Origin of the sequence: Hymenobacter fodinae, from assembly GCF_004745825.1 — a bacterium.
GTDB lineage: Bacteria > Bacteroidota > Bacteroidia > Cytophagales > Hymenobacteraceae > Hymenobacter > Hymenobacter fodinae.
The window spans coordinates 284209-341879 of sequence record NZ_SRLA01000005.1 but is presented as its reverse complement, the minus strand read 5'-3'; the positions used below and the strand labels follow the sequence as shown (position 1 = coordinate 341879).

The 57671-nt window shown below is 57.0% G+C and carries 39 protein-coding genes and 1 riboswitch; of the genes, 23 read left to right on the top strand and 16 right to left on the bottom strand.

Translation table 11 applies throughout. The features are described 5' to 3' along the window. Positions 1-8: 8 nt before the first annotated feature. The 8 genes from EU556_RS21800 to EU556_RS21765 all read right to left on the bottom strand — a co-directional run bounded on the left by EU556_RS21800 (position 9) and on the right by EU556_RS21765 (position 5914). On the bottom strand, positions 9-860 hold the full coding sequence (locus EU556_RS21800; RefSeq protein WP_135436286.1) for a hypothetical protein: 852 nt from the start codon (positions 858-860) through the stop codon (positions 9-11). Beyond that, complete coding sequence (locus EU556_RS21795; protein WP_135436285.1) at positions 841-1425, bottom strand: RNA polymerase sigma factor; 585 nt, start codon at positions 1423-1425, stop codon at positions 841-843. The genes EU556_RS21800 and EU556_RS21795 overlap by 20 nt, the downstream gene beginning before the upstream one ends. 248 nt (positions 1426-1673) lie before the next feature. After that, positions 1674-2102 carry a hypothetical protein gene (locus tag EU556_RS21790; RefSeq protein WP_135436284.1) on the bottom strand — a complete coding sequence of 143 codons (429 nt, stop codon included), beginning with the start codon at positions 2100-2102 and terminating at the stop codon, positions 1674-1676. A gap of 168 nt (positions 2103-2270) precedes the next feature. Next, a complete protein-coding gene (locus EU556_RS21785; RefSeq protein ID WP_135436283.1) occupies positions 2271-2630 on the bottom strand; it encodes a CoA-binding protein in 360 nt (119 codons plus the stop codon). 97 nt (positions 2631-2727) lie between these two features. Next, entirely contained in the window at positions 2728-3276 is a 549-nt protein-coding gene (locus tag EU556_RS21780; protein WP_135436282.1) for an AAA family ATPase, read from the bottom strand. 9 nt (positions 3277-3285) lie between these two features. Continuing rightward, positions 3286-4863, bottom strand: coding sequence for an NAD(P)/FAD-dependent oxidoreductase (locus EU556_RS21775; RefSeq protein ID WP_135436281.1), 1578 nt, complete (start codon positions 4861-4863; stop codon positions 3286-3288). A 184-nt stretch (positions 4864-5047) separates the two neighbouring features. Continuing rightward, positions 5048-5356 carry a hypothetical protein gene (locus EU556_RS21770; protein ID WP_135436280.1) on the bottom strand — a complete coding sequence of 103 codons (309 nt, stop codon included), beginning with the start codon at positions 5354-5356 and terminating at the stop codon, positions 5048-5050. Positions 5357-5518: 162 nt separating this feature from the next. Next, positions 5519-5914 carry an acyl-CoA thioesterase gene (locus tag EU556_RS21765; protein ID WP_135436484.1) on the bottom strand — a complete coding sequence of 132 codons (396 nt, stop codon included), beginning with the start codon at positions 5912-5914 and terminating at the stop codon, positions 5519-5521. Between the two features lie 187 nt (positions 5915-6101). Next, a riboswitch (cobalamin riboswitch) is annotated at positions 6102-6295 on the bottom strand. Positions 6296-6502: 207 nt separating this feature from the next. Here EU556_RS21765 and EU556_RS21760 point away from each other — a divergent pair. After that, positions 6503-7822, top strand: coding sequence for an MFS transporter (locus EU556_RS21760; RefSeq protein ID WP_135436279.1), 1320 nt, complete (start codon positions 6503-6505; stop codon positions 7820-7822). A 171-nt stretch (positions 7823-7993) separates the two neighbouring features. Continuing rightward, positions 7994-8563: a DUF2911 domain-containing protein gene (locus EU556_RS21755; RefSeq protein WP_135436278.1), complete on the top strand. Its 570-nt coding sequence runs from the start codon at positions 7994-7996 to the stop codon at positions 8561-8563. 101 nt (positions 8564-8664) lie between these two features. Here EU556_RS21755 and EU556_RS26785 read toward each other — a convergent pair whose 3' ends face one another. Then, entirely contained in the window at positions 8665-9444 is a 780-nt protein-coding gene (locus EU556_RS26785; protein WP_167855678.1) for a M23 family metallopeptidase, read from the bottom strand. Positions 9445-9534: 90 nt separating this feature from the next. Further along, positions 9535-10521, bottom strand: coding sequence for a tryptophan 2,3-dioxygenase family protein (locus tag EU556_RS21745; RefSeq protein WP_135436276.1), 987 nt, complete (start codon positions 10519-10521; stop codon positions 9535-9537). Between the two features lie 277 nt (positions 10522-10798). Here EU556_RS21745 and sdaAB point away from each other — a divergent pair, with 277 nt between their 5' ends. From sdaAB to EU556_RS21715, 6 genes are all read left to right on the top strand, one after another. After that, entirely contained in the window at positions 10799-11479 is a 681-nt protein-coding gene (gene sdaAB / locus EU556_RS21740) for an L-serine ammonia-lyase, iron-sulfur-dependent subunit beta (protein WP_135436275.1), read from the top strand. A 163-nt stretch (positions 11480-11642) separates the two neighbouring features. After that, positions 11643-13151: a TolC family protein gene (locus EU556_RS21735; protein ID WP_135436274.1), complete on the top strand. Its 1509-nt coding sequence runs from the start codon at positions 11643-11645 to the stop codon at positions 13149-13151. A gap of 120 nt (positions 13152-13271) precedes the next feature. Continuing rightward, on the top strand, positions 13272-14684 hold the full coding sequence (locus tag EU556_RS21730; protein ID WP_135436273.1) for an efflux RND transporter periplasmic adaptor subunit: 1413 nt from the start codon (positions 13272-13274) through the stop codon (positions 14682-14684). A gap of 240 nt (positions 14685-14924) precedes the next feature. Beyond that, positions 14925-15914 (top strand): NAD(P)H-dependent glycerol-3-phosphate dehydrogenase, encoded by a 990-nt coding sequence (locus EU556_RS21725; RefSeq protein WP_245327824.1) that lies wholly within the window; start codon positions 14925-14927, stop codon positions 15912-15914. Between the two features lie 138 nt (positions 15915-16052). Beyond that, positions 16053-16445 (top strand): DUF4259 domain-containing protein, encoded by a 393-nt coding sequence (locus tag EU556_RS21720; protein ID WP_135436272.1) that lies wholly within the window; start codon positions 16053-16055, stop codon positions 16443-16445. Positions 16446-16459: 14 nt separating this feature from the next. Further along, the gene (locus EU556_RS21715) at positions 16460-16888 is read left to right on the top strand and encodes an EamA family transporter (protein ID WP_135436271.1); all 429 of its coding nucleotides are present in this window, start codon (positions 16460-16462) and stop codon (positions 16886-16888) included. Between the two features lie 413 nt (positions 16889-17301). Here the strand turns inward: EU556_RS21715 and EU556_RS21710 are convergent, their stop codons facing one another. The 6 genes from EU556_RS21710 to EU556_RS21685 all read right to left on the bottom strand — a co-directional run bounded on the left by EU556_RS21710 (position 17302) and on the right by EU556_RS21685 (position 29356). Then, the gene (locus tag EU556_RS21710) at positions 17302-19365 is read right to left on the bottom strand and encodes a tetratricopeptide repeat protein (RefSeq protein WP_135436270.1); all 2064 of its coding nucleotides are present in this window, start codon (positions 19363-19365) and stop codon (positions 17302-17304) included. 873 nt (positions 19366-20238) lie between these two features. Beyond that, on the bottom strand, positions 20239-21843 hold the full coding sequence (locus tag EU556_RS21705; RefSeq protein ID WP_135436269.1) for an SBBP repeat-containing protein: 1605 nt from the start codon (positions 21841-21843) through the stop codon (positions 20239-20241). A gap of 306 nt (positions 21844-22149) precedes the next feature. Further along, the gene (locus tag EU556_RS21700) at positions 22150-22569 is read right to left on the bottom strand and encodes a hypothetical protein (protein WP_135436268.1); all 420 of its coding nucleotides are present in this window, start codon (positions 22567-22569) and stop codon (positions 22150-22152) included. 378 nt (positions 22570-22947) lie between these two features. Further along, positions 22948-25467, bottom strand: a complete 2520-nt coding sequence (locus EU556_RS21695; RefSeq protein ID WP_135436267.1) for a glutaminase family protein — start codon at positions 25465-25467, stop codon at positions 22948-22950. Between the two features lie 88 nt (positions 25468-25555). Beyond that, a complete protein-coding gene (locus EU556_RS21690; RefSeq protein WP_135436266.1) occupies positions 25556-27763 on the bottom strand; it encodes a GH92 family glycosyl hydrolase in 2208 nt (735 codons plus the stop codon). 135 nt (positions 27764-27898) lie between these two features. Beyond that, complete coding sequence (locus EU556_RS21685) at positions 27899-29356, bottom strand: T9SS type A sorting domain-containing protein (protein WP_135436265.1); 1458 nt, start codon at positions 29354-29356, stop codon at positions 27899-27901. Between the two features lie 395 nt (positions 29357-29751). On the opposite strand from EU556_RS21685, the gene EU556_RS21680 reads away from it, so the two are divergent. From EU556_RS21680 to EU556_RS21610, 15 genes are all read left to right on the top strand, one after another. Beyond that, on the top strand, positions 29752-31530 hold the full coding sequence (locus tag EU556_RS21680; protein ID WP_135436264.1) for a class I mannose-6-phosphate isomerase: 1779 nt from the start codon (positions 29752-29754) through the stop codon (positions 31528-31530). 58 nt (positions 31531-31588) lie between these two features. After that, the gene (locus EU556_RS21675) at positions 31589-32389 is read left to right on the top strand and encodes a DeoR/GlpR family DNA-binding transcription regulator (RefSeq protein ID WP_135436263.1); all 801 of its coding nucleotides are present in this window, start codon (positions 31589-31591) and stop codon (positions 32387-32389) included. 138 nt (positions 32390-32527) lie between these two features. Continuing rightward, positions 32528-33925: a sugar porter family MFS transporter gene (locus tag EU556_RS21670; RefSeq protein WP_135436262.1), complete on the top strand. Its 1398-nt coding sequence runs from the start codon at positions 32528-32530 to the stop codon at positions 33923-33925. A 578-nt stretch (positions 33926-34503) separates the two neighbouring features. Then, the gene (locus EU556_RS21665; RefSeq protein ID WP_135436261.1) at positions 34504-37689 is read left to right on the top strand and encodes a SusC/RagA family TonB-linked outer membrane protein; all 3186 of its coding nucleotides are present in this window, start codon (positions 34504-34506) and stop codon (positions 37687-37689) included. Between the two features lie 17 nt (positions 37690-37706). Beyond that, positions 37707-39317 carry a RagB/SusD family nutrient uptake outer membrane protein gene (locus EU556_RS21660; RefSeq protein WP_135436260.1) on the top strand — a complete coding sequence of 537 codons (1611 nt, stop codon included), beginning with the start codon at positions 37707-37709 and terminating at the stop codon, positions 39315-39317. 41 nt (positions 39318-39358) lie between these two features. Then, positions 39359-40495, top strand: a complete 1137-nt coding sequence (locus EU556_RS21655) for a SusE domain-containing protein (RefSeq protein ID WP_135436259.1) — start codon at positions 39359-39361, stop codon at positions 40493-40495. 40 nt (positions 40496-40535) lie between these two features. Continuing rightward, positions 40536-41690: a glycoside hydrolase family 76 protein gene (locus tag EU556_RS21650; protein WP_210116346.1), complete on the top strand. Its 1155-nt coding sequence runs from the start codon at positions 40536-40538 to the stop codon at positions 41688-41690. Between the two features lie 128 nt (positions 41691-41818). Continuing rightward, positions 41819-44194, top strand: a complete 2376-nt coding sequence (locus EU556_RS21645) for a GH92 family glycosyl hydrolase (RefSeq protein WP_135436258.1) — start codon at positions 41819-41821, stop codon at positions 44192-44194. Between the two features lie 388 nt (positions 44195-44582). Then, positions 44583-45608 carry a N(4)-(beta-N-acetylglucosaminyl)-L-asparaginase gene (locus EU556_RS21640; RefSeq protein WP_135436257.1) on the top strand — a complete coding sequence of 342 codons (1026 nt, stop codon included), beginning with the start codon at positions 44583-44585 and terminating at the stop codon, positions 45606-45608. Then, positions 45605-46330, top strand: a complete 726-nt coding sequence (locus EU556_RS21635; protein WP_135436256.1) for a copper homeostasis protein CutC — start codon at positions 45605-45607, stop codon at positions 46328-46330. The genes EU556_RS21640 and EU556_RS21635 overlap by 4 nt, the downstream gene beginning before the upstream one ends. 83 nt (positions 46331-46413) lie before the next feature. After that, complete coding sequence (locus tag EU556_RS21630) at positions 46414-47859, top strand: alpha-L-fucosidase (RefSeq protein ID WP_135436255.1); 1446 nt, start codon at positions 46414-46416, stop codon at positions 47857-47859. A 91-nt stretch (positions 47860-47950) separates the two neighbouring features. Beyond that, positions 47951-50344: a glycoside hydrolase family 3 N-terminal domain-containing protein gene (locus EU556_RS21625; RefSeq protein ID WP_135436254.1), complete on the top strand. Its 2394-nt coding sequence runs from the start codon at positions 47951-47953 to the stop codon at positions 50342-50344. Positions 50345-50483: 139 nt separating this feature from the next. Next, the gene (locus tag EU556_RS21620) at positions 50484-51368 is read left to right on the top strand and encodes an ROK family protein (RefSeq protein WP_135436253.1); all 885 of its coding nucleotides are present in this window, start codon (positions 50484-50486) and stop codon (positions 51366-51368) included. Continuing rightward, complete coding sequence (locus EU556_RS21615; RefSeq protein WP_245327823.1) at positions 51365-53695, top strand: glycoside hydrolase family 20 protein; 2331 nt, start codon at positions 51365-51367, stop codon at positions 53693-53695. The genes EU556_RS21620 and EU556_RS21615 overlap by 4 nt, the downstream gene beginning before the upstream one ends. Before the next feature lie 155 nt (positions 53696-53850). Beyond that, positions 53851-56112, top strand: a complete 2262-nt coding sequence (locus EU556_RS21610; protein WP_135436252.1) for a GH92 family glycosyl hydrolase — start codon at positions 53851-53853, stop codon at positions 56110-56112. Positions 56113-57671: the final 1559 nt, after the last annotated feature.

The following is a 57671-nucleotide window of genomic DNA, read 5'->3' as shown; positions in this document are numbered from 1 at the left end:
AGGCGGCGTTACAGTTGGATAACTTTGGTAAGCGTGCGGTTGCCCACGCGGGCCTGCACTGTTACCATTTCCGGCAAACCGGCTTCCGTCAGGCTTACTTTGTCGCCGCGCACCGCATTGCGAGCCTGCTGCAGCAAGGCGCCAAGGCGGGGGCGGTGGCCAGTTTCGGAGGCATCGGTTAGGGCCATAGCCGTGGTAGCCGGGGCTTGGCGGACTTCTACTTCAATCGGACCGATGGGAGCGGATTTAGCCGACGTGCTTGCCAGGGCAATAGAGGGTGCCGGGGCCGTCGTTTCGGGCTGGGGAGCTACCCCCGCACGCTGCTCCGGAGCAGTGGAAGCGGGAGAGGTGGCGGCCAGCGCCTGGTGGGAAGCAGCGGCATCAGACGTAGCTTTTAAGGAGGGGCGAGTAGCAGAACGAGGGGCCGAAGCGCGGGCTAATGCGGCGGGGCGAGCTCCTGGGGCGAGGTCCGGTTGTACACCCGCGGACCGGGCCGGAGAAGCATCTGAGGTGGCCACCTCTACCGGCGTCGCGTTGTCCGGGGCTTCTGTAGCGGTAGATGGAGAAGCAGGAGTGGGGGTTGCCTGAGCGAGTGAAGATTTTTTTTCTGGGTTTTGCTTGGTTGCTGAGGCCACAGGGCCGGTGCCTAGTCCACTGGCTGGGCCTTGCTGCACCAGCACCCACCAAGCCCCGCCTAGCAAAGTGAGCAGTGCTACGGCCGCGGCAGCTAGCCACATGACGGGGCGCTTGCGCTTGGGCTGAATTTCGGCCTCCAGTTGGTCCCAGAGGTAGGCGGGCGGCGTGGGGGCGTGGCCCTCTAGTCGGTCCCGAAACAGCTTATCAATATCTTCCGGTTGCATAGAGTTCTTTCGTTGAGGAAGTGGAGAAGGGCCGGGCTTGGGCGCCGGCTACCGCGAGGCGGCGCTGGAGCATGGCCCGGGCCTTACTGAGCTGCGACTTGCTGGTGCCTTCCGAAATACCGAGCAGCTCGCCGATTTCGGGGTGGGTGTAGCCCTCCAGGGCGTACAGGTTGAAAACGGTACGATAGCCGGCGGGCAACTCGGCCAATACGGCCAGCATATCGTCGGCGTTGAGCTGGCTTTCGGCCGTGGCCGCCGTAGCGGGCACGTCATAGGTCAAATCGTCGATGGCCATGTGCAGGGGCTCCTTGCGGCGCAAGAGGCCTAGCGCTTCGTTCACCATAATCCGGCGAATCCAGCCTTCAAACGAGCCTTCGTGGCGGTACTGGCCTAGGGCCCGGAATACTTTGGTGAAGCCCACAATCAGGGCTTCCTCAGCGTCTTCGCGGCGCCGCAGGTAGCGCATGCACACCGACAGCATCAGGCCCGCAAACCGCTCGTAGAGCAGCTTTTGGGCCCGGCTGCTACCTTCGCGGCAGGCGGCTATGAGGTCAGCATCAGTCACGGAAGGAAGGGTAAAGGTTGGATCAGGAGCAAGTCGTTTGGTGGGCTAGATGCAACTGTTGGGGGTGGGGTTGCCTGAAGAAGTGAAAAAATGATCAGAATGAATGTGTTATATGGCACTCGGTTTTTAAGATTCTGAAAGTATGTTGTTTAGCTGGTAGCAAGCAGTATAAAAAATGCCGGAGTCAGTTCTTATATCATGAACTGACTCCGGCAAACTCGCCTACCCAAACCGAAAAGTGGCTCCCGCTAAAGTGTAGTAGAAATAGTAGCTGAGCGTACGCCCGCACTGTTGGCAGGTGTGCCGTTGGAAATAGTGACGGTGTTTTTAACGGCTCCATCCACTTTGATAGTGGCCTGGATAGAGCCGGAAAGGCTAGCACCCGCCCGGCCAGTAAGTGGGTAAAACTGTACTTCAGCCGTATACGTGGTGCCCGCGGGCACGGGCTTCTCGTTGTGGATGAAGGAGTCGGAACCCCGTTGGATACTTTTGGAATACACGGTGGTAAGGCTCTGGGCTGTTGCTTTGCGCACCAGTACGCGGCCTTCGTAGTCGCTCGACGAGTTTTTAGTCCGAACATCGACGGTAACCTTGTGGGTAGGCTGTACCTCGCCCGTTTTCTTTTCGCAGGAGGTCAGCGCCCATAAACTCACACAAAGAGGTAGTAACTGTTTCATAGTAGCACGTTTTGTACTTAATAGTAGGTGGCCTAGCGTAGATAAGGTAGGCGCCGGTAGCAGACTCAGCGCCAACAAGTATAGCAAAAAACGGATGCAAAAAGGCCGGCGCCAGCCGAAGGCGTTAAACCGCCTCCGGCTGGCGCCGGCCTTACGTTATAGCAAGCTCTAGTACTGCCCAATAGACAGCATCACCAGCGTGCAGGCTTCCTCGGTACGGATGCCCCGCTGTTGGGCCAACTCTTCCAGTTCCGGGTTCTCGGTACCGGGGTTAAAGATGATGCGCTTAGGGTTCAGGTCGAGAATATAGTCGTACCAGCCGGGCTGGTTCTGAGGGCCAACGTACAGCGTTACCGTGTCAACGTCGCCCGCCTGGGGCCGGTCGGTGTGAATATCGAGGCCGGCCACTTGGCCTTTCCGGATGCCTACGGGTACTACCTCGTGGCCATGGTTTTTCAGCTGATGGACAGCGCGGTAGGCGTAACGGTTCGGGTTATCGCTCGCCCCCAAAACAAGGGTCTTTTTCATAATGTCAGATGAATGGATGTACGTAAGCCAGCTTCTGAAAAGCAGCTTCACAAGTATTGTACGGAAGGAACGCCGTAGAAGCTTACTCTAGGCCTTGTTAGCGAAGCGACAAGCGCCTTATTTCCTGAGTCACCGCCCTAACTCGGTCCGCGACGGTAGTATCACCTCGTATCTCCAACACGGGGCACGTAAGAGAGCGTAGCCACTGCTCATGGGTACGCAGGCTTCGTCCTAGGCCAGTACCCTCATCGTACCCCGCTGCCCACTCCATAAGTTCTCGATAGTGGGTATTGCGCTCCTCATCCTGGAAGATAACTGGCCCGTAGCGAGCCAGCTCCCTAGCGGCCAGGCGTTGCATCCGCAGGGCCGGGGGCACCCACAGAAATACCACCAAATCAAAAGCAAGAGGGCTCGGAAGCTCCCACCTGAGGAGCGAACCTCCCAGCACCCAACTCTCAGCCGCCGCAAGATCTTGCAGCAGTTGGGCATTCCGCTCGGTTACTGGCCTACGGACCCGAAAGGGCGGATCAGTAGATTCCCAGAAATACGTGTCGGTGTCGAAATACGGGACGTTTAGCTCGGGCGCGAGGGCAGTACCCAACGTAGTACTGCCCGCTCCCGAAGCCCCGACGATATGCACCTTCATCTGGAAAGGTTATTTACTAGATATGGCGGCCAGTACTGCCTCGGCGCACCGCTCACCGTCCATGGCCGCCGACACGATGCCGCCCGCGTAGCCCGCGCCCTCGCCGCATGGGAACAGCCCCTGTACCTCAAGGTGCTGCAGCGTGTCCCGGTCGCGGGGAATGCGGACGGGGGAGGAGGTGCGGCTTTCTACGCCCACAATTTGGGCGGCGTTGGTGGCGTAGCCGGGTATCTTCTGCCCGAAATTCTTGAAACCCTGACGCAAACGTTCTGCTAGGCCAGTGCCCAGCACCTCTTCCATCGGCACCGAAACCAAGCCCGGTTGGTAGCTGGTTTCAAGCAGTTCCGGCGACACCTTGCTCTTCAGAAAGTCGCCGAGGCGCTGGGCGGGGGCCAGCTGGGTGTTGCCGGCCAACCGGCAGGCGCGCTGCTCAATTTGCTGTTGCAGGCGCAGGCCAGCCAAAGCGCCGTGCTGGCGCAGATCCATGTCTTCCAGCTCAATGGCCGTAACGATCCCGGAATTGGCGAAGCGCGAGTCGCGGCGGCTGGGGCTCATGCCGTTTACTACCACCTCGCCGGGGGCGGTGGCGGCGGGCACAATAAATCCACCAGGGCACATGCAAAACGAGAATACGCCCCGCTGCTTGTTCTGCCACTGGGTTTGATGCACCAGCGCGTAGGAGGCAGCCGGCAGGGCCCCCCGGTCTTTGCGACGGTACTGGGCCTGGTCAATAAGCTCCTGCGGGTGCTCTACACGCACGCCCAAGGCAAAGGGCTTGGCCTCAATGAGCACGCCGCGGCGGTGCAGCAGCTCGTAAATATCACGGGCGGAGTGGCCGGTGGCCAGAATCACGGCGTCGGCTTCCAAGGCCTCGCCCGTGGCGGTTACCACGCCGCGCAGGTGGTTGTTTTCCAGCACTAGGTCGGTCACGCGGGTTTCGAAGCGGACTTCGCCTCCGGCTTCCCGAATAGTGTCGCGGAGGGCCTGCACCACGTAGGGCAACTTATTGGTGCCAATGTGGGGGTGGGCGTCTACCAGAATATCGGGGGTGGCGCCGTGCTGCACCAGCAGGCGCAGAATGCGGCCCACGTCGCCGCGCTTGGTGGCGCGGGTGTAGAGCTTGCCATCGGAATAGGTTCCGGCCCCGCCTTCGCCAAAGCAGTAATTGGAGTCGGTATCCACGATGTGCTCTTTATTGAGAGCTGCTAGGTCGCGGCGGCGGGTGCGCACATCTTTGCCGCGCTCCAGTACAATAGGCTTAATACCCAGCTCAATAGCGCGCAGGGCCGCAAACAAGCCCGCTGGGCCCGCGCCTACAATCAGCACCGAGCGGCGGGCCTGGCTCACATTAGGATAGTGAAACCACGGACCAAACAGGTTGGCTGGGGGCGGAGTCTGGTAAATATCGGCGCGCAGGCGCACTTGGGGCTGACGGCCGCGCGCATCAATGGAGCGCTTGCGCAGGTGCACAAAATCGGCTTGGCCGGGCACGAGGCCGGCGGCGTCGAGGAGGGCGCGGTAGCGCGCCATTTCATCGTAGGCCACTTCCGGAGAAAGCAGCACCTCGATTTCTTGGGGTGTGGGCATAAAAGAAGGTGAAAGGGAGTTAGCCTTTGAACCGTGTGGTGTAAAGCAGCCGCAAAACTACAAAGAATGCCGTGTAGGCCACTTACTTCAGAGTGTGCATGGAAAAGCCGGCCTTGTCTGGCAGCGTAGCAACCGCTGAAGCGGGCACCGCTGCCAGACAAGGCCGGCTTCGAAACAGGCGAAATTAGTGGGCAGTTCCTTCTTCGGAGATGCCGGTTTTGCGCGGCCAGAACTTCTCCATCGACTGATTGAAGCACTCCAGCACCTGCGTACGGACCTCGCCGGAAGGGTGGCGCAACAAGTGGCCTAGCAAGTGGCGGTACATCTCAGTGGTCACCTCCAGCCCCTTAGCACTTACCAACCCATGATGAAGCAGGTCGCAGTTAGCGGCTATGGAGTTGGAGATAGAATCGGTGAGTTCTTCGCGAGCTTTATCAGCTTCTTTAAAGGATTGTTCCAAGCGGGCTTTGTGGTTAGCAAGGGGCTGCTCCATTTTCTACTGAGAGGAGAAATCAGGTGATATGAATAGTTCGATGAACTGATGGAACTGCCAGAAAGGTTCAGCTTATGCTTCGGATTCTAGGAAATAACTAGGAAGAGATGAGTCGGTAAGAATATGATGCTCGCAGAAAGAGTGCGCCGTGCACGCATATTCTCACGCGTGGCCGAGAATAGAAACCGGTCGTTTCTGATCATCAATGGCGACGAAGGTAAACAGGCCCGACACGGCCATGATTCGCTCCTCCGAGTACATCTGCTCCACAAACAGCTCTACGCGTACTTGCAGACTGGTGTTTCCTACCCGGGCGACTCGGCCAATCAGTTCCACCAGGGTGCCGCCCGGAATGGGGTGCGTAAAATCTACTTTATCAGAGGAAACCGTGACCATTTTCAACCGGCTGAAGCGCGTGGCCGTGATAAAGGCCACCTCGTCCATCATATGCAGGGTGGTACCCCCAAACAGGGTATCGTAGTGGTTGGTGGTATTCGGGAATACAGCTTTGAAGATGCGGGTTTCAGCCCGGCTGATTTTTTCGTCTAGTGAAGACATCAGGAAAAGGAGAAGGTGAAAAAACACTCCGTGCCGGACGCTTCCGTGGCGCCTACGGCTCACCTTCTCGCTGTCGGTTACCTGGCCTACGCGCATGCCACTCTGCCCCGCCTGGCCTAGCCCAGCGGAAAGAGAGGGCATCAGCCCGCAGCAGCACCCGACAAGGACCCGGTTCGCGCAGGAGCCTCATCATTAGGAGCGGCGGGCAGGTCTCCTGACTTGTAACATGCTTTCCGCCCTTCTCGCGTGCCGTGGCAAGCAATGGGCTGTAGCTGGAAAGCACTGGCTGTGGTTACTTACAGTAGCGCGTCTGTCCGGGAGTTGCACCCGGTTCCCTTTTCATTCCGGCCGAAACCAGAAACCTGCCGCTCGTCTGACTGGAATAAGCCGACAAAGAACAATGTGGGCAAAGGTAACAGCCCGCGGATTATACTAGGCCAGCCGCCAGTAATTGAGGCCGCATTCTAGACCAGGTAGTATACTTTTTGGGGCCCTTGTAGTAGCTGCCTGCGGGGCGGATAGTGGCCTAGAGCGGCTTCAGGTGGCTTGTGCTATTTTGCGGCTCTTCCCAGCATTTTTCTCTGGCCTATGCTTCCTCCCGCAACCACCGCCCCGCGCACCATGGCTTCACGCATCCGCTCCATCTTCAGCGGCTCGGTGGGCAATCTGGTAGAGTGGTACGATTGGTACGTGTACTCGGCCTTTGCCTTGTACTTCGCGCCGGCCTTCTTCCCGAAGGGCAACCTCACGGCCCAACTGCTTAACTCGGCGGCTATTTTTGCGGTGGGCTTTCTGATGCGACCCCTGGGCGGCTGGCTTATGGGCATCTACGCCGACCGGCACGGACGCAAGGCGGCGCTGCTGCTGTCGGTGCTGCTCATGTGCGGCGGCTCTTTGCTGATTGCCCTCACGCCCTCCTATAGCCAAATTGGTGTGGCGGCCCCCATCTTGCTGGTGTTAGCGCGCCTGCTGCAGGGCCTGAGCGTAGGCGGCGAGTACGGTACCTCCGCTACCTACCTCAGCGAAATGGCTGACCAGCGTAACCGGGGTTTCTTTTCCAGTTTTCAGTACGTGACCCTCATTGCCGGGCAACTACTAGCCTTGCTCGTGCAGCTAGGCCTGCAACAGGTACTTACCACGGAGGAGCTGTATGCCTGGGGCTGGCGCGTACCGTTTGCCATTGGGGCGGTAGCGGCCCTGGTGGCCCTCTACCTACGCCGTACCATGGAGGAAACCGATGCCTTCACGAAGCAAACGACTGCTCCGGCCACCCCCGCCGCGCTGGCTGCCGCGCCGAGCAAGCTCACGCTGCTACTACGCTACCCCCACGAGGTGCTGACTGTTGTAGGCCTGACGCTGGGCGGCACAGTGGTGTTTTACACGTTTACCACCTACGTGCAGAAGTTTCTGGTGAATACCGCAGGCTTTAGTAAGGATGCTGCCACCATCGTGTCGTTTGGAGCCCTGGGCGTGGCTATGCTGTTGCAGCCGGTACTTGGGGCTATTTCCGACCGGGTAGGCCGGCGGCCTGTGCTGCTGTTTTTTGGGGTGGGCTCTACTCTGGGCACCTATCCGTTGCTCACGGCGCTAGGCCACTCGGCGGGCCCTGGGGCGGCTTTCGGGTTACTAGTGTTGGCCCTATGCATTGTAAGTGGGTATACCTCCATTAATGCCGTCGTGAAAGCCGAGCTGTTCCCAACGGAAATTCGGGCCTTGGGGGTTGGTCTGCCGTATGCGCTGACAGTAGCGGTGTTTGGCGGATCAGCCGAATATGTAGCCCTGCTGGCCAAAGACCAGGGGGTAGAAACCTGGTTCTACTGGTACGTAACGGCCTGCGCTGCCATTTCCTTAGTAGTATACCTGCGCATGAACGACACGCGCGACACTTCCCGGATGCGGGAGGAGTAAGCTACAAGTGGCCTAGGCCTATTGCGCCAGCGGTTGGCTAAGCAACTTATTGAGGATACTACTGTCCCTGGGCAAGCAAAAGCCTATTTTGTTACCTTGTTTTTTGCCTGAAAACAAAGTTCGTACGTTGCGCTTACTGTTCTAATTCACTCTCCTAACCCCAGCATTGCCATGCGCAAATTAAAATTCCTGCCTCTGTTTATCGGAGCTAGCCTATTGTCTGGAGCTGCCTTTGCCCAGGGCACCACTACTACCACTAAAACCACCACTACCACTAAGGCCCCCGAGGACAAATCGAAGCGGCCTAGCCCACCGGCTACCGTAACGGGCACCGCCCCTGGTGGAGTGGCCTACACCATCGACTACAGCCGCCCCTCCGTGAAAGGCCGCAAAATTTTCGGTGGACTGGAGCAGTATGGTAAAGTGTGGCGCACCGGCGCTAACGAGGCTACCACGTTTGAAGTAAAGCAGCCCGTAAAAATCAACGGTCAGGCGCTACCAGCCGGTAAATACGCCCTGTTCACCATCCCCGGCGAGCAGGAGTGGACCATTATCTTCAACAAGACAGCTAACCAGTGGGGCGCCTACGAATACAAACAAGACCAAGACGCACTTCGGGTAACCGTGAAACCCACCAAGACGCCCGCTCTGGTAGAACAATTCACAATTTCTGCCGCCAACAACGGAATGGTAACCTTGGCTTGGGAAAACACGCAGGCTAGCTTTACCGTGAGCAAGTAGAAGTTCAGAGAACTTGTCAAACCCAGAACCGGCCGCCGTTCTTGCTCACAAGGAGCAGAGCGGCGGCCGGTTTTGAGTAGATAGTAAAAGTGGAATAAAGACTACCGTTTATAGCTGGTACCCTTCTGTAGATCGGAGAGGGTTTGGCCTGCTACGGCAAACTTGACGGGGATGGAAGTTTTATCTGCCTCCCCTGGTACATCCACTTCAAAATGCAAGTGGGGGGCCGAACTCCAACCGGTGTTGCCGCTGAAGCCAATGGGCTCGCCTTGCGCCACCTGCTGGCCCGGCTGTACTTTGCTGCCGTTCTGCCGAAAATGGTAGTACGTAGCAAAGCTGCCATCTTCATGATAGATAACAATGTAGTTGCCCAAGTCTTTGCAACTGGCATCGGGACAGCCGGAATTAGAGTCTTGCTTGACCTCCACCACCACTCCAGCGCGGGCGGCACAGACCACGCTATTTTCGGGCATACTGAAATCTAACGCTTGCTTGTTTACGTGTGAAAACAAGCCATTATTGCCTTGCATTACAGTATATTCCTTGCCTTCCTCAAAAGGCAGAGAATACGCAAAATCGGTGTTTGGTTTAGTGTCGTCGACGTTACCCACGTAATAGTGGTACTCATATTTATAATTGTAACGTTGCCCAGGTATCGGTGTCAGCCTGACTAGAACCGTCTTTTTCTTGGCCGGTACAACCACCTTACGCACGGGCAGCTTCGCACTAGGCTCCATGTTGAGTAAGTCGAAGTTGATGACTACCGTGTAAGGGCAAAAGCTGTTATTCTGCGCTGAGACAACAACTCCAGATCCTTTATAATCCACGTAGCTTATCTCAATGGGTTTTACCTGACCATTGGTTACTGTGCTATATGCCAAAAGCGCACTTACTATGGCTCCTATTAAACGCATAAACATAACGGAGTACTATCTAGTAAAATGAAGTTAGGTTATTGATTAATAGGGGGACTAGCTCTGCTTCGTCATTTCTTCGCCTAGCACGCTCTCTACCCAGCCTTTACCCCAGTCTTCTAGTTCTTGCGAGCTCCAGATTTGGGGGTAGAAAATGCGGCGCTGAAACTTAGGCGGCAGGTATTTGCGCCAGTTGGTGCCCCCAGTAGCGGCAATAGCATCGGGGTGGCGCTCCAAGTACCGCACTGCCGATTTGTAGTGCATAAGCGGCCAGTTGACGTTCACGTTTACATCGAGCTGGCGGAGCTGACGGAGCAGGCGCGGGTGCTGGCGGTCTTCCTCGGGCAGGCGCTGCACCACGGCCCACAGGTTACGGTCTTGGAAACGGCGGGCATGCTCTATTAGCTGAGCCGTATATTTCTGTTCAAACTGCACCAGGGTGAGGGCCTTAGCTCCCGTATCTTCCACGGTGGCCCCTGCTTTCCAATAAATGCAGCCCAGTAGCTCATCGTGCGCGGCGGCCTCGCCTAGCAGACGACGCTGCTCCTCGGGCACTAAGTTGGTAAGACTGGTGCTGGCTAGCTCAATCATGCGGTACTGCACACTCTGAAACCCTGAGGCCGGCATCAGGCTCATCCTAAACTGCAGAAACTGCTGCTTGTCCATGCCGTCCACCATCACATCAAACGAGTCGATCAGGTTCTCGAAGTAGCGGTTTACGCGGCCCACGCGCAGTACCACTTCCTGCAGGGTAGGCTCGCGCAGGTCACCGAGCTGCTCGTACTCGCAGAGGCAGAGCTTGAAATACAGCTCCGTAATCTGGTGGTACATGATAAAGATGCGCTCGTCCGGAATCTGCGTAAGGGGCTGCTGCAGCGAGAGGAGGGTGTCTAGCTTAATGTAGTCCCAGTAATTTACGTAGTCGGCATAGTAGAGGCCTTCCAGGTAGGCGGCCAGATCTTGGCCATCAGCGGCATATTTAGTTTGGAGTCGGCGCAACTGTTGCCAGACGGCCGGCGAGAATTCTTCCTCGGGAGTTGTCATGCGTAGGGAGGTGGAAAGGGGGGCTATACACAGCGGGGTGGGCTACAAAGAACGAAAAACCCGCTGAATGGTGCAGCCTCACCGTTACTAGTGGTGGTAGAAAGTAGGGAGCGAAGCCAGCGAATAGGAGGGCCTCCCTAGGCCAGTTGCCCAGCTACACTAGACCTAGTGCCGAGCTTGCTGCATGAGCCATGTACCGGGCCACTGAGGTAGAAAGCAACACTTCCTAGCGCAGGCACTATGCTGAATCGGGTAAACTTCTACCTTTACTACGTTTATGGCCGAGAAAAGCAGCATTTTCGATATGATCGGACCGGTGATGATTGGGCCGAGTTCTTCGCACACGGCGGGGGTGGTACGCATTGCGCGGGCCGCTATTCGCATTTTGGGCTCGGTGCCCACCCACGCCACCATCATCTTTTACAATTCCTTCGCCCGCACCTATGAGGGCCACGGATCCGACCGGGCCATCATTGCGGGCCTGCTCGGGATGCCTACCGACGACGTGCGCATCCGGGAGGCGTTCGACCATGCCAAGGAAGCAGGACTGCAGTACACTTTCCAGAGTGTGGGCAATGCTTCTACCATGCACCCCAACACCATTAAGCTGCAGCTGCGCGACGAGCGGGCGGGCACGGCCGTGGAAGTTATTGGGCAGAGTCGGGGCGGAGGCGTTATCCGGATTGTGGAGGTTGATGGCTTTCCGGCCGACTTCTCGGCCTCCCTGCACACACTCATCATTGATGCCGACGATGTGCCCGGCTCCATTGCCTTCATTGCCTCGGTTATTGCCCACGATGAGTGCAATATTGCCACCATGTTCGTGTCAAGGAAAGGTAAAAACGATGCCGCCCGCCAGTTTATCGAAATAGATTCTGGTCTGCGTGATATCACTCTGGAATACCTTCGGCAGCTGCGGTGGGTGCACCGCGTAACCTACATACCTACCATTGATTAGCGCCAGCGGGCTAACGGGCAAAATCCTCTGATTGAAGGCTGATTTTAGGCGATTGGTTGATTTTACCCGGGCCCTGGTTTTCCTACCCGATACCTTAGTGGCCTAGGCCACTGGCTATACTTCGTTAACCCTGTTTCCCATAGGCAGGCAAGCATTACACTGTATGAAGCGTTTCTACTGGTTGTTACCCATCTCAGCCAGCTTGCTGGCGGCTCCGGTTACGGCCCAGACTACCTCGCCCACTCAGCCGCCTGCGGGGAGCTTAGCTGCTACCGCGCCTACTGGCCCCTTTACCTTGCAGCGGGCCATCGACTACGCCCTGCAAAATAATCTGACCGTGCGGCAGCAGCAGCTCACTTCAGAGCTGCAAAATGCGACGTTGCGGCAAAGCCGGGCGGCGCTGCTTCCTTCCGCTAACCTTTCCGGAACTCAAGCCTGGAACTACGGTACTAGCCTCGACCCGCTGACGAATGATTTCGTTAGCCAAACTATCCGGTCTAATAACTTCTCGGCCAACTCCCAGGTAACACTGTTTTCGGGGTTTCAGCTGCGCAATACGGTAAAGCGTAACGCCCTAGACTCAGAAGCCAGCAGCCTCGACATCGACAAATCACGCAATGATTTGGCCCTGAACGTGGCCTCGGCCTTTTTGCAACTAGTACTGGCCGAAGAGTTAGTGCGCACCAACGAGGTACGGGTAAATAGCACCCTGCAGCAGGTAGAGCGCACGCAGAAGTTGCTGAAGGCGGGTTCTATTCCTGAAAGCAACTTGCTGGATATTCAGGCCCAGCAGGCCTCCGATGAGGTTAATTTGATTACCTCGCAGAATCAGCGTGACCTGGCCCGCCTGACGCTCACGCAGCTCCTGAACTTGCCCTCTCCGGCCGGTTTTCAAATAGAGGTGCCCGTGCTGGCCGACCCCGACGATGAACCGCTGGTAGAAGCCGACCCCGACGGCACGTATCAAACAGCTCAGGACCTTCTGCCCGAGATTAAGGCCGCCGAACTACGCGTTCGTTCAGCTCAGCGTAGCCTCGATATTGCCCGCGGGGGGTACTACCCACGACTGGCCTTCGGAGCAGGCATTTTCACGGGTTTCTCCTCCTCGCGGCTGGCACGGGTATTTAACGGCGACTCTACCAGCGCCGTGCAGGTACCCGTATTTCAGTCGGGGCTGAGTGGGCAGCCCATTCCGTCGCAGTATTTTCTGCTGCAGCCCAAGCAGGCTATTCCGGAATTGTTGCCCTCCAAGTTTTCGCAGCAGCTGAAAGACAACCTGGGCAAGAGCCTACAGTTCTCCCTGCAGATTCCCATCCTAAATGGTCTCCAAACGCGCACTAGCGTGCAGCGGGCCCAGATAAACATTCAGCAGCAGGAGCTGCGGGCCGAGCAAGCTCGCCTTACGCTGCGCCAGAACATTCAGCAGGCCTACGCCGATGCTATTGCTGCGCAACGCCGCTACCTGTCGTCGCGCCGCCAAACGGAAGCCTTGACCGCAGCCTACCGCAACGCCGAGATTCGCTTCAACAACGGACTGCTCAACGGTACGGAGTTCAACATTGCTAAAAACAACCTCACGGCGGCCGAGTCTACTATGATTCAGGCCAAGTATGAGTTTATTTTCCGTCGCAAAGTGCTTGACTTCTACCAAGGTCGGCCCATTGCGCTGTAGTTATTACTACCACACGTGCTGACGTCAGGCATGACGCCAGTTGCTCTGCTGGAGCACGTCAGAGGCCTATAGCTTCTCTTGAGCTTTGATACCTTAAGTCCCTAATATTTCAGTAAATAGATGAAGAACAACCGCGTACTGTACATTTTGCTGGCCATAGTGGCGCTGCTGCTGGTCGGCTTTGTGGTGGCGAAAAAGCAGGGGCTTATTGGCAAGCCTGCCGGGACGGAGGTGCTAGCCGTGAAAGCCAGCCCGAATACTATCGTGGAAACGGTTAGTGCTTCGGGTAAAGTGCAGCCCGAAACAGAGGTAAAAATTTCTCCCGACGTGTCGGGCGAAATCATTGAGCTCTACGTGGAGGAAGGTGATTCCGTGAAGAAAGGCCAGCTGCTACTCCGCATTCGCCCCGATAACTACCAGGCCATGGTAAACATGCAATCGGCTTCGGTAGGTACGCAGCGAGCCAACGTGGCCCAAACCCAGGCCCGGCTTCAGCAATTGCTGGCCAGCGCCAAGCAAACGGAGCTCACTTACCGCCGCAATGCATCCCTGTACAAGCAGAAAGTAATTTCTCAGGCGGATTTTGAAGCGAGTAAGGCCGCCTACGATGCTTCGCAGGAAGAAATCAACTCGGCTCGGCAGAGCATCCGCGCGGCCCAAAGCAATGTGCAAAGTGCACAAGCTTCTCTTGATGAGGCTCGCAAAAACCTCAATAAGACTACCATCTATGCTCCGGTTAGCGGCACGGTGAGCAAGCTCAACGTGAAGAAAGGCGAGCGTGTGGTAGGTACCTCGCAAATGGCCGGTACCGAAATCATGCGCATTGCCAACCTCAATAATATGGAGGTGCGGGTAAGTGTGAATGAAAACGACATTATCAACGTCAGCCTCGGCGACTCCGCCGACGTAGAGGTGGATAGCTATGCCAGCAAAAATCAGAAGTTCCGGGGCATCGTTACCAGCATTGCCAACACGGCGAAAGATGCTCTGACGGCGGAAGCTGTAACTGAATTTGAAGTACGCATCCGGCTGCTGCCCGCCTCGTATCAGCAGTTGCTGCGTTCGGAGAAGGGCCGGGCCGTGGTGCCCTTCCGGCCGGGCATGACGGCCTCAGTTGACATCATCACTGAGCGCAAGGCCAACGTGCTGAGCGTGCCCCTTATGGCGGTAACTACCCGTTCAGACAGCACCAACACCGACGAAGCAGAGGGCAAGGGTACCCCCGCCGTGCGGGTTAGCCGCGGTGGTTCGGGGGCTGCTGAAACCGCCGACCAGGCTAAAAACAATGAACCAGTTGAGCAGGTGGTGTTCCTGATTCGGAACGGAAAAGCCGTTATGACGCCCGTTAAAACCGGCATCAGCGACCGGAACAACATGGAGATTCTAAGCGGTATTCAGGCCGGCGACGAGTTGGTGAGTGGCCCATACCGGGTGGTGTCCAAAACCCTGAAGGATGGCGCCCTCGTGGTTATCAAAGATGCCAAGTCCCTGGACAAGTCGGCCCTGAAAGAAACGGCTGACGAAAGTAAATAACCGCCCGGCAAGTCAAGCATTCGGCTGAGTGCTTGCATGCTAGGTTCCAATGAGAGGCTGCCCTTGTGTAACGCAACGGTGGCCTCTCATTTTTTTTGGCTAAGATTGAAGGATAAGCGGCGGTAGCGAGGCCTAGCCTGGTACCAGTGGCCATCAGGCCTGCCTTTTCGTAAGGGCAGGAGAGTGGCCTAGGGCGCCTGGGCAGCTGCTTAGAGTACTATCTACTTATTCAACCTCAGCTTGGAAAAAATTGCCATGCTTGGCGGCGGCTCCTGGGCCACTGCCCTCACCAAAATCTTATCCGAAAACGGCGCCCGTGTGAGCTGGTGGATGCGCAGTAAAGATGACGTACAGCACCTGCTCCGTACGCGTCATAATCCGCGGTATCTGTCCTCCGTAGCCCTCGATCTGGCGCGCGTGCACCCAACCACCAACCTCGAGGACGCCGTGCGCGAGGCCGACTGGCTGGTGCTGGCCGTACCGGCGGCATTCGTGCAAAGCACCTTGGATAAGCTGGACCGTGATGCTCTGAAGCACAAGCGAATCATTTCGGCCATTAAGGGTATGATTCCGGGGAAGAACGTGCTGGTAACTGACTACGTGGCCGAGCGGTTTCGGCTCCCGCATACCCGGCTGGGTGTGGTTGCTGGGCCCTGCCACGCCGAAGAAGTAGCCTTAGAAAAGCAGAGTTACCTCACCATTGGCTCTCCTGATGCGGAGCTGGCAGAAGAGTTCAGCCGTCTGCTGCGCAACCGCTACGTGAAGGCCAATGCTGCGCAAGACCTGGATGGCATTGAGTACTGCGCCGTGATGAAAAACATCATTGCCCTCACTTGCGGCATTGCGCACGGCCTCGGTTATGGCGACAACTTCCAGGCCGTGCTGGTTTCAAATGCGGTGCAGGAAATGCGGCGCTTCGTGCATGCGCTTAACCCCCAGCCCCGCGACCTGTCTGCCTCTGCCTACCTCGGCGACCTGCTGGTAACGGCGTATTCGCAGTTTTCGCGCAACCGCACCTTCGGGAATATGGTAGGCCGTGGCTACAGCGTGAAATCGGCGCAGATGGAAATGAACATGGTGGCCGAGGGGTACTACGCGGTGAAGAGCATCTATGAGCTCAATAAAAAGCTTCAGGTAGCTATGCCCATCACATCGGCGGCGTATCATGTTCTCTACGAGAAGATTTCCCCCGCGGTAGAGATAGAGTTGCTCAAGGAGAAGTTTAAGTAAGCGCCTAGGCCTACTGCAATTGTGCGGCGCTGGCGCTCTATGCTCGTGAGCGAGTAACGGAAGGAGAGTACTGGCCTAGCAGAACAAAACAGGCTGCTTCTCGTCTGCTATCAATATCGCTCATTTACTTGATACCACATGGCAACCTGGGGCTACTACAACTTTGATAATGATGCGGCGGCGGACATTTCCACCAAATTCCGCGACACGCACAGCTTAGGCCTTCTGACGGAAGCTCTGACCTCAGTGACTACACCCGATGCCGTGGAAGCTGAGGCTGCTCAGCAAGCCCTGGCCGCCGCCGAAATTGTAGCCGCCCTATTCGGGAAGCCCGGCCGCGACCTGCCCGCCGATTTACTGCCGCTCACAGTTCGGCTCAGTCCAGAAGAGGAGCCCACATTCAGGAACATGGCTACCCAGGCGGTTGAGGCTATAGCGAAACGCTCGGTCCTGCAGGTACACTGGGGAAAAAGCGATGATGCCCAAGACTGGGCGCAACTGCAGCAAGAATTGCTGGGTCGGTTGCGATAAGCACAATATCTGTTATGCACTGGCTTTTACTGGCAATACTTACGGCGCTCTGTTTAGCGCTGTATAATTTTTTTATTAAGCTGGCGGCGGGCCACATATCGGCCGCGGCGGGCGCAGTTATTCTGCAACTGGTGGCCGCGAGTTTAGGCGGGCTATGGCTGGTGTGGCTGCGGCTGAAGGGCCAACCACTGGAACTGCATAGCACGGGCGTAGGCCTAGCTATGTTGGCCGGCGCTGGGGTAGGCCTAGCCGAAATTCTCACGTTTGTAGTGTTTAGCCGCGGCATCCCTTCCTCTGTCGGTACGCCCGTTATTGTGGGTGGTTCCGTCTTGCTGACGGCCGTGCTAGGCCTAGTAGTGTTACGGGAAGCACTGTCTTGGTCGCAGGTGCTAGGCCTAGTGAGCATTGTGGTAGGTATTGCCTTGCTCGCCCGCGGGCACTAGCTTACCAACCATAATTACATTCACTAGCTACTGATAGCCCCCAAATGCGCAAGCCGGAAAAGTAATTTTCCGGCTTGCGCATTTGGTTGTGGAAAGGGGACGGTTGAAGTTGAGCGGCAATTCACTGCCCAACCGGAGGGTGATACAAAAATGCAGCCCCGGTGGCGGGTAGCCAAGGCCAGATAACGTCAATTTGTGACATGCCTGTTGGAGCTAGATACGTTCCTGATTCCAGCAAAAAAGCCTGGAGAGAGGCTAAAGACGGTGAAATAGAAACCAAATTCTGCCTAGTTGCTGCTAAATGTGACATAGCGGAATCTGCGTATTTTGATGTCACATCATAATATTTCTGAAGCGACACAGTACTGATTTCTGCTTGCAACTCCTTGAGGTCAGACTCTACTTATTGATTACTAGGCTAGTGCCGGCAGAGGAAGCCAAATATGGTATTCTGTAAAGTCATCTGCCCCGGAGCTAACAGATATATTCCCATTAAAGCCTTTGGTGAGCAAGTCGTGGCTCAAGGCTAGGCCAAGCATACCTTCCGTAGCCCTATCTGCTGCTGGAAAGCGCTGAAAAATAGTCTGCTGAGTTGCCTCTGATAAGGCAACTCCATTTGCCCGCACGTAGATACCTACTCCATCACTAACGCGCTTAGTGGTCAGGGCCAGCTGCGGAACATAATTTTCATCTCCTTGCTGAAGACGCTGGTGAACAGCGGAGAGGGCAGTTGTGAAGACGCCTAGCAGGGCCCGGCCCAAATCTTGCCGCACAACATTTACCCAGCCCACTGCTGGGTCGGGATACAGTAGCAAGGCCACGTTGAATAAATGGTTTTTAGCCCGCATATCATGGTAAGTGAGCCGCAAGTATTCCTCCGCCAATTGGTTGAGGTTGGTCGCCTGCCGAGGTTGATTGCCAGCGTGGGAGTATTCCAGCATTCCACGCACAATAGACTCTGCCCGCTGGCTGTGGTGTACTATTTTCTCCTGATTGCGCCCCAGGTTTTGCAGCATCTCATCAACTAGTTCTTTATCTTCTGGCGGGAGGCTATAGTGGGCCAGTTCAGTTTTCACCTCTTGGCACAGCTCCACGCTAATAGCGGCATATTTCCGAATGCTGTGCACGGGGTTTTGAATTTCGTAGGCCACCCCAGCCATCAATTCTCCCAATGAGGCCATCTTTTCCCGGAGCACCAGTTGCCCCTGCGTTATTTTCAGTTCCTGTAGTGTACGGGCTATGCTGTCTCGCTGCGCCAGCAACTCGTCGGCCTGCTGCGTAACTTGTTCGTTCAGCAGGCGCAGGTGTTTGTTCGCGTGCTGCTGTTGCCGATTATTGCGCCACAACAGTGTAATCAGAAGCAGAAGCCCGCCCACTGTGGCCAGCCCAGCAACCAGCCTTACTTTGGCAGCATACGCAACTTGCTCGTCCTCCAGTGTGCGCAAGCGTTGTTGCTCGGCAAACCCAATGGCATCTAATTGCTTGATTCTTTTCGGGTTGTACAGGCTGTCCTGGCTCATGAGCATTACCCGCATGTATTTCAGCGTGCTATCACCTTGCCCGGTACTTTCAAAGCTGGTGGCCAGGAGCTTGCTGCTGCGTACCATGCTAAGGACATAAGGTAAGGATTGGCTGAGCGCCAATGCCTTGCGAGCATAAAACACGCACGAGTCGAGCTGATTGGTTTTCTTGTACAGCTCTGCTATGTATTGGTAAGAGCGCGAAGCACTCCGCAAATCATTCTCGGGCACGGCTACCTGCGCACTGCGGCGGTAGTAGTCAAGTGCCAAGGTTGGGTGGCCTAGGGCAGCTTCTAACAGGCCCATTTCACGCAGAACGTACGGGGCGGGGTTGCCCCAGCAGCTCCCGTGTACCGCGGGCGAAGTGCGCGTGATAAGCCACGCTTTCCGAAGAAAATAGGCTGCTGAGTCTAGTTGCCGCTTGCCCTCATAGCTTGCCCCAATATTGGTGAGTACACTAATAATTTGTGAGGGGTCACTGTGGGGAAGCTGCTTGTATAAGCGCAGAGACCGGAAGTAATAATCCAGAGATGGCTGGTAGTCTTCCAGCGCAGAATACAACAGTCCGGTTTGATTTAGGGTACGGGCTGTTCCTTCTAGGTCGTGAGCAGCTTCGTTTAAGTTAAGCGCTTGCAAATCCACGCGCAACGCTTGGGGGAGGTTGCCCCGCTCGCTGTACAGAATGCCAATCCGGGATAGACAGCGGCCTTCGCCTTTCTGATAACCGATCTTCTGGGCCAGTTGCAGTCCGCGTCGCGCGTAGTAATGAACGGAGTCGAAGCGGGAATAGCGGTACGTGGCGCTCAAATCAGCTAATAGCAGCACTCGGCTGGTATCAGAAATAGCTGCGGCCAGCGCTTGGCGTAATTTTTTGGTTTGAGGGCTTTGGGCACCAGCATTATAATTAGTCGCCATAACAGCCGCTACTACTAAGCCCACCAGTCTGCATCGGATCATGGGCGTGAATATAGCGCCTCGTCAGTAGAGCCGTTTCATTTTGACCTTAATTATGGCAAACTGAAATTGAAAAAGTATAATTAATCGGTACCAGTAAGTTACGTTCGCCGATGAGTTCTCTACGCTGAATACTTGCTGACAGGGTAGGCCTAACGCAACGAAAACACCCCTAGCTTTGTCTAGGCCGGTTATTTAATTAGGGGAATGGCTTCGCCGGTTACTAAGAGAATGGCCAGCACAGAAAGCATTGGCAATTGTGAGGGGGTTGAGGGGGCAGGTGCGATGAGAGGCATACTAGTAAAATTTATACACAAAGCTCAACCGTAATAGCTGACACGTAAAGGCTAAAATCTTACTTTTTGTGACATACATAATTCTCGCAAATAATATAATAAATCTGGTTTAATCATGAATGAAGGCACCTGTACTAGTACTCCGTTTGGATGGGTTGTATCTGTAAGCTTCGTTTTTGTGACATGCTGATTACGATAAAGTGTAAAAACATTATCATGTTCACATCATGTAGTAATTCTATATTTAAGCGTCTGCACTTCTTCCCTAATACTCTCGGTGTAGACACTGCACACCTATTGGAATAGAAAAAGCTCCGCGTTGTATGCGGAGCTTTTTCGTTTTATAGCTGAAGGCCAATGCCACGATTTCAGCCACGTAGTGCTTCGCTGAAAGCATCTTTGGCCTTGGAAAGATAAGAGCGGCAGCGCCCCCTGTAATAGGCACTACCGCTCCAGACTGTCATTTTCTCACAAAATCGAGTCCTTATCTAAGTGCAATATTACAGGAAAATTGCAAATAACGCTAGACTTGTAAATATTCATTTATCGACAGCATTAAGCTTGACCACCAAATATGCTTCTACTCAATTATAAGGCGCTGGCTTAACGACCCGCTCCGGACAATATATAGGCCGGGAGTAAGAGAAGAGGGCAGTGAGATGTGCAATGGTCCTGCTGTCGGCATGGTGGCTAGCAAGACCAACCGGCCTAGCGCATCGTGAAACTGCACAGCCTGGTGGGCAGAAGGACCCGTGATGCGAACAGCCGTCTGGCAGGGGTTTGGGGCCAGTTGTAGGCCTGCTTGTTTAGAGGCTTGACCAGATGTGACAGGAAGCGTACTTGTACTCACATGGGCCCAAAAACCATATCCTGCGGTTGCGGATGGAGCTAGAGAAACGGGACCGAAGTTTACGCTCTGCGAGCCAGCGGTACCTGTTATGTAAACTCCACCTTGGTTATCAGGGGCTAGGCCAGTGCCACGGTCATAGCCAGTGCCGCCAGCGCGCACTGCCCACTGCCAGGTGCCAGTAGCAGCTAATTTAGCAACGAATACATCGGAGGAACCAGCGTTGAGTAACTCCGTTTCTCCGAATCGAATGGTGTTGCTAGGGGAGTCGCTGTAGGAACTGCCAGTAACATACGCGTTTTCATCCTTATCCAAGGCTAGGCCTAGACCAATGTCATTGCCATAACCACTGCTCTGAGCAGCCCACTTAAATTCGCCTTGACTGGTAAGCTTCGCGACAAATATGTCACCGTAGCCTCCCGCGGTAGCCGTTAATTGACTAGGACCGAAATGAGCTACACCTCCCGGCGACTCCAGTGCGCCGAGCCAATAGACCGATCCTGAGGGGGATACAGCTAGCTGTTGGCTACTGGTTTGACTTACATAGGCCGGAGCGACTGGAGCAGCGGGCGAGACGGCCCACAGCCAGTCGCCGGTGGGACTCAGCTTGGCCACGTACGCCCGCGACTGTTGTGCGGTGCTGGTCAGCGTAGTAGAGCCTAAATCAACGCGGCCCCGCAGCGCACCCGTCACGTAAGCGTTGCCCTCCGCATCGAGCGCAACTGCCGTACTTGTGCCCAGATGGGCCGGTTCGGGACCCGCAATCTGCCGCACCCACTGCCAAACGCCATCGGCGCTGAGCTTGGCTACAAATCCGTCGCTGGAAGGGCTGGTGTATTGGTAGGGTGGCTGAGGAATAGTACCCGGATTCGTAAAAACGGTATTAGCTACTGTGATTGAGGTTAGGGAAGAAGAAGCCGCCAACAGCACGCTACCGGCTGCGTTTGTGGCAATTTTCCGGCTCTCCGCATTACCCGTTTCCCGCGCCCACATAAGCGTGCCAGCACCGTCGAGTCGGGCAATAAACCCACGGTTTGCGGCTATTTGAGTAGTTGCCAGAGTAGCGCCGGCGCCTAGGTGGCCTAGTAAGTACAAAATACCCGTTGGCGCCCGCACTAGGTCTATGCTTTGATCATCACCGGCGCCTCCCAGGCGCACGGCCCAGAGGTAGTTGCCCCGCGGATCGAGTTTGGCCACATACACATCAATGCTGGGTTGACCATACGGGTTGGGCGTAGAGGTAAGGCTAATTGACCCAAGCTCCACTGTGCCCTTAAAGCTACTGCTCACATAGGTGTTACCCTCATCATCCGAGACTTGAGTAATTGTTTCTGCCAAGGCACCTACCGGAACGCTATAGGGCAACTGCCTTGCCTGCGTAAAACTTTGCCCGTAAGTAGATAGTGCGGAGGTGGCTGCCAGAGCACATAGAAAGAGGGTAGCACGGCGCATGGGCAATAAGTATTTGTATAATATTAGGTGGTTTTAATATACATATTTGCGCGTAATAAGTTGTTTTTCAGTAATAAATAGTTGAGTGAGCGTATGGAGCTAATAGCTCAACTTACTTGCACTCCTTTCAAAAGACATCAAGGCCCAGTTCAATGAGGCAAGAGCAGCTACTACGTAAGGCAGTGACCATAATCAGGCTACTTGAAGCAGCCAGGTGGCAGCCTCTTGTGCACTATTGAAAACGCGATATAGCAGCACGCCTTCCCTGGCTTCATGCATCAGTTGATTCATGCCCAGACGAGCAAACACGTCATCGGGGAGCAGCACGGCCGCAATCATCTCGCGCTGAAGGGCATGGGAAACCACTAGCCACTGCTCCCGAATCCATATCCGTTCCTCATCGGTGAAGGGAGTGAGCAACCGCTGATTGGCAAGCATCTTATTCCAGCCGCGGCTTTTGAGCAGGTTTTCTAAATGGTTGAGGAAAGCTTGGTAAGTGCTTAGCTGACGCGTACCGGCTTTATAGTCAACAATGGCGTAGCCATCAGGATGTTCGTAGAGCCGCCCAATCGGATTCTCGTAATATATGGGTAGGCCTGCAAGCTGCAACATGTGGCAAGAAATGGGGCTGAGAAAAGGACGCCAAGATATAGGGGCATCCTAGCAACCACAACCTCAACAGGAACAAGCCATGTACACATTGACCATGTATTGTGCAATCTCCAAGTGTCGCTGCTGTCAGCAAGCTTCTCCGTGGGAAACGCCGAAAGTGCACCATGCGCTAAGAGCTGCTCCAAATCATTCCTTCAGGTTGGATCTTCCTGAGCAGTCAGCATTACTGTAGATGAGCGGTTTTTGCCGTCTGCAGTGCTGATGAGCTTTCAGCGTAGCCGCATACGTTGAGCATTAGAATGCCACAGCTCATTCTTAGTGGCCTAGCTGAATGAAATTTCGACTGAAAATCAGTTGGTTAGTTCCTCGTAAGGCGGATTACGGCTTTGGAGCCATGTGGCGCTCCAGCATTTTGATAAAATAGCCCCCCACAACGGAGCGGGCCTGGAAACCGACTTGCGTGGCGTCGGTTGTTTCGTGCCAGTCGGTTAGCGGTACGCGAGTGGGAGAGTTGTTGGCGAACTGCCAAACCGGCCTGATCAGGGCCTGAAAATCGGCGGGGTTGTTGGCCATGGTGGCCGTCCACATAATCCAGTCCGACTTTGTGTAGGTCTTGCGACTGTCGAGGGGTAGGCCGTAGCGCTGCTGCTTGGTTAGATAGTAGGCTATTTCCTGCTGCGCAATTTCCTTTGGGAAAATATTCAAGCCCAGTAGCCTGTCCCACACCAAGTTGTACTTCTGGCTCCACGAGCCCGGGGTTTTATCAAACGTCAGGGTGTAGTGGTCGCCGGCCCCCGACATGGCCACCCAGCGCGTGGCGTACTCGCGGGCCAGAGCCAGGTACTCATTAGCCGTTTTCTCATCGCCTAGCTGCCGGGCCATTTGGCCGTAGCTGGCAATACCCATAATAGCCTTCACCGACAAGTTTGCATTGCGGGCCAGGTGCCCGGCAAAGTCATCGGTGCTGAGCTGGTTAGCTGGGTCGAAGCCGTCGCGCTTCAGGAAGCCCACCCATTTGGTGAGAACAGGCCAGTGCTGGCGGGCAAAGTCGGGCTTGCCATCCATTTTCACCACTGCAGCCGTCAGGATGAGCATGTTACCAGCTTCTTCTACCGGCATGTCTTCGCCGTACTTTTGGTCGTTGGCCAGGGGGTACGTGCCCAGATCATGAGCCGGAAAGTCCTTTTTCCAGCGTCCCGATTCACTGTAGTCGAAGATAAAGCGCAACAAGCCCTTGGCTAGCTCATTGTTGTAGAGTAGAAACAGCGGAGCCGAGGGGTAGGTAACATCCACGGTGCCAATGAAGCCCCCGGAATAGTTTTCCTTGGAAAACGTTAGCACTTCTCCCTTGGGGCCCGCCACGATTTTGTGGGCGGCAATTGCCTGGCGGTAAGCTAGCTGGCAGAGGTCGGCGTATTCGTGGCCCCCGGCGGCTTGGGCGTCGGCATACAGTTGCTTATCGAAGGCGGTGCTTTTCTGGCGCAGTCGAGGGTAGTCGGCTTCGGCGGCTTGCAACACCTTGGGCATGGTAGTGGCAGGGTCACGGCGCCACCAGCCGCGCAAGTTCTGGCCGAAATACTGCACCGAATACACGTCATCGTAGCCGAGTAACAGGTGACGCTCGGTAGCTTTGCTTACGGCATCCAGCTCCAGCACGGCGGCCAGCGCAACGCGCTGAGCTGGACCAGTGAGTGGCCTAGGGGCGGCAGGAAGGCGGCCGGTTTTAGTGAAGGTACTTCTGAGGGCGAGGGGCTCACCCGTTGTAAGGGTAGCTGGGCCGGGGGCCGCCAGGTAAGCCTGTCCCCAGTCAATGCGGGCGTTGTCGCCGGCCTGGCCTAGCACGGCTTGGGTAGTGGTGCCCACGGCCTGCCAACTTAGCGTGCCAGCTTTACCCGCCTGAGTTGTAACGGGCTGGTAGGCAGTGTTGGAGGCTAGGCGCCCGCTTTCGGTAAATAGTACCTGAACCGGGTGCGCTTTATGGTCGGTGGCCGTGGCAGTAACGGTCAGGTAGCTGACAGGGCGGGCCACAGTCTCCAGGTCATCGAGCAGCAGGGGTGAGAGAAAGGTAATGGTCAGCTGCACGGGACCAACCAAAAACTGATACGTGGTCTGCGTAGCCGTAACCTGCACGCTGGTTTGCCGGGCTCTTGGCAGGGCTGGTGGCTGGGGCAGGGCTTCGTACAAACCCGCATCGAGGTACTCGCCGCCCACGTGGCTGTTGGCGTGCATGGCCAGCACGTTCCGGCCCTTGCGCAACGCCTGCCGCGCCGCGGCTGGCACCTCAAAGTACTGGTAGCGGCCGTTGGCCCCGGGCTGGCGTGTGAGCAGCACCCCATTGAGGTATACTTCCGCTCCGTCGTCGTGCTGCATCAACACCTTGAGGGCGCCGGTGGTAGCCGGATTTGGAATCTGCACTGAGCGGCGCACCCAAATGTCGCCGCCTTCCCAGGTGGTACCGTGCAGGGTTTGGTTATCGGTGAAGGGTGCGGGGCCCGTTTTCCAGTCAGTGGCGGAAAAGTCGGGCTGCTCCCAACCTGCCGCCGGTGTGGTAAGGGTGTACTGGGCCGAATAGGGCTGCTCCTGGGTGGTGGCAATAATGGCGTGGTACTGCGGGGCCGACTGGCCTAGGAACTGGTACGCCTGCCCATCTACCCGCACCACCCCTTCTAGGTTTTGCTCTTCCCCGGTCCAGTGTCGGGTAGGGCCAGCCGAAAGGGTATCGTTGAACGCCCAGATACTGAAGAAGGGGTCGTGGGTAATCAGCGGGTAGGCGGGCGGGCGCAACGCTGGCGCTTGCGGGCTGCGGGCGGTGGTGACCTGAAGGGTAGAGCTCGGTTGCGCCGCCAGAGGGGTCGCAAGTGTTCCGAATAAGGCAATAATCAGAAGGCAATGCTTCATACACTCAGTAGTAAGAATCCTATCTATACTCCCCGATCCTAGGCCACTCCGCGCGGTTCCAGAGCCGTAGTCCTTGTGGCCTAGAGAATTAGTTACTCGTGCTAATATCCAGCCGCCCACCCTGACGAAACAGGGTGTGGTCTACGAAGTACCCTTCCTGGGTTTTCCCGTTCACCTTCACCGTGCGCAGCACGCGGCCGTTGCCCGCTTTTTTCACCGTGAATACCTTACCATTATCGGCTTTCCAGCTGACCTCGTCAAAGAGCGGGACGCTCACCAAGTACTTAGCGTCGGCGGCAGAGTAGGGGTACAAGCCAGTGGAACTGAACACGTACCAGGCCGACATTTCGCCCGCATCGTCCATGCCGGAATAGCCTAGGCCATCTTTGCCCATGCCGTAGAAGCGGTCCATAATTTCATCGAGCCGGCGCTGCGACTTTTCGGGTTTGCCAATGAAGTAGTAGGAAAACGGCGTTTCGTGGTCGGGCTGGTTGCCATGACAGTACTGCCCAATAAAGCCCGACACGTTGCGAGCAATGTAATTGGGGTTCCAGGGCACGGTAAATAAGGAGTCGAGCTTGGCCTCGAAGGATGCTGGCCCACCGTACAGCGCAATCAGGCCGGGCATGTCGTGGGGCGCAAAAAAGGACACTTGCCAGGCGTTAGCCTCCCGATACATGTATTCATAATAGGGATACTGCGGGTTGAAGGCCTTTACCCAGCTCCCATCGTTGAGGCGGCCGCGCATAAATTTGGTGCCGGGGTCGAACAAGTTCTTGTAGTTTTTAGACCGCGCCATCATCACCCGGTAGGTGGCAGTATCCTTCAAAATTTTAGCCATCTGCGCCACGGCGTAGTCGTCGAAGGCATACTCCAGGGTTTTCGACACGCCGGCTTTGTCCTTGGTTTCCACTTCTGGGTTTGATACTTCCGCGGTCGAAATGTATCCTTTCTCAATGTACTCGGCAATGTGGGGGCGGGCTCCGTTCTCCAGATTAGCATTGCGCAGCATGAGCCGGTACACATCCTGCACGTCGAAGTTGGTGATGCCCCGCTGGTAAGAGCCGGAAATCAACGCCGAGGCATGGTCGCCATGGAAGAAGGTGGGCAGAAAGCCGGTTTTGTGGCCTACATCCTGCATCGACTTGATAACGTCGGTCGTTACCTGGGGCGCGAGCATGCCAACTAGCAGGTCCTTATTCCGGTACGTGTCCCACAACGATGGCTCAGTGTAGTAGTTGAAATCGGCCTTCACTACGTTGCCCTGCACATCGCGGTACTCGTGGTTGTAGTCGCTGCGCAGGGCCGGCCACAGAAACGAGCGGTACAGGCAGCTGTAGAAGAGCTGCTTCTGCTTGGGCGTTCCGCCCTTCACATTCACTTTGGAGAGCAGACTTTCCCAGGTTTGCTCGGCTTGCTGGCGCACCTGCTCAAACGTTTGGTGGCCTAATTCCTGCTCCAGGTTCTGCTTGGCGTTCTGCACGCTCACAAACGATATCCCCATTTTGAGCTCCACGGGCTTGCTGCCGTCGGGTAGGTGCACCACGGCTAGGCCATCGGCAGTGCCTTGGCCGCGCACCTCCAGGTCTCGTACGTTTTCGCTCAGTGCCCCGTAGAAGTACACGGTCTGGCGGCCAGTTTCCTGAAAGCCCTGCACCGCGGCGTCGCCCGCTTTTTCGATGCTCCACTTGGTCACCCGCTCATTTGACTGGGCAAGTTTGAAGACTATACTGCGGTTTTCGGGCTGACTGTAGCGGTAGCGGTGAAACCCACCGCGCAACGTGGAGGTAAGCTCCACCTGCACGCCGTAGTCTTGCAGCGTTACGCCATAGAAGCCCGGCGAGGCCTTTTCCGTGGATTTGCTGAAGCGTGAAGAATAACCACCCGCGGTAGTAGCGGCCTTGGTATTGGTAACGGGCAATACCGGCAGGTGGCAGAGGTTCCAGTGGCCTTTGTTGGTATGGGCAAACCCGTAAATCACCGAGTCCTCGTAGTCGTAACCGGCCCCCGTATGAAACTCAGTAATGGGACTGAGCTGCACCATGGCATTCGGTAGGGAGCTTCCCGGGAAGACCAAGCCGGCCCACACGCCCCGCCAGCCCTCGGGTGGGGCATACCCAATCGTCTTGGGGTCATTGAGTGGAGCCGTGCCCATAAATGGGTTAGCGTACTGCAGGTGGCCTAGCCGGCCGGCGTTGCTGTTACCCTGACTGCTACGGCTCGTTGTCGGGGTATGAACGCAGGAGAAAGCACTCCAGGCCAGTAGAAGAAGGGAGTAGCTCGTTGGCTTTGTCATCAGAGGAAAGTACAATGTAAAATAGGAGAGGATACGCTCCCAGTGGCGGCTAGCAGACTGGCCTAGGTGAACGGAGGCCGGCAGCGTCGTTTTTCGGCCCCTGCCAGAAGGCACCGGTATCACGACTGCACGGAGTTATTTCTTCACAAAACGCTGCGCCAAGTGGTGCGGACCCTTGCTCCACGTAACGGTATAAATGCCGGGTGCCAGGGCCGAAACATCAAGCCCAGTGCCGTAGGCCGGGGCGGTAAACACCACTTGTCCCAGCGAGTTACGGATTGTGGCGCTGCCACCAGCCAGTTGACGGTTGGCCTGGAGGGTCAGTCGGTTTGTCACCGGATTAGGAAATACCACCAGGTCGGGAGATATGGCGGCCACTGGGCTTGTGGCTAGCGGAGTGTTGGTTACCTGAGCTACCCGCAAAATGGCGGCTGCCGCGCAAGCCTGCCCCATCATCTGGATGGAGGCCGGAAAGAGGTAGCGGCGGTCCAAGTTCCAGGTACCATCGGCGTCGTTATAAGAGCCAGGATAGTAACCGAGCTGGTCGCGGTTGTAGTCAATGAGAAAGTCAACGATGTCGCGGGCCGTATTGAGCCACTTCACATTATGATCTACTTCGTAAAAGTCGACGAGCATTTCTACCATGTCGCTCCCGCCCCAGAAGGATATTTCACTAACCCCTTTCCCAGGCGTGTACCATTGTTTCAGGCAGGCATTAGCCATTACGGTAGCATCATCGAGGTAGCGACTGTCGCCGGTAATTTGGTAAAGCTGAAGGGCTAGCTGGATATTGGGGGTAGTTTGGTACGCCCGGTAGCCCGCCCCATTTTCGCCGTGCCCGGTCAGGCTCCAGCTATTGTTGCTGTAAAAGGAGAACTGATTGAGCAGGTTGGTATTTCCGTCGCGCAGCTTCCAGCTTACGTCATTGATCTTGTCGTAATAGCGCTTGGCAATGTCCAGGTACTGCGGGTCAGAGCTGGTTTTGGCGATTAGTGCGCAATGCAAGGCGGGCAAAATGGTGGCTTGGGAGTAAAACTTGCCCCAGCCTAATTCAGACTCCTTTTGCGGGACGCCCCAATTGGCGTCGCGGGCATTCAGGCAGTAGTTGAGGCCAATCAGTGACCGTTCGTACAGGCCGCTTTCGGCCGGCAATACTTGCCGATAGGCCTCCATCAGGGCCAGTCCTACAATGGCATTGTCGTCATACAGCGGGTCGGCACCCGGCACGATGTCGGAAGCGTACTTGCCGTTCTGGCGGTACTGGTCGAGGGCGTAGGCGTAAGATTTGAGCCGCTCGGTGTACTTGGCCGGATTCGCGCGGGCTCCGTAGCGCAGGGCCCGGAGCATGTGGGAGGCTGGCCAGACGTAGCTCGCGCCTCCGCGCTCTACAATTACTTTCTCATTCCCATCAAGCTGCTCCACATACAGCTGCTTGCTGGCGTTGTAAAACTTGGTATTGAGCTTGTCCAGAATAGCTTCGCCGGCCACCTGATACTTGTTTTGGCCTAAACCGGTAGAAACCGTCAGTAGGCCAGTAACCAGTACCAAGGCCAGCCGCCGCGCCCTAAAAAGGGTAATTGATAAGTACTGCATACACGTGTGAGCTATAGAAGGTGGGAAGTAGTAGCAGAAACAGCACGCTCACAGCGCCAAAGCAGTACAGGCGAGTCGACTGTCAGGGCTGGTAGGAGAGGGGAAGGTCACTCCAGAGTTAAGTGACGAGCAATGCACTTATGAATGGCCTACCGGTAGATAGATGCATCGGTAGGCCTATCAATACGACAAATAAAACACTATATTTTTTCGTTTTGCTATGAAACGAACATTTTTATTGTCAATATTGGCCATGCTAATTCTGTAGCATGTTGCCAAAGGCCACTTAGGCTCAGTTAAACATTAGCGCTCCGAGCAACTGATGCAAGGTGCATTTGCCTGAATTACTGCGCCTAACTGGCCTCTCTTTACTTCCTTTCCTTATTTCTCCTGCTATGCGCTCCTCCAACTATGACAAGTTTCCCTACGTGCCGGTTGCGGCCACAGCGGAGGCTTGCCAAATCGGGTGGCCCGCCATTATATCAGCGTTGCGTGCGGCGCTAGAAGTTGCGCCAGCTGCCCCCGACGGTCCTCGGGTTCTTGCCGTGGAATGCTATCCTGGCACTGATCTGGAAGTGCTGCAACAAGAGTTAGGCCTGGCCCTGCAGCCAACTCAGTGCCTGCTGGCCGATAGCTTGTACCGCCGCCCCGCTGAAATTGACCAGCTGGTGGCCGGCTCGCTTACCGATGACCCCGTTTTTGGCCGGCTCAATGGGCTGACCGTAGCCGACTTTTTCGACCCCGAGCAGTTGGCGCAAGCGCAGGAAACTCTGGCAGATGCGGCAGCAGGTGAGCTAATTCTGCTACTTGGAACCGGAGCGACACTAGTCTACCCAAACCCCGCTCTGGTTGTGTATGCCGATCTGGCCCGTTGGGAAATTCAGCTGCGGCAACGGCGGGGCGACATTGCCAACCTTGGCGCGGACAACTTCACCGAAAAAGCCAGCCTTAAGTATAAGCGCGCATTCTTCGTAGACTGGCGGGCGGCCGACCGGTTGAAAAAACAGGTACTGCCTACCGCTGACTTCCTGCTCGATGCCAATGATGCGGCGGTGCCCAAGCTCATCACGGGCGCCGACCTGCGGGCTGGGCTGGCCGCTGCGGTGCGGCGGCCATTTAGGGTGGTACCGTTTTTTGACCCCGGACCATGGGGTGGGCAGTGGCTGCGGGAGGTCTGCGACCTGCCCGATGGCCCAGCCAACTACGCCTGGGGCTTTGACTGCGTGCCCGAAGAAAACTCCTTGCTGCTGGGTTTTGGAGAGGCCCGGGTGGAAATCCCGAGCATTAACCTGGTGTTTGCCCATCCGCGCGAGTTGCTGGGGGAGGCTGTGCACGGGCGCTTCGGCACCGAGTTTCCCATTCGCTTCGACTTTCTGGACACTATGGGCGGCGGCAACCTCTCGCTGCAGGTGCACCCACTCACTGAGTATGCGCAGGATAAGTTTGGCCTGGCCTACACTCAGGATGAAAGCTACTACCTGCTAGCGGCCGAGCCGGATGCAGTGGTGTACCTGGGGCTGAAGGAAAATGTAGACGTGCCAGCCATGCTAGCCGACTTGCAACGTGCGCAGCAAGACAGCACGGCCCCGTTCCCGGCAGCCCACTACATCAATGAGTTTCCGGCCCGCGCCCACGACCACTTTTTGATTCCGGCGGGTACCATTCACTGCTCGGGAGCTAATTCTATGGTGCTGGAGATTTCGGCTACGCCGTACATCTTCACCTTCAAGCTCTGGGATTGGGAGCGACTAGGCCTAGATGGCCAGCCCCGGCCCATTCATCTCACCCACGGGGCCGCCAATATTGCAACTGACCGTACCACAGACTGGGTGGCCCAGCACTTGGTGAACCACGTGGAGCCAGTAGGCTGTGGGCCCGACTGGCGCGAAGAACGCACTGGCCTACACGAGCGGGAATTCATTGAAACTCGTCGGCACTGGTTTACGGGCCTGGTGCCGCATCATACCCAAGGTGGGGTGCAGGTGCTTAATCTGGTACAAGGAGCCGAGGCCATCGTCGAAAGCCCAACGCAAGCCTTTGAGCCTTTCGTGGTCCACTATGCTGAAACGTTCATTGTGCCGGCGGCAGTTGGGGCCTACACCATTCGTCCCTACGGGCGAGCAGTAGGTACCGAATGTGCTACCCTTAAAGCCTACGTGCGAACCCAGCCCTAGCGGCTCCCGGCTGGCTGCTACCTTCGCTCGCAAACCAACTTTTTACTCTTCTTTCCTTATGGCTGATTTAGTAACATCTGATAATGCGGCGGCCATCCGCGCTCAAACTATTGTTGAAAAGCTCCTGCAAACCGGCACAGTAGCCGTTGAGGAATTAGCCACTTTGTTTGGGGTTTCCGTGGTCACCGTACGGCGCGATTTGATGGAGCTAGAGCAGCAGGGCCGGCTGCGGCGTACCCACGGGGGCGCGGTGCCCCGGGAGCCTTTGCTGTATGAGCCCTTTCGGTACAACTCCAGCTTCCACGACCAGATTGACCGCAATCTGGCGGAAAAGCGCCGCATTGGGCTGGCCGCGGCGGCCCTGATTCAGCCTGGCGATATTATTTCCCTAACGGCGGGTACCACCACCACCCAAGTTACGCGCAGCCTCCGCTCCGACGCCAACGTGACGGTAGTCACCAATACCGTTAACGTAGCTATGGAGCTCAGCCACCGCCAAGATGTGCGCGTGTTCGTGACGGGCGGCTTCCTGACGGGCGGCTGGTTTTCGCTGGTGGGTCCCGCTACCACTCAGGCCCTCAGTCAGTTCTTCGTTGACAAGGTGTTTATTGGGGTAAATGGCATTGATGCCGAGAAGGGCCTGACCTCCTTGCACCCCGAGGAAGCCGCCGTTATTCAGGTGATGCTGCGCCAGGCCAAGCGCCGCATTGTAGTAGCCGACCATACCAAGCTCGGCACGGTTGCTACCTCCTTGATTTGTCCGCTCTCCGAAGTACACCAACTTATTACGGACACGGGTGCCACCGACGCACAGGTAGCCCCCTTTCGAAAGTTGGGCATTGAGGTCCTGCTGGTCTGACCCTTTGGAGAAATCTACTTCCGGCGGCGGTGGGTGCTGAACGGGGTACTTGAGCTGGAAAGTGGCCTAGAGGGTGGTTTAAGCTGGCCGCAAACGCTTCGCATTGTATTACTCAATAACTCCTAACTACTACTTGCCATGCCTACTCAAGCGTCCTCTGGTTCCGTGCTGCGCGAATCACCTCCTAGGCCACCTTCACCAGCGGTGGGCCCCACTGGCAAAGCCGGTTACGTCTACCTGATGGCGACCGTCGCGGCATTGGGAGGACTATTGTTTGGCTTCGACACGGCCATCATCAACGGGGCCCTGGTATTTCTGAAGAAGGATTTCGGCCTGACCGATTCGCAAACCGAGCTAGCTGCAAGTAGCATTCTGTTTGGGGCGGTAGCAGGCGCTGCCGTGGCCGGCTGGCTCACCGACCGCTACGGCCGTCGTCGCCTGCTGTTTGGGGCCGCGCTCTTGTTCACGCTTTCGGCGCTGGCGGCGGCACTGCCCCGCACGCTCACGGAGTTTGTGGTAGCCCGGCTGGCGGGTGGCCTAGCCATTGGGCTGGCCTCGTTGCTGGTGCCCCTTTACATTGCTGAAATTGCCCCGGCCCGCATTCGGGGGCAGTTGGTTACGCTGAATCAGCTGGCTATTGTAACGGGCATTTTACTGGCCTACGTGGCCAGCTATTATCTGGCTGGGCTCGGGTTGGCCTCTTGGCGCTGGATGTTTGCGGCGGCGGCCTTGCCTTCTCTGCTCTTCATGGTGACGCTGCTACTAGTACCCGAAAGCCCCCGCTGGTTGCTGGGCCGGGGCCGTGAAACGGAAGCCATGACTACGCTTACTCTCCTCAATGGCCCAGAAGCCGCTGCCACGGAAGCAGCTGAAATTCAGACCGCCCTGGCTGCCGAACGCGGGGAGGACGCCAACCTGTATCAGCCGCGCCTGCGGCAGCCCTTACGGATTGCCATAGTGCTGGCCGTGCTGCAGCAGATTACTGGCATCAACACTATTCTCTACTACGGCTCCATTATTTTCACGGAGCACAGTGGGCAGAGCGCCGCATCGGCCATTGGGGCCAACGCCCTTATTGGGGGCATCAACTTCGCCGGTACCATTGTCGCGCTGTTCGTTATCGACCGGATTGGGCGCAAGCCGTTGCTGCTGGTGGCTTCGGGGGGTATGACCTTGGCGCTGGGAGCCTTAGTAGTCGCCTTGCACCTGGGCGCGCCCGGCCCCTGGTTGCTCGGGTTTATTATGCTGTACGTGGCCTGCTTTGCAGTGGGGCTGGGGCCGGGGGTATGGGTAGTTATAACTGAAATTTTCCCCAATGCAGTGCGGGGCCGCGGAGCCTCGGTGGCTACAGTTGCCCTCTGGATTGCCTGTACGGTGGTATCCTATACGTTTCTGTCCCTGGTAAAAGCAGCGGGGCTAGCCGGCGCCTTTGGGCTCTACGCCGGGCTGTCGGCTTTGACCTTTTTGTTTGTGTGGCGAGCAGTACCGGAGACCAAAGGCCGGAGTCTGGAAGAGATTGAGCGTGGGTGGAAGTAGGGAGTAACCAGCTAAAAATGCGCCTCGCCAGCTGCCCAAACAGTAAATAGGCAGGCAGAGGTAAGAAATTTATTCATAGTAATTATTTGATTATCAAATAATTAAGTTTATTTAGTGAAATATTTTCATCGATAAACACATCAGCTATTTACATTGCTTAAACGATTTAGCTATACTTGCCTACTCAGCACTCCGTAGCAGGCGGTTGCGGTGGGGTACAAACCGGTGGCGATGTGGTGCTTAAGCACTGTCTCTGCCCTCATTTCAGCCCTAACTCAAACCGCTAAAACAGGCGTGGTGCTTTAAAGAAGATACTCTCCTGACCTACCAAACTCCCACGCTTTTACCCAAAACGAATCAGCTTTTAACTGTAATGCGCTGGTTCACTTAGCAGCTACCCTTTATCCGAGTACCGGGCCATGTGCCCGCCCACAGAGCCCCTCTACACTTGGTTACCGCTGGCTAAAGCCCAGGGTAGGCCATGGTCGCATCCCACATTCCCTGCACTTCCCGGCTGAGTTGCCTAGCTGGTGCGCGGATTCCTCTGCTCTACATCCTTTATTTTTCCCACCCATCACATGGCAAACTTTACTCGCTACGTGCGTTTAGCAGTACTGCTGGGCGCTGTTCCCAGTAGCGCCAGCCGGGCCCAGGGGGCTTGGGCTCTCGCTAACCAAAGCGCCCGGTCCGCCGATCCGGCCCTGATGCTTCCCTCCCGATCAACAGCCCCACTTCTGGCCGACGTGACCGTAGCAGGCCGCGTGACGGATGCCAAGGGCGCAGGCCTCCCCGGGGTAACCATTGTAGTGAAAGGCACTACGCAAGGTGCCAGCACCAACTCCGATGGCTACTTCACCCTGCAAGCACCCGAAAACAGCGTGCTGGTATTCAGTTTCGTAGGATTCAGCCGCAAGGAAGTTCCCATCACCGGGGCGACTAGCCAACTCAACGTCACCCTTGCCGACGACACGCAGGCGCTGAACGAGGTAGTGGTAGTGGCCTACGGCACCCAGCAGAAGGCCAACGTAACCGGCGCCATCAACACGGTAGGAGGGGCCACGCTGGAAAACCGGCCGGTAACCACAGTTGCTCAGGCGCTGCAAGGTTCTTCTCCTAACCTCACCATTCAGCAGAATAGCGCGGAGCCGGGCGCTGGGCTCAACATCAACATCCGGGGGGTAGGCACGCTGGGCAATGCCTCGCCGCTCATCATTGTGGATGGTATTCCTGGCTCGCTCAACGCACTGAACCCGAACGACATTGAAAGCGTGACGGTGCTCAAGGACGCTGCTTCGGCCGCCATTTATGGCTCGCGGGCCGCCAACGGTGTGCTGCTGGTAACCACCAAGCAGGGCGTACTCAACCAGAAGCCCGTTATCAGCTACAACACCGTGGTGGGCTGGCAGGAGCCGAACTTTCAGCGCAAGCCTGTGACTGGCCTAGAGTTTATGCAACTGAAGAATGAGGCCTTGGTTAACTCCGGACAGGCCCCGCAGTTCACTCCCCAGCAAATGCGAGACTTTGCCGCGCATGGCGATTATGAGTGGCACCTGGATAGGGTGCTGAAAAAGCGGGCCTTGCAGCAAAACCACAACCTGAGCGTTAGTGGCAGCACGGGCCGTACCCGCTACCTGCTTTCGCTGGGCTACGTTGACCAAAACAGCTTGTTCAATGGCGACGACTACGGGTTCAAACGGCTCAACAGCCGCCTGAACCTGACCACGCAAGTAACGGACCGCCTCAAAGTAGGGGCCATTTTTGCCTATGCCCACGTGGGAACCCGGGAGCACGCCTTCGACTCGCAATGGATTATCAGCGACGCGGCCCGCATCCCGGTTATTTATCCCGTGCAGGATGAACAAGGCAACTACGTAACGCCGGCAACCTCCACCAGTAACTCGGTGAACCGGCTGATCAACGGTGGCCTACGCACCAACTCCAACGACAATGGCTACGCTAATCTGAACGCCGAGTTGGAGTTGGTAAAGGGACTAAAACTGCGGGGCATAGTGGGCGGCGACCTGTGGAATTATCAGCTCGATGAATTCACCCGCAGCCTACAATACGTAACCCTGGATGGCTCGCCCACCGCTGGCGGCGACGGCAACAACTCGGTGCAGAAACGCAGTCAGCGTACCCTGCTAACCAACTACCAGGCGGTACTCAACTACGACCGCACGTTTGCCGAGAAGCACGGCTTGCAGGCCTTGGTAGGCTACTCCACTGAACACTTCACCGACGACCGCCAAGGTGTACACGTTATCAACGTGCCCGGAAACGATTTCGGGGTGGTGAACAATGGTACCACCTACGCTGGCGTGTACGACCCCAGCGGCGGCTACCACGCCAACGGCACCTACGGCAACCAAGAGCAGTGGGCCCTTAACTCGGTATTCGGGCGCTTGAATTACTCTTTCGCCAATAAGTACCTCCTGGAGGGTAGCTTCCGCTACGACGGCTCCTCGCGGTTTGCCAGCAACAAGCGCTGGGGCTTCTTCCCCTCGGTGTCGGTGGGCTGGCGGCCCCTGGAGGAGCCGTTCCTAAGCTTCCTGCAGCCTACCCTCAGCGACCTGAAAGTGCGGGGCTCCCTAGGCCAGTTGGGCAACCAAAACATTGGCCTGTACCGCTACCTGAGCACCGTTAGCCTGGCTCCGGGCACCTACTCCTTCGGCAGCACGCCCGTATCGGGATCTTACTTCAGCACATCCAACGCGGATATTACCTGGGAAACGGCCACCATGGGCAACGTAGGCCTAGATGTTGGCTTCTTCCAGAATGCGCTGTCGTTCAGCGTCGACTTTTTCGATAAACGCACCAGCGACATTCTCATCGATCTGCCCGTGGCGGCAACCTTCGGGGCGGGGGCGCCCACCCAGAATGCAGCCAAAGTGCGCAACCAGGGCTGGGAAGTTACGGCCACCTACCGGATGCGCACCGAAGGCGGCTTCAACCAGAGCCTGAGCCTGAACGCGGCCGACAGCCGCAATACCGTGCTTGATACCAAGGGAGTAGAAACCATCCGGGGCGGTGACGCCACCAACATCATCCGTGAAGGCTTCCCCATCAACTCGTACTACGGCTACCGCACTAACGGTTTCTACCAGACGCTTGAGGAGGTGAATGCCGGACCTAAGCCTGCCTTTGTGGCTCCTGGCACAGTTCGCCCTGGCGACCTTCGTTACGTGGACCGAAACGGCGACGGTATAATCAACCAGGATGACCGCTTTATTCTGGCCAACCCATTTCCCCGCTACACTTTCGGGGCTAATTACACCGCCGACTACAAGGGTTTTGACCTGCTGGTATTCGTGCAGGGCGTAGGCAAGCGCAGCCTCTACATTCGGGGTGAGGGGGTGGAAGCCTTTCACAACAACTGGGAAAACGTGTACCAGCAGCACCTCGACCGCTGGACCCCCACTAACCCGAATGCGGATTATCCCCGCCTGACCATCGGTACGGCCTCCACTAACAACAACCAAGGCTCGGATTACTGGCTGCGCAACGGCGCTTACGCCCGCCTCAAGAACGTGCAACTGGGCTACACCCTGCCCGCCACGCTTACGAAAAAGGCCGCTGTTCAGCGCCTGCGCATCTTTGCTTCGGGCCAGGATCTATTCACCATCAGTCACTTGAAGAAAATCGGGTTTGACCCGGAAATCTCCGAATTCAGCGAGAGTGTGGGCTTTGGGGGAGGACGGGGCAGTAGTGGCCGGGTGTACCCCGCCGTGCGAGTCCTGACGCTAGGCCTCGACATTTCTCTCTAACCTCCATTCCCACTCAGATGAACCGCAATTTTCGCAATACTTTACTGCTTGGGCTTGGGCTGAGTTTTGGTTTCTCGGCCTGCCAAGAGCTTGACCTGCCGCCCACCGACCGCCCCACCGACGCTACGTTCTGGCAGCAGCCAGCCGATGCAGCCAACGTGCTGGCTACGGCCTACGAAAACCTCTACAACTCCGAGTATTTCTTCTTCAACGAGGTGCTCTCGGATAATGCCTACAACAAAAGCGACGTAAACGGCTCCAACGCCCGCAACATCGCCGAAGGGGCCTACGGCACCAACCAGCAGCGTATTACTAACGAGTGGGGCTACCACTACAGCGGTATCCGCAAGTGCAATCAGCTGCTGGCCAACATCAACAAGATTCCTAACCTGGAAGGAGGCCTCAAGGCCCGCTACCAGGCGGAAGCCCGCGCACTGCGTGCCTACCAATACTTTCAGCTGCTGACTTGGTACGGCGACGTGCCGCTCATCACGGATGAAATCAGCGTGACGGCGGCCGCCGACGTGGTGCGCACTCCGCGCGCAGAGGTGCTGGACTTCGTGCTGAAGGAGCTGGATGCGGCCGCCGCCGACCTGCCCCTGAATACCGCCTACGCCGCTGAGGACCGGGGGCGCTTCACCAAGGGAGCCGCGCTGGCCGTGAAAGCCCGGGTGCTGCTCTACGAAAGCCGCTGGGCCGACGTGGTTGCCGTAACGGAGCAGATTATGAACAACCAGGCCGGTGCCTACAGCCTCTTTTCCAGCTACGCAGGTATTTTTTCGCCCAACAACGAGGGCAACAGCGAAGTGATGCTGGACCTGCAGTATCTGTTTCCCTCGCGCACCCACTCTGAGCAGCGGTTCTTCATCCCGCGCACCGAGGGTAAGCTGATCTGCGCCATTGCGCCCACCCAAGAGCTGGTGAACAGCTACGTGATGGCTAATGGTAAGGCCATTACCGAGGCCGGCTCTGGCTACAACGAAGCGACGCCCTACGTAGGGCGCGACCCGCGCTTCGCGGCCACACTAGTCTACGATGGTTACCGGTGGCAGCGCCCCGATGGGTCGAGCATCCTCATTCGCACCCTGCCCGGCACCGGCGATAATTCTGTGGATCGGGCCGATGCCAGCCCCACGGGCTACTACGTGGCCAAGTACTTTGACCCCACCGCCGATGCTAACCTCAACTCGGGCCTAAACCTGATTCTGGTTCGGTACGCCGATGTACTGCTCATGCACGCTGAGGCCAAAAACGAGCTAGGCCAGCTCGGCGCGGCAGATTGGGACCGTACCATTGGGGCGCTACGGCGTCGGGCGGGTTTCACCGACCCTGCCGCGCTAGCCTTCCCAGGCGGCGACAAAGCCAGCCTGCAAACCATTGTGCGGCGCGAGCGGCGCAGTGAGTTGGCCATGGAAGGCTTGCGCATTTTCGACCTGCGCCGCTGGCGCACGGCCCAAACGGCGCTCAACGGATACGCCCACGGCATCAAGGCCGGCGACCCGAACGTGGACAACGGCTACCTGCGGGTAGACCAGCGCACGTTTGACCCCGCCAAACATTACCTGTGGCCCGTGCCCCAGCGCGAACGGGACATCAATCCTAAACTCAGTCAAAACCCAGGCTGGTAGCCCTTTTACTTCGTTTTTGCATTTTTCCTCGCTCCATAATCATGAAAAAATATTCCCACCCACTGCTGCTTTTGATGCTGCTCATTGGCCTGCTCACGGGCTGTAAGAAAGATGACCAGGAACTCGACGAGACGATTACGCCGGTAAGCAACTACATCTCGCCCGCCGATAACAGCCTGGTGAAACTTGATCCGCCGTCGAATGCGGCCGTAACCTTCGAGTGGAGCCAAGCCCGCGCAGCAGACGGCACGCTGGTACTGTACGAAGTGCTGTTTGACAAGGAGAATGGCGACTTCTCGGCCCCAGTTTACAGCACCGTATCGGGCACCAATGGCCTAGATACCAAACTGGTGCTAAGCCACGGCGACCTGAATAAAATTGCCAATCTGGCGGGCATCCCCGCCCAGGCCCAGGGTAAAATGAAGTGGAGAGTAAATGCCTCCAAGGGCATTAACGTGCTACCCGCTTCTGCTGCGCGCACCATTCAGGTAGAGCGGCCCGCTGGCTTCTCCGTAATTCCGGGCAACCTGTACCTGACCGGCTCGGGCACGGAGGCTGGGGCTACGCTAGGCCAGGCCATGCCGTTCAAGCGCGTATCGGCGGGGGTGTTTGAGCTGTACACCAAGCTCTCGGCCGGCGACGTAAAAATTGTGGATCAGACGACTGGTACGCCCACCAGCTACTACGTCAGCGGCAACAAACTGCTGCAGGGCAACACTACCACCAGCCCTGCCACCACGGCTGGCGTTTATCGCATGACCCTTGATTTCAACAATGGCTCGGCCATCCTCACCGAAATCCAGTCGGTAGGCCTGTGGGTTTCGGCGCAGAATAAGGTAACCGTGACCTTGCCGTACGTGGGCAAAGGAGTATGGAAAATTGAGAACACGCCCATCGAGTTCTTCCAGTTCAGCTGGGGCCGTGACGAGCGTTACAAGTTCATCTTCTCGGAAAAGGACATGGCCGGCAAAGTGACGGCCCGCCAGTACGGTAGCACCAACACCGACAACGTACCGCCCACGGCTACCACAGCCGCTGCCTACTTCAACATTGTGCCGGTAGCTGATGATCAGTGGAACAACACGTTCAAGTTTGCCGCCGCCGCCGACCGCAAGAGCGTGGACATCACGGTGATGATGCAGCCCGCCGCCTACACTCACCAAGTGACCGTACGCTAAGGTGCAGCCCGGCTTTTTACAAGATTTTAGTTCTACTGCTATGTTGCTTTTCCGAGGCAAAGCCCACCTGCTGCTAGGCCTGTTGGTGCTGGCCGCCTGCCACGAGCCCGTGGATGACATGATTACGCCCCCGGCTCCAACGCCCACCGCGGCGGTGGCCAACTGGGCCGCGCGTGCCGACTCTGCGCAGGCGGCGCTCCACCAGAACTTCTGGGCACCCACCGACCAGTATTACCTGCAGAACAACCTCGGCAAGCCCGACTTCAACTACTGGTGGCAGGCCCACGGCATCGATGTGCTGTTGGATGCGTACCAGCGCACCACCTCCCAAGACTACCTTACGAAGCTGCAGCAGCTACAGCAGGGGGCGAAGAAGAAGAACGGTAACACTTACCTCAACAACTTCTACGACGATATGGCCTGGCACGCCCTAGCGAATCTGCGGGCGTACCAAGTCACTAAGGACCCATCGTACAAAGCCACGGCGCAGCTGCTCTGGGCCGACCTCAAAACCGGCTGGAACACCACGCAAGGCGGAGGCATTGCCTGGCGCAAGTCGCAGCTCGACTATAAAAACACCCCGGCCAATGCCCCGGTGGCTATTCTGGCGGCCCGTCTTTACATGCTCGACCGCAACCCCGATGATCTGGCCTGGGCCACGAAAATCTACGACTGGCAGAAAAAGACCTTGGTCGACCCGACTACGGGAGCCGTTTGGGATGGCGTGAACCGCCAGGGCAACGGGCAGACGGACAAGGACTGGCGCTTCAGCTATAATCAGGGTGTATTTCTGGGCGCTGGCCTAGAGCTCTACCGCGCCACGCAGCAGAGCACGTACCTCGATGATGCCAACCGTACCGCGGGTTATGTGCTCAACGACAGCCAGCTTTCGCCCGGTGGTATTCTGCGGGATGAAGGGGGCGGAGACGGTGGCTTGTTTAAGGGGGTACTGGTACGTTACCTGTCCCTCTTGGCCACTGAGCCCGCCGTGAATGAGGCTACCCGTGCCAAGTACATTGCGTTTCTGAAGTTCAACGGCGAGAGTCTCTACAAACAAGGCATGCGTAGGCCCCAATACATGTTCAACACCAGCTGGACGGCTCAGCCGGGTGGTACCGTGGACGGGTCAACTCAGCTGAGTGGGGTAATGATGTTTGAAGTACTAGCCGACTTACAGGCCCGCAAGCTCCTGTAGCTGCACAACTGATATTCTGAAGGCGAAAAGGCCAGGCTGCTCGTGGGATGCGGCCTAGTCAGCCCGCGCTTGGCTAGTGGGGCCGGGCGCGGGCATTTTTTCAGGCCTCCACTTCCTAAACTTCTTGTATGAAACTGACTTTCACAGCCAGCGCATGGTCATTGGCGCTGCTACTGGCGGCGGGCGAAGCCAGCGCCCAAAGCGTGCTGAAGTACGTAAACCCCAACATTGGTACCGCGCACAGCCGGTGGTTCTTTTACACCCCGGCGGCCGTGCCCTACGGCATGGCCAAGCTGGCGCCATCAACCAACGGCCACTATGGCAACGCCTCGGGCTGGGAAGCCGTGGGCTACGATACCCGCCAGAACTCCATTGAGGGGTTTGTGCACTTTCATGAGTGGCAAGTAGGCGGCGTAAGCTTTATGCCCACAACGGGCGAGCTGCGCGTGAAGCCTGGTGACCTAGACGGACCCGCAACCGGTTACCGCTCGCGCTTCGACCGCAAGAATCAGGTGGCCGAGCCGGGCTACTACCGCGTGCTGCTCGATGACTATGGTATCACAGCCGAGCTAACCGCTACCAAGCGTGTGGGCTTCCATCGGTACACTTTCCCGAAGAACGACCAGGCTCACCTCATTCTCGATATTGGCAATACCCAGGGTGAGAGCGGCGAAGTGACCGACGCCAGCATCCGGATGGTGGACGCCACGCACGTAGAGGGCTACGTGAGTACCTATCCGAAGTATGTAAAAACCTACGACCCCTCCGGCAAGGTAAACATGTACTTCTACGGAGAAATCAGTAAGGCCCCAGCCAGCGTGGGCGCCTTCACGGCCGCAGGTATCCAGGAAAAGCAAAACTCAGCTACTGGCAAAGGCGCCGGGCTGTTCCTGAACTACCGCACCAATGCGCAGGAGAAGATAGAGCTGAAGGTAGGCCTCTCGTACACGTCCATTGCTAATGCCAAGGCCAACCTGCAGGCCGAAGCGCGCAGCCTTACCTTCGAACAGGCCCGTACCGCCGCGCAAGCCACCTGGCAACGGGAGCTAAGCAAAATTGCGGTGGAGGGCCCCGATGAGCAGAACAAGACCAAGTTCTACACGGGTCTGTTTCATGCCCTGCTGGGGCGCGGCATTGCCAGCGACGTGGACGGGGCCTACCCCAAGCACGGCGGCCAGGTAGGCCAGTTGGTGGCCAGCGGCTCCGGCCCCAAGCCCGAGTTCATCAATACCGATGCCATTTGGGGAGGCTACTGGAACCTGACGCAACTGTGGGCGCTGAGCTACCCCGAGTGGTACGGCAACTACGTGAATACTGAATTGCAATTGTACCGCGACAAAGGCTGGTTTGGCGACGGTATAGCCAACAGCGAATACATATCAGGAGTGGGAACCAACTTTGTGGGGTTGGCCGTGGCCGGCGCCTACCAGGTAGGCATCCGCAACTACGATGTGAACCTGGCCTACGAGGCCGTGCGCGCCAACGAGCTGAACTACCGCAACCGAGCCTTTGGCTCGGGCAAGATGGATGTGAAGGCCTTCACGCAGTACGGATACGTTCCCTTCAAGGAGGAGTACAAGCAGTATCAGGGCGAGTGGTACAAGACCGACTCAACGGGCTCGTACTTCTCCAACTCACACACCCTGGAGTACAGCTACAGTGCCTTTGCCGCCGCTCAGATGGCGAAATCTCTAGGCAAAAAGGCCGATTATGAACGGCTCATCAAGCTCTCTAATGGGTGGAAGGCTATCCTGAACCCGCAAAGTAAGCTCATGCAGCCTAAGCTAGCCGATGGCACCTTCGCGAGCAACTTTAAGCCCTTTGAGCCCTGGCGCGGCTTCCAGGAGGGCAATGCTATGCAATACACCTTCTACGTGCCGCAAAACCCCGCTGGCCTCATTGCGGCCCTAGGTCGCGACAAATTCAACAATCGCCTCGATAGTATTTTCACGGCGTCGGCCAAAACGGGCTTTGGCGGTGGCAAAGAAATAGATGCCTTTGCCGGCGTCAATGCCATCTATAACCACGGCAACCAGCCCTGTCTGCACATCAGCTGGCTGTTCAACTTCTCGGGCCAACCCTGGCTGACGCAGAAATGGACTCGCCAGATTTGCGACGAGTTCTACGGCACCGAGCCCATTCACGGCTACGGCTACGGCCAAGATGAAGATCAGGGCCAGCTGGGCTCCTGGTACGTCATCACGGCCCTAGGCCTGTTCGACGTGAAGGGCTTTACTGATGCCCGCCCCATCATTGAACTCGGGAGCCCCATCTTCAGCAAGTCTACCATCCAGCTCGGCAACCAAAAAAAGCTGGTAATTGAGGCTAAGAACACCTCGAAGCAAAACCTGTACGTGCAGTCGGCGGAGCTAAATGGCAAACCACTGGCTAACTGCTGGCTCTACCGCGACGAGCTGATGAAGGGCGGCAAGCTGGTATTTACCATGGGCCCCCAGCCAAACAAAACCTGGGGCAGCAAGACCCCGCCACCATCAGCGCAATAGAAACATGGCAGGTTCTAACCCGTGCAAGCACAGCAGGTAACTCATATGCCACTCGACGGGTGAGGGTGTTGAGACGAGGTGACCTAGACCTAATGATTTCTAACTTCGGGTAAAATCGAGTGAAAAAACATATGCCGCGGAAGGTGAGCTTGCCCCTGCATAGGGAGTAAGTTTAGCTTCCGCGGCATCTTGGTTAGAAGATTGGTAAACCCATCGGGTTGTGCCATCTAACAAGGATGTACTGGAATGTAAACAACCATAAGGCAATCGATTAGTGAGTGGAGGAGTTGCCTAAAACACACTGCCACGGATGCCAGGCCTGGCCGGGGTGTGTAACATCACGGGGAAATCAGTTTCTTTGAGGGAGCCGACTTTGACTTTCTTCCTTATGTCTACACGCCGTTCGTTTATTACCTCATCTGCTGCTGGCCTTGCTGCCCTGGCGGCCAGTCCGTCTGTGGAGGCGCTTAGCCTACCTCCCGCACCAGCCAAAGGCAAACCGCTGGTTATTTCTACTTGGGATACTGGCCTAGCGGCCAACCTGGGAGCCTGGAAAGTGCTGAGCAAAGGGGGCCGCGCACTGGATGCGGTGGAAGCAGGGGTGATGGTAACGGAAGCCTCGCAGAACTGCTGCGTAGGCCTGGGTGGCAACCCCGACCGGGAAGGTATTGTGACGCTGGACGCCTGCATTATGGATGAGCAGTTCAACTGCGGCAGCGTGGCAGCTCTGGAGCGCATTAAACACCCTATTAGTGTGGCCCGGCGCGTAATGGAGCGCACCCCGCACGTGATGCTGGTGGGAGAAGGGGCTCAGCAGTTTGCCGTGGCTCAGGGTTTCCCCTTGGAGCCCCAAAAGCTTAGCCCCGATGCCGAGCAGGCCTACAAAGAATGGCTCAAGACCAGCCAGTATAAGCCCGTGGTCAACATTGAAAACTCGGGTAGCAAAAAGCAGGTGGGCCCGGTTGGTGGCGCCAACAACCATGATACCATTGCCATGCTGGCCCAAGATGCCCAGGGTAACCTCAGCGGCAGCTGCACCACCAGTGGTATGGGATTTAAGATGCGCGGCCGCCTCGGCGACTCACCCCTGATTGGTTCTGGCCTGTTCGTGGATAATGCCGTGGGAGCCGCCGCTGCCACGGGCCAGGGCGAGGATGTGATTCGCATTGCCGGGGCGCACACGGTGGTGGAACTCATGCGCCAGGGCATGGCACCGAAAGCAGCGTGCAAGGCAGCTATTGAGCGCGTGGCCCGCATTAAAGGAGACAAGGCTAAGGATATTCAGGTGTGCTTTATTGCCATTAGCGCCCAGGGCCAGCACGGCGCCTTTGCTTTGCAAAAAGGTTTCAGCTACGCTGTATGTGATGCTCAGAACCAGCAGCAGCTCATTCAGGCCGAGTACCTGCTTAAATGAGCCAGCCGGTTTTGGAAATCTGCGCGGGCTCGTTGCAGTCGGCTGTGGCTGCGCAGGCCGGGGGTGCCGACCGGGTGGAGCTGTGCCAGAATCTGGAGCAGGGGGGCACTACGCCCTCATATGGTACCATTGAGCGGGTGCTGGCTCAGCTTACCATTCCTGTTTTTGTGCTGATTCGGCCGCGCCCAGGAAATTTCAGCTACGATGCGGAGGAACTGGCTATTATGGTCGCCGACATTCGGCAATGCCGGACGCTAGGTTGTGCGGGCGTAGTCATCGGGGCGTTGGATGAGCAGGGCCACGTTGCCATGGAGGCTTGCCGGCGTCTGATAGATGCGGCCGGGTTGCTGCCGGTCACTTTTCACCGGGCCTTCGATGCCTGCCCCAATCAAGCGAAGGCGCTGGAAGACATTATCAATCTGGGCTGCCAGCGCATTCTGACGTCTGGCGGCCAAGCCACTGCGCCAGCAGGGCAGCGGCAACTGGCTGCCTTGGTGCAGCAGGCCGCCGGCCGTATCAGCATTATGCCGGGCTCGGGTGTTACGCCAGCTACTATTCAAGATCTGGTGTGGAGCACTGGGGCGCAGGAGTTTCACGCCAGCGCCAAACGGCAACTGGCCTCGCCGCCTGCCGCAAAGGCTACGGAGTTTGACGCACCGCGCTGGGAAACCGATTCGGCCATTGTGCAGGAGTTGGTTGCGCAACTGCGTGCTCTTGGCTAGGCCACGGCCTATTTACCCCCTGAGTGGAATGCACTACCCGTTGCTGGGCTCAATCAGCTTTCATCTTATCCTAACCACAGCGTATGGTTCTCAAGCAAGCTGCCCAGGCCTTTGTTTTATGCACCGTGATGGCGGCGTTGCCCCTACGCGCCCAGGACCAAGGGGTTCATCAGCAGTCAATCCAGTATGAGGCACCCACCGACCCGCTGGTCCAGCAAAAGCTGGAAAAGTGGCGCGACCAGAAATTTGGGCTGATTCTGCATTGGGGCTTGTACGCCGTGCCCGGCATCATTGAGTCGTGGCAGCTGTGCTCGGAAAGCTGGATTGAGCGCGACAGCACCGTGGCCTATGAGGACTACAAAAAGTGGTACTGGGGCCTGAGCCAACAGTTTAATCCCATAAACTTTAACCCTGAGCAGTGGGCCAGCGTGGCCAAACAGGCGGGCATGCGCTACCTGGTATTCACTACCAAACACCACGACGGGTTTGCCATGTTCGACACCAAGCAGTCGGACTTTAGCATCACCCACGGCCCGTTCGGCAGTAATCCGCGGGCCAACGTAACCAAGTACGTGTTTGAGGCCTTTCGGCAGCAAGGCTTTATGGTGGGAGCTTATTTCTCGAAACCTGACTGGCACTCTCCGAACTTCTGGTGGCCTAGGTACGCCACTCCCGACCGTAATGTAAACTACGACATCCGGAAGTACCCGTGGCGCTGGAAGCAGTACCAGGAGTTCACGTACAATCAAATCAGGGAGCTGATGCACGACTACGGCGCCCTGGATATACTGTGGCTGGATGGAGGGTGGGTGCGGCCCCGCGAAACGGTGAATGCCGAGGTACGCTCCTGGGGCGCACCCATTCCCGAGTTCAGCCAAGATGTGAACATGCCCCGTATTGCCGCCATGGCCCGCCAGGCCCAGCCCGGCCTGCTCCTGGTCGACCGCACCGTGCATGGCCCCTACGAAAACTACCAAACGCCCGAGCAGCGGGTACCCGACCATAAGCTCGATGCCCCTTGGGAGAGCTGCCTGACCTTGGCCAACAACTGGGGGTACGTGCCCAACGATGAGTACAAGTCGCCCACCCGCATCATTCACTCCTTGGTGGAAGTAGTAGCCAAAGGCGGGAGCCTGCTGCTGGGCGTGGGCCCAAAACCAGACGGTACTCTAGCCAACGAAGCCGTGACCCGGCTACGAGTTGTAGGCCAGTGGCTGAAGGTAAACGGCTCCGCCATCTACAACACCCGCACCACCGCGCAGTACCAGGACGGCAGCACCTACTTCACCCAGGGCCCCACGGGCACCCGCTACGCCATTGCCTGCTTACCCGAAAACAAGCCCACCCCAACTACCATTACCTGGACGGGCAACATCCCCCGGAAAGGCAGTAAGATAACCCTGCTGCAAACCGGTAAAAAGGTGGCCTGGACCCGGCAAGGCAACCGCGTGCAGATTAGCTTGCCCCCAGCCCTGGCCCAACAGGCGGGAGCATATCCAGCTCTGGCCTTTGCCTTCACGGCTGAGTAGCGCCAATTCTAGCTAGCGCAAACCTCCAATTTGCTTTACGCCCTGCTCGTTTCACCCTTCCTCATGCCCAACGAGTTACCACCTTTATTCCATGCGTAAATACGTAGTTCTCGGGTTGTATTTCATCGGTACGGTGGCCTATGCCCAGAATGCTAGGCCAGTGTACAAAGACCGCAAGGCACCTACTGAAGCACGGGTAAAGGATCTGCTCGGGCGGATGACGGTAGAGGAGAAGGTGGGGCAGCTTGCCACCGTGCTGGGCTGGGAGATGTACCAGAAAGAAGGCGCGCGGGTTGGCGTGAGTGAGGCCTACAAGAAAGCCCTGGCTGAGCGCCACATCGGGGGGCTGTGGGCTACGCTGCGTGCCGACCCCTGGACCAAAAAGACCTTAGCCACCGGCCTGAACCCTACCCAGGCCGTCGAAGCCACCAACGCTCTGCAGAAGTATGCCGTGGAGCACACGCGGTTGGGCATTCCGCTGTTTCTGGCCGAGGAATGCCCGCACGGCCACATGGCCATTGGTACCACCGTGTTTCCTACGGCAATTGGCCAGGGCAGCACCTGGAACCCCGCCTTGCTGCAACGCATGGCCGCGGCCATTGCTCAGGAGGTGCGGGCACAGGGCGGCCACATCGGGTACGGACCGGTCCTAGATTTGGCCCGGGAACCGCGTTGGTCGCGGGTGGAGGAAACCTACGGCGAAGACCCCGTGCTCACCAGCCAGCTGGGCGTGGCTATGGTGACAGGCCTACAGGGCCAGAGCTTGAAAAGTGGCGTCAACGTCATTTCCACGCTCAAGCATTTTGCTGCCTACGGCGTGCCAGAAGGAGGGCATAATGGCGGCGGCAACAGCACGGGCTACCGGGAGCTGTACCAAAGCTTTCTGCCGCCAGTGCACGCCGCTGTGAAAGCCGGAGTGCTTTCCATTATGACCTCGTATAACTCTATTGATGGCGTGCCTTGCACCGCGAGCGAGTTTCTACTTACCGAGGTGCTGCGTCGGCAGTGGGGCTTTCAGGGCTTTACGGTTTCGGACCTAGGCAGCATTAGTGGCCTAGCGACGAGCCACCACGTGGCAGCCACGCCCGCAGAAGCCGCAGCCCTGGCCATCAACGCCGGCCTCGACGATGACTTGAGCGGGTATGGCTATGACAAAGCGCTTCTGGAAGCCATCAACCAACAGCTCGTTTCAGGAGAGGTGCTAGACCGGGCGGTAAGCAGGGTGCTGCGCCTGAAATTTGACATGGGACTGTTTGAAACCCCCTATGTGGATGTTCGTCGGGCGGCCCGGCAGGTTAAAAGCCCGGCGCACGTACAGCTGGCCCGGCGGGTGGCACAAGAATCGGTAGTACTGCTCAAGAACAACCAAAACCTGCTGCCGCTGTCAAAGTCGCTGCAGCGTATTGCTGTCATTGGCCCTAATGCTGATAACCTCTACAACCAGCTCGGCGACTATACCGCGCCCCAGCCCGAGAGCAACATCGTTACGGTGCTGGAAGGCATCCGGGCTAAGGTGTCGGCTACTACGAAGGTTACCTATGTGAAAGGCTGTGCCATTCGGGATACCACGAGCGCAGACATTGCGGCCGCCGTGGCCGCCGTCCGGCAGGCTCAGGTGGCCGTGGTCGTGCTTGGTGGCTCCAGTGCCCGCGACTTCAAAACCGAATATCAAAGCACCGGTGCGGCTACCGTCACTTCCGCCGGCCCCGAGGTACTCAGCGACATGGAAAGCGGCGAAGGCTATGACCGGGCCACCCTGGAGCTGCTGGGTAAGCAGCAGGAATTGTTGCAGGCCGTGGTGCAAACCGGTACGCCGGTAGTGGTAGTCCTCATCAAGGGCCGGCCGCTGAACCTGAATTGGATGGCGGCCCACGTTCCCGCTTTGCTTGATGCCTGGTACCCCGGCCAGGAGGGCGGCAACGCCGTCGCCGACGTGCTCTTCGGTGACTATAACCCGGCGGGCCGCCTGCCTATTTCCGTGCCCAAACACGTGGGGCAGCTACCCGTCTACTACAATGCGCCGCGCCCCGCTCGGCAGAGCTACGTGGAACTGGATGCTAGGCCACTCTACAGCTTCGGCTTCGGCCTAAGCTACGCCAAATTCGAGTATTCTGACTTGCAGGTCAGCGCCACTGAAGGTAGCGGCGCGGTGAACGTAACGGTACGGTTCAAGGTGAAAAACACTAGTGCCCGCGCCGGCGACGAAGTGGCCCAGCTCTACTTGCGCGATGAGGTAAGCTCCGTAGTCACGCCCAGCAAGCAGCTAAAGAAGTTTGAGCGGTTCAATTTAAAGGCCGGGGAGCAGAAAGAAGTGGTGTTTGAGCTGACGGCCGAAGACCTGATGCTGCTCAACCAACAAATGCATTGGGCCGTGGAGCCGGGAGCTTTCACCCTGATGATAGGGGCCTCATCCGATGACATTCGGCTGCAGGCTTCCTTCAACGTGGCCAACGCTATACAGCTAGCCCAATCTGCTACCCGGTAGACTGGCCTAGCGAGGCAATGAGCTGCTCTCTTTTGTTCTTTCTGCTGTCCTTTTGTAAATATTTTAGCTCAGCACCTATCCTAATCAGTAATTTAAAGCGCAAAGCCTCGCCTCAAGCAAGTAAACGGACGAAACCTGCATGCATACCACCAAATACATCGGCATCGACATCGGGGGCACGAAGATTCATATGGGCGTGGTGCAAAACGGAGCCATCGTCCAGGAAAAACGCTTTGAAACCGCTGCCACGGCCCCGCAGGAGCAGATATTGGCGGAACTGGCCTACAATCTGGAAGAACTAATCGACGACGAGGTGGCCGGAATTGGTATTGGTACGCCGGGTCTGGTGGATGAGCAACAGGGCATCGTGTACAACGTGCAGAATATTCCGTCCTGGCAGCAGGTGCCACTCAAGCAGTACTTATCAAGCCGGTTCCGTCAGCCCGTGTATCTCGCCAACGATGCCAACGCCTTTGCCGTTGGCGAGAAAATGTACGGGCAAGGGCAGCCATTCGCCCATCTGATAGGCCTGGTAATCGGGACTGGAGTAGGGGCAGGGCTCATCTTTAATAATGACCTATATGCCGGCGTGCTTTCCAGCGCCGGAGAATTCGGCTGCGTGCCTTACCTCGACAAAACAGTGGAGGACTACTGCAGCGGCAAGTTCTTCAGCCAGCAAACCGGGCGGTCGGGCGCTGAGTGGTACGCGCTGGCCCAGCAAGGCAACCCCGCCGCGCTTGAAGTGCTGACGGAGTACGGCCGGCACCTGGGCAATGCCATCAAAATTATGCTATTCACAGTTGCGCCCCAGGCCATACTCCTGGGCGGCTCGGTTAGCAAGTGCTTTGCGTATTTCCGGGGTGGCCTCGAGGAGAGCCTACGGGAGTTTCCCTTTAAGCATGTGGTAGAACGGCTGGTTATTGCCCCTTCCACCATTGAAAACGCGGCCGTTTTGGGTGCCGCCGCCCTGTGCCATCTCAAGCAAGATCTGCTTTCCCCATCTCAATCCGTTCCGTCTCTGTGAGAAAGAAAACCTGGCTGTCGTTGCCCATCTTGTTAGGCCTATATGGGGCTTCGGCTACCGCGCAGCAAATTCCTTCACCAGCATCTGCTAAATCGATTATTCCGCTACCTGCGAGCCTTCAGGTAGGCAGCGGCAGCTTTGCCCTCACGCCGGCCACCACCATCTACGTCGACGCCAAAAATGAGGAGCTGCGCCGCATTGGGCAGATGTTAAGCCAAGACCTGCTGCGCAGCGCGGGCGTACAGCCGCAGGTAGTAGGAGCTAGGCCAGGTAAGAAAAAATCCAGCGGCATTTACCTAACCCTGCGGCCTGCTCTCGATAGCCTGGGCGCCGAAGGGTACGCGCTCAGCGTGCAGCCCACGCAGATTATGCTGGCCGCCAGCAGTCCCCAGGGCGTATTCCGAGGCCTGCAAACCATTCGGCAGCTGCTGCCTCCGCAGCGCCCGGCTGCGGCCGTGAGCTTGCCAACGGTGGAGGTGCTCGACAAGCCACGGTACCAGTGGCGCGGCATGCACCTAGATGTCAGCCGTCACTTCTTTCCGGTAGAGTTCGTCAAGAAGTACATCGACTATCTGGCCTTGCACAAGATGAACACCTTTCACTGGCACCTCACCGATGACCAGGGCTGGCGCATTGAAATAAAGAAGTACCCTAAGCTTACCTCTGTAGGTGGGTGGCGCGACGGTACGCTCATTGGGCACTACTCCGATCAGCCCCACCAGTTCGATAACATCCGTTACGGCGGCTTTTATACGCAGGAGCAGATTAAGGACGTGGTGAAGTACGCCCAAGACCGCTACATCACGGTGGTGCCGGAAATTGAGATGCCCGGCCACGCAGTAGCGGCCCTGGCGGCCTACCCCGAACTGTCATGCAGCGGTGGGCCGTTTAAGGTGGAGGGGCTATGGGGCGTGTTCGACGACATTTTCTGCGCTGGCAACGAGCAGACATTTAGCTTCTTGCAAGACGTGCTAACGGAAGTAATGCCTTTGTTCCCCGGCAAGATTGTGCACCTCGGCGGCGATGAAGCGCCCAAAACCCGCTGGCATAACTGCCCCAAGTGCCAGGCCCGCATGAAAGCTGAAGGCCTAAAGGACGAGCACGAGCTGCAGAGCTACTTTGTGCAGCGCATGGAGAAGTTCGTGAATGCTAAAGGCAAGAGCATTATTGGGTGGGATGAAATTCTGGAAGGTGGCCTAGCGCCCAACGCGGCCGTTATGTCGTGGCGGGGGCTGGAAGGAGGCATTATGGCGGCCCGGCAGCAGCACAACGTGGTAATGGCGCCCGGCACCTACGCCTACTTCGACCACGCCCAGGGCGAGGCAGGCCTAGAACCCTTATCGTTTGGGGGCTACCTGCCCCTCTCCAAAGTATATACTTTCGAGCCCACGCCCCAGGAACTTACGGCTACGGAGCGGAAGTACATCTTAGGCGGGCAGGCCAACATCTGGACCGAGTATATCCCCTCGGAGCAACAGGTAGAGTACATGGCGTTTCCGCGCATGTCGGCGCTGGCGGAGGTGCTCTGGACGCCCGCCAAGCAGCGGGACTGGCCTAGCTTCCAGCAGCGCATGCAGCAGCAATACCGCCGCTACCAAGCCTGGGGAGCCAACTACTCCCGTAGTGCCTACAACGTGCGGCAGCAGCTTACCCTCGACCCAGCGCAACGCACTACCCTAGTTACGCTGCAGATGGATGCCGCCGGTCCGCAGATTGTGTATACCCTGGATGGCTCGACACCTACGGCTTCTTCACCGGCCTATACCCAGCCGTTTACGGTGGCTAGCTCGGCCGTTATTAAAGCGGCATCCATTGAAGGTGACAAGCTGATGGGTAAAGTCACCACTCGGGAGCTGCTCAGGCACAAGGCCTTTGCCACGCCAGTAACCTTGGTAAACGAGCCCAACAAAAGCTACAGAGGTACAGGGCCTTTTACGTTGGTTGACGGGCAGAAAGGCTCCACTAGCCACGCCGACGGGCAGTGGCTAGGCTTCTACGGCACCGATCTGGTAGCCACGCTCGATCTGCAACAAGTCACCGACATCAACACTGTAAAAGCCAGTTTCCTGCAGGCCGTGGGCTCCGGCATCCGGCTGCCTGCTAACGTGGAAATTGCCGTGTCGAATGATGGGAAGAAGTACCAAACGGTGTACTCAGCCCCGTTTGCAGGGCCAACTTCCCAGGCCAAGCCCGCCATCAGCGAAGCACAGGCCGATCTGAAGAAAACCAAGGCCCGATTTGTCCGGGTTATGGCTAAAAATGCCCAGACGCCCGGCGCCGCTAAGCCGGATACCTGGCTCTTCGTTGACGAAGTAGTAGTTCAGTAAATAGTCGGCGCGGGCTTTCGGGATTTGGAAGCTACCTGCGCTCATACTGGCCTAGAAACTCTTCTGTGCTATAAATTCTGCTTTCATTTTGCCGCTAAGCCTGCTAACCCATGATGCGTCGCCATACTCGATCCGTTTTTTTCGTCAGTGTCATAATGGGCGTCGCCGCCGCAGGTGCCTGTACCCGTACTCCTTTGGTCAGCGGCCAAGCGGGGCCAGTCAGTAAGCAGCAGGCCAGCCTTACGCGGTACGTAGACCCATACATCGGGACGGGCTTTCACGGCCATGTGTTCCTGGGTGCCAACGTGCCATTTGGAGCTGTGCAACTCGGGCCAGTTAACATCACCGAAGGGTGGGACTGGTGCTCTGGATACCATTACTCCGATTCTACCATTGTAGGTTTTGCCCACACCCACCTCAGCGGCACCGGCATCGGCGACCTGGGCGACATCACCGTAATGCCGACCACCGGGCCGGTACGCGTGACAGAAGGCCGAGTTAAAAACCCTGAACGGGGCCTCGTATCACTGTTCTCGCACCAGGAAGAACAGGCCAAGCCCGGCTACTACGCCGTACGCCTAAAGCGCTATGACATCAAAGCCGAGCTGACGGCTACCGAGCGAGTAGGCTTTCACCAGTATACCTTCCCGAAATCCGACGCTTCGCACCTGGTGTTCGACTTGCAGCAGGGCATTGGCTGGGACCTGGCCACCGATACCCACATCGAGCAACTCAACGACAGTACCCTGGTAGGCTACCGCAACTCTAAAGGCTGGGCCACCGATCAGCGCCTCTTCTTTGCGGCAGTTTTCTCTAGGCCTATCCGAAACTTTACCAGCCTGCAGGTGCTAGATACCTTGGGCAACACCAAACCTGCTGCCACCGGCAACCGCATCAAAGGCGTGGTGACCTTCGCTACGCAGGCCGGAGAGCAGGTGAAGCTGAAAGTGGGCATTTCTCCCGTAAGCTCTGAGGGGGCGCTGGCAAACATCCGGGCAGAAATTCCGCACTGGAATTTTCAGCGAGTGGTAACCCAAGCTGATGCTGCATGGAACCGGGAGCTACAAAAAGTGCAGATTCAAGCCAATAACACTCGATTAAAGACTTTCTACACGGCCCTCTACCACACCATGATTGCTCCGTCGGTGTTCAACGACCACAACGGCGACTACCGGGGCACCGACCAGCAGGTGCACCGCAACCCAGGCTTCACGAACCTGACTACGTTTTCCCTCTGGGATACCTACCGAGCGGCGCATCCGCTGTTTACCATCCTGCAGCCTGAGCGCGTCAACGATATGGTCAGCTCCATGCTCGCCATCTACCAGCAGCAGGGCAAGCTGCCCGTGTGGCACCTAATGGGCAACGAAACGAACTGCATGGTGGGCTACAGCGCCGTGCCCGTGGTGGTAGATGCTTACTTAAAGGGCTTTACCGGCTTTGACGCCGCCCTGGCCTACGAGGCAGTGAAGACCACGGCCATGCGCGACGAGTTTGGACTGAAAGCTGTGAAAGAGCTAGGCTTTATCCCGGCTAATGGAGAAGTTGAAAGCGTATCGAAGGGCCTGGAGTACGCCATTGACGACTGGTGCATTGCCCAAATGGCCCGGCAAATGGGCAAGCAGGCCGACTATGCCTACTTCAGCCAGCGCGCCCTGAACTACCGAAACTACTTCGACAAAACAGCGGGCTTTATGCGCGGCCGCGTGGCCCAGAAGGAGTGGCGTACCCCCTTCGACCCCTTCAAATCAGTACATATGAAAAGTGACTTCACCGAAGGGAATGCCTGGCAATACACTTGGCTGGTACCCCAAGACGTGGAGGGGCTGATTGCCCTGCTTGGGGGTGAGCAACGGTTCAGCCAGAAGCTTGATTCGCTGTTTCTGGTGAAAGGGAGCATGGGTGAGGAAGCTTCTCCTGATATTTCGGGACTGATTGGGATGTATGCCCACGGCAACGAGCCTGGCCACCATATTACGTACTTATTCAACTACGTAGGCCAGCCCTGGAAAACCGCCGATAAGGTCCGGTCCATCACCGATAACTTCTACACTGCCAAGCCCGACGGTATCATCGGCAACGAGGACGTGGGGCAGATGTCGGCGTGGCATGTATTCTCTACCCTAGGCTTTTACCCGCTCAATCCAGCCAACGGCACCTACGTGTTTGGCAGCCCAGCCGTGGAGCGCGCTACCATTCAACTGGCAGGCGGCAAGTCGCTCACCATCGAGACAAAAAACAACAGCTCCGCTAACAAGTACATTCAGGGAGTTACACTCAACGGCCGCACCTATACCAAGTCCTACATCACGCATCAGCAACTTATGCGCGGTGGTACGCTCAAGTTTCAAATGGGGCCCCTTCCGAGTGCTACCTGGGGCGTATCCCCCGCCGATCGGCCAAAATCTGTGCTGTAAAGCTCTGGTTGGTAATCAGCTGATATTATGCATGAATACGAAGAGTATATCAGCCGGCTCCAGAACAATCAAAATGCGGGCTGATGTCGACCGACCTGTGAGGCCAGTGGGTTACATTGATAACTGGCAGTATTAACTCCAGCTTTCACTAGACGTGAAGGCGTCAGATAAAATTATACGACGGACTAATACCTTGGTAACAAACACCTATATGACAAGCTCTGACTAATTATATAGCGTTAAATGTTGCCATGAGATAAGCAAGGTATTGGCTAAGTAAATAACTCGTTGTTGGGAAGGGCGCTGCGGTCCCCGCCTTTAATAGGTATATGAGGAATTGCTGGTGCCCAGAATTGGAGTAGGTGCGCCAAGCTCGTATAGGAGTACGAGGTTCCCCATGGCTCACTGAGCAGGATTCGTTCTTGGTCAATGGCTAACAGCATAAGGTACACGTCGCCCGTGCGAAACTGGCCCGTTGTTGGGCCGAGGTAGCGCAAGTGCTGCGTCATAAGAGAGGGGGGGTGTTGGGCCTACAGAATACGTGCTAATATCCCTGCGCACAGCGCTGGCAGGGGAGGTATTCCAACAAGCGGGGGATATCTAGTTGGCAATAAGGTCTCTGTTTAGCAAGACTTACTGGTTATTAAGGGTCTAAGCAGAGCAGAGGGCAGATAGGGTACAGGCAATAATGTACAAACATATATGTTCAACATGATGAGAACATGATAGTATTTTAAAGTAGTGCAGTCGCGAATTGCTTGGCTCGGGACTGTAAGATTGATGCAGAAAGATGTTCGATCTAAAACAGTGTAGATGGCTTAGTACAACACTTTAATTGGCGTTGGAACATCAACGTAAATGCGCACGAACACTGGCTTTCAATTAGTGCGACCAAGGCACACATGAGGCAGATATTTTAAGGTTCACAGCTTTCGGCTCAGCATCTTCTACCTATTAACAGGCCGCGCTATCACCATCCAGAGTAGAATTATTCCAGCAGGCGGCAGCCATTGGCATCGGGTTGGAAGTCGAGGGGGGTACGGTCAGCGTGCTCAGGCTGCAACGGCTAGGCGGGCCCAGAAGGTTTTTCGGTCAGCACATGTCGGTCAGGAGTTAGGGAACGGTGGGTACTTCGATGGGCACAGCCAGACCCTTGGTGGCTTTGCTATGTTTCAGGTTGGGCTTGAGCAGGTGCCACAGTTGTTCGGGCGTGAGTTCTGTGTTTTCCTGCTACAGCATCTAGCCGGCCGTGCGCTCGAACTCGGCCAACTAGTTATTGATCTTTAGGTAGACTATTTGAGTGGACTTTACCCGTTCGCCTTTCCAGTACTTGGGTAGATACCTCTGGCTCATGCTGGCATGTAGGCGAGAGGTCGTCAGTAACAGCGTCGCCGCGGTCCCAATGAATGTCGGCTTAGTGGGGAGCGGCCGTCGGTGTGGGCGTAGGTGTGTGCTGGTAAAAAAAGGATAGGCATACCAAGGGGGCTATTAGGATAACCTAGGGTAGTAAAACGCTATGGGTGGTAGTTATCCATGCAAAAAGCCCCTCCATATAATGG

Coding starts and splice junctions, on each gene's coding strand:
- EU556_RS21770 (WP_135436280.1), bottom strand. CDS start 5,356: ATGGAGCAGCCCCTTGCTAACCACAAAGCCCGCTTGGAACAATCCTTT.
- EU556_RS21720 (WP_135436272.1), top strand. CDS start 16,053: ATGGCAACCTGGGGCTACTACAACTTTGATAATGATGCGGCGGCGGAC.
- EU556_RS21765 (WP_135436484.1), bottom strand. CDS start 5,914: ATGTCTTCACTAGACGAAAAAATCAGCCGGGCTGAAACCCGCATCTTC.
- EU556_RS21790 (WP_135436284.1), bottom strand. CDS start 2,102: ATGAAACAGTTACTACCTCTTTGTGTGAGTTTATGGGCGCTGACCTCC.
- sdaAB (WP_135436275.1), top strand. CDS start 10,799: ATGGCCGAGAAAAGCAGCATTTTCGATATGATCGGACCGGTGATGATT.
- EU556_RS21655 (WP_135436259.1), top strand. CDS start 39,359: ATGAAAAAATATTCCCACCCACTGCTGCTTTTGATGCTGCTCATTGGC.
- EU556_RS21760 (WP_135436279.1), top strand. CDS start 6,503: ATGCTTCCTCCCGCAACCACCGCCCCGCGCACCATGGCTTCACGCATC.
- EU556_RS21800 (WP_135436286.1), bottom strand. CDS start 860: ATGCAACCGGAAGATATTGATAAGCTGTTTCGGGACCGACTAGAGGGC.
- EU556_RS21690 (WP_135436266.1), bottom strand. CDS start 27,763: ATGACAAAGCCAACGAGCTACTCCCTTCTTCTACTGGCCTGGAGTGCT.
- EU556_RS21700 (WP_135436268.1), bottom strand. CDS start 22,569: ATGTTGCAGCTTGCAGGCCTACCCATATATTACGAGAATCCGATTGGG.
- EU556_RS21685 (WP_135436265.1), bottom strand. CDS start 29,356: ATGCAGTACTTATCAATTACCCTTTTTAGGGCGCGGCGGCTGGCCTTG.
- EU556_RS21735 (WP_135436274.1), top strand. CDS start 11,643: ATGAAGCGTTTCTACTGGTTGTTACCCATCTCAGCCAGCTTGCTGGCG.
- EU556_RS21715 (WP_135436271.1), top strand. CDS start 16,460: ATGCACTGGCTTTTACTGGCAATACTTACGGCGCTCTGTTTAGCGCTG.
- EU556_RS21640 (WP_135436257.1), top strand. CDS start 44,583: ATGTCTACACGCCGTTCGTTTATTACCTCATCTGCTGCTGGCCTTGCT.
- EU556_RS21650 (WP_210116346.1), top strand. CDS start 40,536: ATGTTGCTTTTCCGAGGCAAAGCCCACCTGCTGCTAGGCCTGTTGGTG.
- EU556_RS21630 (WP_135436255.1), top strand. CDS start 46,414: ATGGTTCTCAAGCAAGCTGCCCAGGCCTTTGTTTTATGCACCGTGATG.
- EU556_RS21620 (WP_135436253.1), top strand. CDS start 50,484: ATGCATACCACCAAATACATCGGCATCGACATCGGGGGCACGAAGATT.
- EU556_RS21695 (WP_135436267.1), bottom strand. CDS start 25,467: ATGAAGCATTGCCTTCTGATTATTGCCTTATTCGGAACACTTGCGACC.
- EU556_RS21670 (WP_135436262.1), top strand. CDS start 32,528: ATGCCTACTCAAGCGTCCTCTGGTTCCGTGCTGCGCGAATCACCTCCT.
- EU556_RS21780 (WP_135436282.1), bottom strand. CDS start 3,276: ATGAAGGTGCATATCGTCGGGGCTTCGGGAGCGGGCAGTACTACGTTG.
- EU556_RS21675 (WP_135436263.1), top strand. CDS start 31,589: ATGGCTGATTTAGTAACATCTGATAATGCGGCGGCCATCCGCGCTCAA.
- EU556_RS21660 (WP_135436260.1), top strand. CDS start 37,707: ATGAACCGCAATTTTCGCAATACTTTACTGCTTGGGCTTGGGCTGAGT.
- EU556_RS21775 (WP_135436281.1), bottom strand. CDS start 4,863: ATGCCCACACCCCAAGAAATCGAGGTGCTGCTTTCTCCGGAAGTGGCC.
- EU556_RS21710 (WP_135436270.1), bottom strand. CDS start 19,365: ATGATCCGATGCAGACTGGTGGGCTTAGTAGTAGCGGCTGTTATGGCG.
- EU556_RS21635 (WP_135436256.1), top strand. CDS start 45,605: ATGAGCCAGCCGGTTTTGGAAATCTGCGCGGGCTCGTTGCAGTCGGCT.
- EU556_RS21625 (WP_135436254.1), top strand. CDS start 47,951: ATGCGTAAATACGTAGTTCTCGGGTTGTATTTCATCGGTACGGTGGCC.
- EU556_RS21745 (WP_135436276.1), bottom strand. CDS start 10,521: ATGACAACTCCCGAGGAAGAATTCTCGCCGGCCGTCTGGCAACAGTTG.
- EU556_RS21755 (WP_135436278.1), top strand. CDS start 7,994: ATGCGCAAATTAAAATTCCTGCCTCTGTTTATCGGAGCTAGCCTATTG.
- EU556_RS21785 (WP_135436283.1), bottom strand. CDS start 2,630: ATGAAAAAGACCCTTGTTTTGGGGGCGAGCGATAACCCGAACCGTTAC.
- EU556_RS21680 (WP_135436264.1), top strand. CDS start 29,752: ATGCGCTCCTCCAACTATGACAAGTTTCCCTACGTGCCGGTTGCGGCC.
- EU556_RS21610 (WP_135436252.1), top strand. CDS start 53,851: ATGGGCGTCGCCGCCGCAGGTGCCTGTACCCGTACTCCTTTGGTCAGC.
- EU556_RS21665 (WP_135436261.1), top strand. CDS start 34,504: ATGGCAAACTTTACTCGCTACGTGCGTTTAGCAGTACTGCTGGGCGCT.
- EU556_RS21645 (WP_135436258.1), top strand. CDS start 41,819: ATGAAACTGACTTTCACAGCCAGCGCATGGTCATTGGCGCTGCTACTG.
- EU556_RS21730 (WP_135436273.1), top strand. CDS start 13,272: ATGAAGAACAACCGCGTACTGTACATTTTGCTGGCCATAGTGGCGCTG.